Source organism: Ruegeria sp. CDSB117, from assembly GCF_059611005.1.
Genome location: NZ_JBXWOS010000017.1, coordinates 1 through 53,723 on the forward strand (window position 1 = coordinate 1; position 53,723 = coordinate 53,723).

The window sequence follows — 53,723 nt, forward strand, 5'->3', positions numbered from 1 at the left end:
AAGAAGATCCTAGGCTGATCGCCACACGGCAGGCCGCGCTTGATGCGGCGCAAAGGATACTAGTGGATGAGGGCGTGCTGCACGTAACTCATGGCGCAGTTTCGAAGGCAACTGGCATTTCGCGCAGCACACTTTACAGGCACTGGCCAGATGCGCGTAGTCTGCGTGATGCAGCGTTCAGGCGTATCGCAACACCGCCGAACATACCGCCCAAAACCGATGGCCCGCTACGATCTGACCTGCGCTGGTTACTCGGTGTACTGATGGGAGCCTTGAATGACACACCGTGGGGCCAAATCGCGCCTCAGGTGGTCGCTGCTGCGTCCACCGACGCAGAAGTACGGTTAGTGATAACGGAATTCATGAAAGACAGGTTCGCAAGTGTAGAAGCAGTATTTGCAGCCGCAATCGGCCGCGGTGAGATCACCGCCGACGTTCCGGTTGACCAGCTCATAGAACTAGCAGTCGCTGCACCTTATTTTCGCAAACTCATACGTCACGAGGCCCTGGACGAAGATTGGTTGGACAAACATGTCGATCTGCTTTGCAGTTTCGCGAAAACCAATTCTGGACGGTGAGAATCGCCTGAAATTGCAAACAAAGCGGCCAATAAACATAACAGTTTCCAAGATCGCAGTATGGCTACGTTCGCCGCTTGACATCAGCACGTCGCAGGATCAATTCGAAGCGCTCCCCACAACGTTGACGACTGCACCCTGATTTGTCGCTGCCGCTAATTCACAATGCAACATGAACACCTTTGGGTTCAGTGTCGCCCACGGCAATGTCGACTTTCGGGAACCGGCCAAACATTGCAATGTCCAGTATCCTCCTCGGATGCGCCTTTCGCTGACTTGCACATAAGTGACTTGAAGCAGCCCAAATTGAACCTTCTCACCCAAGCATTGCAATTTAGTAAACTCGCAACGAAGCGGCATTTAGACTATTTCCGCTAAAAAAACCGCTTCCAAAACGCGATCCCCCAAACTGACTTGGTAATGTCAGGTTCAATGCGGGCGTCACGCGTACCAATGCTGCCCGATTAATCCGTTGCGAAGCAATAAAACAGACCTGCCCCGCCTGAACGTGGCAGATGTTCCTCTCCGCAACCGCGCGAGCCGTGCGATGAGTTCCAGGACACCATGTTTCGGGCATCGTTGAGACCGATACGGTCATGGTGCCCGACAATCGCAGATCCGTCCTCGCTGTTCGAAGTCCAGTTGCTGCATGTCGTGTCACCACCTGCCGTAGAGAAGTATCCCGCAGAATCGGAGCCGGTCAGAATGTCATGTTTGTTTGGCTGACTACCGCGCCCATTGACAGGGTTACCATTTTCGTCGAGCGCGGTCTGTAGATCAATATTCACGCTGTTGCTGTGCAATTCCTCAACGTTGTTGGCGATGAGCTCTCCGTTGGCATTGTACCACGGACCCGATCCGATCCGGTCGCGAGCAGAAATGCCATTGGTGATTGTCATCGGGTCGGTGCTGCGATCAATGGACATTGAGGTGCTCAGATAGGCCGCAAAAGTTTTGGTAGAACCGGTCGCGGAAGCAAGCGCATTGCAATGAGCATCGGCGCCTTCGAGGCCGCCCAGGTTGGCGCCGTCGCCCTTGCCGACGCTAGTGATGAAGAACGACATCTCTTCGCCTGCCGATTGCGCTTGTCCGGTCGCCGCGATACAGCAGATTGCGAGTACAGCAATCCCATGGGCAGGTGTTCTTTTGGTAAACTTTGACATGTGTGTCTCCCTTCGTGCTGTGCAATCACTGATGCTAGTCGTATGTAACCATCGGGTCCGGATGTATGACACTATGGTGCTGGTGCCATTCACTACAGCCGGTCGTGCATGACCGACCCTCTGGCCCTAATCATTACTACCCTACTCCGGTCTTACGTGTTATGCACGGTCGCTCACCTGTTCCCAGGATCATTTGTAACGAGTGACTGAGGGTCGTGACGGAATGACACAAAAAATCGCTCTTTGGTCCATTCCGATATCCATTGCGGTATTGGCACTAAAACTGTTGGCTTGGTGGCTGACGGGCTCGGTGGCGTTGTTGTCGGACGCAATGGAATCTACCGTGAACGTCGTTGCGGCGCTGTTGGCGTATTTTGCGGTTCGGGTTGCCAATAAACCCCCTGACGAGAACCACCCCTTTGGTCATAAAAAGGCTGAGTATCTTTCCGCCGTCGTCGAGGGCGCACTGATTGTGCTGGCGGCGTTCTTGATCATCAGAGAAGCTGTGCTGGCACTCCCGAACCCGCATCTTGAGGATGCGCCACTTCTTGGAATCGTCGTCAATGTCATTGCAACTGGTGTGAATGGCGCATGGGCTTACCTATTGCTCAAAATCGGCAGGCGCGAGGGTTCGCCTGCATTGGAGGCAAGCTCCCGGCACATTTTTACAGATGTCATGACTTCAGTTGGTGTCATCGCAGGTCTGATACTGGCGCTTGTCACCGGCTGGTTGATCCTCGACCCAATCCTGGCAATTCTTGTTGCGCTGAACATCTTGTGGGAGGGATGGAAAGTTATTCGGGCATCCGTCGATGGTCTGATGGATGTGACCCTTTCGGATCATGACTTGCAGACTGTTTCTAACGCAATCGAAGCAAATCTCGGCGCAGCCTTAGAGTACCACGACCTCAAAGGGCGCAGATCCGCAAATGTCATCTTCGTGGAGTTTCACCTTGTTGTGGACGGCACAATGCCAGTCAGCGCGGCGCATGATATATGCAATGACATCGAGGAAGAATTGGATCGTTTGTATCCGGGTTCCGTCTTTGTCATTCACCTCGAACCTGATGAGGAGTTGAAGGGTGACGGGGTCAGTTCCCACTAAACTGGTCACATGGCTCAGCAAAAACTCTATTGGTTTGACTGATCTGACTAAGACGTTCGGCTTGAAATTCGTCAGACCTAAGCCCGATGTGGAAAAGCCGAACCAGAAGTAACCTGTCTCCAACGTCACGAAGCGTGACGCTCAGAAATGGAGGCCAAAATGAAAATTCAAAGAAAGCTGGGTCAACTTCTTAGTACCGCGGCGTTGGCTTCGTTGATTGCGGCTACGCCTTATGTGCCAGCGTTTGATGCCGATGGTCGCCTACATTTTGAACCGTCCTATGCCTTTGCCAAGAGCGGCAAGGGGAAAGACGGGGATGGTCGCGACGATGATCGTGATGATGATCGTGACGACGACAGAGATGATGACCGCGACGACAACTCGGGGTCGGGCAATAGCGGCCGCGGTGGTGACCGGGACGATGATCGTGATGACGATAGAGACGATGATCGCGACGACGACCGAGATGATGATCGTGACGACAATTCGGGATCAGGAAAAAGTGGTCGCGACGACGATGATGATGATGATGATGACTCCAAACGCTCCAACAAAGGCAGCGGAAAGAAGGATCGGTCTCAAGCAGGGGGCAAGCCGTCGGGTTCGGCTGGGATAACAAAGGTCGAAACAAACGCTAACGGCATTGAAGTGCGTTACGCCGACGGAACCAAGGAGGAGATCGAAAACGGGCGGTATGAGAGAAAGAATGCTCAGAACCGAACTGTTGAGGAGCGCCCCGCGACCGGTGCTGACGTCTCAAGGCTTCGGTCTTTGGCAAATGGCATCTCAATCGACAACGTGCGCTCTTCAGGGCAAGGCGGCACTGCTGGAAGTCGGCCCACAAAAATCGAACGCCAGGGCAACAACATCGAAGTGAACTATGCCAATGGTTGGAAAGAGGAGATCGAGTTTGGGCGCTACGAGTTGAAAGACCCGTACAACCGGACTGTTGTCGAGAGAAACGCAACGGCCTCTGATCGCCGTAGGTTACAGTCGGTTACCAACTGAACAGCAACACCAGTCGATAATCCGTTGGCGGCTTCTGATTTGAGAGGGGCCGCCATCGTCGTTAAAGAGACCGCTGTTAATCTCCCTTGTTCCAAACATCATGTGCAATAAGCGCGGCCTCTACCCGATTTCGCGCATGAAGCTTGGACAGGATTGCCGTCATGTAGTGCTTCACGGTCTTTTCCTGAAGGTCTAACTCGTCAGCGATTTCACGATTACTTAGTCCTTTGGCCACACGTCTAAGTATTTCTTCCTCACGATGCGTAAGGTCATCGAGAATGCTGCTGTTAATAGACATGCCGCTGTCAGCATTGATTTGCAGCAATACTCGCGAGGCCAAGCCCGGAGAAACGAACCCTTCACCTGCGGCGATGCTGCGTAAGGAAGCGGTTAGTTCGCTCGCGGTTACTCCCTTCACAATGTACCCAATCGCGCCCGCCTCCAAGGCGTCCGCGACATCGCTGCTGTTCTCTGAGACCGTCAAGATTGCAATGACGGGCGGATTTGCCATTGCCGCAATTGTACGGGTCGCGCTTATCCCGCCACCGGGCATAGAGAGGTCAAGAATAGCTATGTCCGGCTGATGCGTGCCGACCAGCGATACTGCCTCTTCAGCGTTGGACCCAGCGGCCAAAACTTCGAAACCATCAGCTTCATCCAACGTGCGTTGCAAACCATCCCTGAATATTGGGTGATCATCAGCTATTACGACAGATGTAGTCATGATGTGCCTAACTTTCTGGGAAAGAGTGTCATAGCAATGGTGGTGCCTTCGCCCGGTCTCGATGCGACTTCGAACCTGCCACCAATACTCTCGACCCGATCCCGCAAGCCCATAAGCCCCTGGCCACCATCGTCTCGCAACGCGGTTTCTTCTGACTTGTCAAAACCAGGTCCGTCGTCTTTGACCTGAACAACTATGCGGTCGTTCTGCGCCTCAGAGATAACAGTGCAATTGGAAGCTGGAGCATATCTCGCGGCATTGGAAAGCGTTTCTTGGAGGAACCGAAAAACGCACAGCTTGTCGGACAATGACAACTCTGGGGCCTGGCTACCCAGGAATGAAATTTCCGGGCGCAACGGGCTGTGTTCGGCGTGGTCCTCTACCGCTCTCTTCACAACATCGGCAAGCGCCAGGTTGTCGATGTCCGGGGCGGACAGCCCTCGCGATATTGCACGAATTTCAGCCAGAGATTTTTGCAAAGACTGCTGAATTTCCTCTGCCTCTTTAGGCCTTTCGGACTCTTTGGAAAACGCCGCCTCCAGTCTAAGAGCGGCGAGGGACAGGTATTGCGCAGGACCATCATGCAGTTCGGCACCGAGTTTCTTGAGGAACCGATCTGTTTGCGTAGCATATCTTTCTGACGCCTCGACGACACGCGAGCGCAGCCGGGCATTCTGCTCGGCCATCCTCTCACTTTCTGTCAGACGCTGATTAAGAAGAGCCCCCTGACGTCGAATTGTTTTGTCACCAATTGCGACGATGGAATACAGAACAATAGTACTTGCCAGAAATGCGGAACCGACGACCAACCAACTTGTTCGCCTGGCCTTGGCCAAATCTAACTCCAGCTGATCGGCTCTTTCGTAGAACTCCGCAACCGCGATGATTTCGCCGGACCAGAGTTCGCGGATGGGGCTGTAAACTTCAAGTAGTGGTATCCCCAATGCCGCCTCGGCGGCGCTCTCGGCATGATCAAGTTCTTCGAAAGAGCCGGAGATATCACCGCTCCACGCCCGCCTCAAGTCATCCGTTGGATTGAAACGGTTTCCAATGATGTCTGTATCAGAGGCATGTGCAATCACACCGCCTTGCTTCCAGAATTTGTAGGAGACAATGCGGTCACGCATTGGCTGGGTCATGAAAATCTCGTCCAGCGCCAGGCTCGCCTGCTCAGAAAGATGGTCGCCATGTGCCAATTCCTGGCTGAGCGGGGATACCACGCTTTCCATATACAGCGCTGCGGAGTTGGCGGAGTTTTGGACGACTGCGTTCTGGATTCGATTCGACACCCAAACCCCGACTATTGCGGTAGCAGTACCCATCACGAAAATGCTGGCCGCAAGAAACACTCGCGACAACGACCAATTGCCAATCGTCAGGTCAGTTACTTTCGCTTTCATCGTGAAATCGACTATGAACTACAATCTGTTATCGCACCACAGACCTTGGTCTGACGCGATCTGGCTAAATCTCAAACCCTTTGATTCCGCCCAGCGGCCAGAGTCAGATATTGTCCATCGTTCTCAGTCTTTGCAGCATCGGGCATTGAACGTTTCCGCTATCACAATTGGCCGTAAGCTCACTCAAGGCGTGCTGCAGGCGTCTGAGCTCATCAATCTTGCTTCGAACGCTGGCAATGTGTGCCTCGGCCAATTCTTTCACTGACCGGCAGTCTTCCGCACTTCCTTCTGACAGCTCCAAAAGCGCCTTTGCGTCAGATAGAGGAAACCCCAGGTCGCGGCATTTCTTCAAAAACCGAAGTCTACCCACATCGTTTGCGGAATAGAGGCGACGATTGTTCAGAGCTCGTGCGGGTCTTGGTACGATACCTTCGCGTTCGTAATAGCGGATGGTTTCTACTCCGACCCCGGATTGCCGGGAAGCCTCACCTATCGCAATCATGTGAAGTGTCCCCTCTTGATCCTGTAGTTACTACAGGAGTTATACGCTCTGAATGCCGGTGCCTCAACACAATCAAATCGCCTACCCAAGGAGCGAGAGATGAAGAAGTATGTGACATTCAGCTACCTGGGATCGGTTTCCGCTCTGGGGGTAGCAACATGCTGTGTTCTTCCAATGGCCATGATGTTGTTAGGCTTGGGTGGCAGTTGGTTGGCGGTATTCGGAAGAATAGCGGCGGCAAGCTACTATGTTCTCGCCATCTCAACAGCGCTGGTCGCGGTTTCATGGATCGTAGCGCATCGAAACGGGACGATGGCAAATCTGAAATGGTGGCTTGTTGGAAGCTCAGCGATCACCGCGCTGGCATGGGTCATCGTGTTCAATGAGGCTCAAATCAACGATTATCTAATCATGCAGATGTGAGACAATGACAAAACAAACTGTGGTGCTGGATAGCACTTTGACTTGCCCTGAGTGCGGACGCATTGAAACCGAAAGAATGCCAACTGACTCGTGCCAGTGGTTTTATGAATGCAAATCATGCAAGGCAGTCTTGAATCCGTTAGAAGGCGATTGCTGTGTTTTTTGTTCCTACGCAACTGTCCCGTGCCCGCCAATTCAGTTAGGTGACTGCTATTGTGGATAAGCGGGCCGCGAACTCAACATCCGAGAAAGGTGTTGATTGTCCGCATTGGCTCGTCGGCCAAAGTTTGCAAAGTCTGGTTTCTGCGCATTGCTGACCTCAGTGCACAGAGAAGCTCTTAGACCTTTGGGCTCATGGCTGGCGCTGACGGCATATTTTCGACTGACCGTTGTTCGGGTGCAGCGGGTGGTTGGCTGACGAAGGTGCAAACGTTCCAAAACGCAACTTATGTTAGATCTAGAACAGTCTTTGGATCGGGAAAAAAATCTTCAATTCTTATACCTGAGATTAAGTTCGACCCGCGATGGTTGCCCGGTATTCTACATGAGGATTTAACATGAAAAAACTTGCAATCATCGACCTGCCCGGAACAAACACCAACGCCTTTGACGTGCTCGCACGCTGTCGGAGCGCAGCCGAAAAATCCGGAGTAGAGCAAGCCAGTATTCAGACCTTTCTTGAGGAAGCCGTCCAGGGTGACTTTGAGCATTTGTTGCGTGTGGTGAATACCCACTTCGAGGTCTCTAGCACCGGGTCTTGACTGGAGAGAGCCTAGTGTGCCGCCACGCGACAACAAACCCGCAATTGAACAGCGCATTTAGTCGTCTTTTTTCGGATGGCGCGGGCGAACACTAGGCAGCCTCAGACAGCAGCGAAGCCAGATCACTCAGCTTTATCAGATGTCCTCGCGTCGTCTTACCTTCTATTTGCGCGCCATGTGTCTCAATCCCCTTGCTCTCAAAATCAAACAGAAGCTTTCGGGACGTTGTTCCTCTTGACCTAGCTAGTGTAGCAACGGGCATGTGACTGGCTGGATCAAGGGGCACGCGCGGCGAAACAGCGTTTGTCACCTCTTTAGGAAAATCGCGGGTTGGCAGTTAGCGAGGATGATCAATCCAAATCGGCAACTTAAAACAAGGGTGTAAGTTACTGGGCAAAGTTAGCGAGACAACGTGACGGCGAAATCTCGCTATGCCCTGAAACAAAAGCTTAAGGGAAGCATGTCAAAGATATCGCTAGATGCTTCCAGCCTCTTTTTCGACTTCAGCAACCAACTCGGCAATCGTCAGGCCCAATGCTCCACTAAGGAGATGTAGCGTCCCAAGCGTTGGTTGGTGGTGGCCAGACTCCAGAAGCGAGATGTACTGCATGCTCCTGCTGGCATGAGTGGCGAGGTCTTGTTGCGATAACTTTTTGGCCAGCCTGTAGCGGCGCAAAACTCTCGAAAAAGCCAATAGCAGCGGGTCGTCTTTTGCATGCGCCATGTTTTGACAAATCGCCTACACAACGCTAGTCGTCTATACAGTATACTTTGAATCTAGGGGTAAATTCCAACTCCTCGATGGCTAAGCGAACAAAAAACGGGGACCGTTAAATGGCGGACAGAGTTCATCTGACAGAAGCCCAGATGATTGAAATTCTCAACAGGCTCGAAAATCGCTTCTTGGAGCGAAAGGCTCTTGAAGAAGAACACAAGGTTTTTGTCAAACCGCACCTTGTTTCGGGTGAAAAACCAACTCGAACAACTGGAAGGCCAAGGTCTCAATATGTAGGGCAGCTGCATCTTTCAATTTTGGAAGAAGATGAGGCTTGGTTCAAAAAGACAGCACAGGCCAACAACATTCAGTACGGCAAGTTTTTTTCTTACTTGCGCAGGGTGTTCGAACAACACGGTTGAGTCGGCCCCGCGCGAAGAACAAATAGCGTCACCAGTTTAACGCCTTGTGCAGAGGCGCGAATTCTGTCGAGCATTAAATCCAAATACCCGTTGTTCTTTTCCAAGGATAACCGCACTGCCACCTAGGGTTGCGATATTTGAGGTCTTCGCCGTAGGTGGCAGTGCTGTGTCTCGCTTCGTCTAGTTCACCAGCCCCACTCACCAATCCGTGCCCAAGTATCCTGAGTCAAAAGGCTGGCTCATCGACTCGGATTCAGTCCGCTCATGGACCGTCCGATCTTCCAATTAACCGGTCATTCAATATGTGCTCTAACTGACAGATGGCCGTAGTATCGGGAGCGCTTGATGGTTCAGACCACGCATCAACCTGAAATCTGGACGTCGGCTGCGCCCTATAGTAGGCGTAACGGGCAACCTTAAAATGTTTGTTGCGCCATCTGGTTTAAAGCCAAGCTCTGCTAATTCCACCGAACCGGGAGCAAGTTACAACTTGTCTAGCCGCACTGAAAAAGACGCTGAAACACAGCGCCCGACTACGCTGACTGCAATGGCAGTCGACGTGCTCTCCACGGCGGATGGTCACGCAAAAACGGCCAAATCACGAGCTTACGCTTCTGTTTGGAAAACTGCCCGGACTACGGGTGAAGTTCTTGAACTCGGGCGTTCTATTCCACCAGATCATCCTGCTCGCCCGCAGCACCCAGAGTTGCTCAGTCCCCGCGACGTACCAAAGCGCAAGCCGGGATCTCCAGCAGGAAGAAAAGCGCTACTTCATGCCGTCGCTCATATCGAACTCAATGCCGTCGATCTGCACTGGGATATCATCTCACGCTTCGCCCACGTGCCGATGCCGATGGGATTTTATGACGATTGGGTGAAAGCCGCAGACGACGAAGCAAAACACTTCAATCTGATCTGTGATTGCCTGGAAACGATGGGAAGCTACTACGGAGCCCTGCCCGCTCATGATGGAATGTGGCGCGCGGCATCAGATACTGCAAACGACCTACAAGGACGGTTAGCCATCGTTCCAATGGTATTGGAGGCACGAGGGCTAGATGTAACACCGGGAATGATAGACGTTTTCGAGAAAGCTGGAGAGACCGCGGCTGTTGAAAGCCTCAAAACCATCTACAGTGAGGAAGTCAGCCACGTGGCGTATGGGGCGAAATGGTTTAACTTCGTCTGTGGCAGGGACAACAGTGATCCAAAAGAAGTATTCCATGCTCTAGTAAAGCGCTATTTCAAAGGAGGTTTGAAGCCTCCGTTTAACGAAGAAAAACGCGCAGATGCCGGATTGCCACCTGACTTTTATTGGCCGCTCGCTGAGGAGCTTCCTCCTTATGTTCGCTGAGAAAGTTGGCAGTTGCCTGCGCCACTGAAGCATTTTGCTTGAGGACTTCGTACTTCAAGTAATCACCCTTCGCGCCAATTCATCAGGCAACAGTTCCGACTCACCGAGGGCGGGACCGTTTCGGTCTGTGGGATCCCGTCCAAGCGACGCAGAAGAATTGCCCAAGTCAAACCCAATGCTCTTCCTGTTTGCCGCTTCTGTCCTCGATTCGATCAAGACTGGAACTCAAGTGCATGGAACTTTTGATCGGGTTTTGAGGCGAAAAAGTTCCATAATGCACGTGGAACTTTTTGAAGTGGAAGTATTTCGGTTCGATGCATTGGTTGTTTTCAAGGGCGCGCGCTGACAAATACAATGAAAAATCGATTTTAGTTGGTATAACGAACCCCTGTGTGGGCGTGAAAACGCAGATCCCAAGGATGTATTTCACCAATTGGTGCGCCAGTATTTCCATGGCGTCCTGAAGCCCCCGTTTAACGAAGAAAAACGGGCCGAGGCCGGGCTGCCGCCGGATTTCTATTGGCCTCTGACGGAGGATTTTCCATTGCCGGGACAGGCGCAATAACGGGCACAAGTTGACGTTATCGGCAATTTCTCGCCTAGAATCGGCGGCAAAAACCGGTAACGCAAGGTCGATAAGTTAACAAACTTGCCCAAAGCCCCCTCTCGCTCTATGCACTTCGCCCAAGGGACGGCTATCACTCACGACCGGTCCCGATCTTTGGGGATGGAGAGGTAGGACGCGTGAGAACACGTCTGGCAATCAAATTACATTCATTGTTCGAGCGGCATTTTCCCGAACGCCGTGTCTTTCTGAAATCCGACAATGATACGCGGTTTATTCGGCTAAGCTCGGAAACGCAGGTCATAGCCGTTGCTGGTGTCGCCTTGTTCGTGGGATGGACAGCTGTCGCGACTGCGATACTGTTGATGGACAGCATCGGGTCGGGAAACTTCCGGGAACAGGCAAAGCGTGATCAGGCGACCTATCAGGAACGACTGAACATCATGTCCACGGAACGGGACGTCCGAGCGCAGGAGGCTTTGGCGGCTCAGGACCGGTTCAACGCAGCGCTCGAGCAGATTTCGGCCATGCAGTCGGAACTGCTGGCGTCGGAAAACCGCCGCCGCGAGCTTGAGACCGGGATCGAGGTTATCCAGACCACGCTGCGCGCTACCATGAAACAGCGCGAAGAAGCACGTACAGAACTGGTCACGCTTCAGCAGGAAGCGGGCGAAGGCGACATGTACATGGCCGCCGTTGCCAACCCTGAACAGATGAACTTTATGACCGAGGCGCTGTCCCGTACCGCCGAGGAACGCGACCAGATTGCCGCCAATGCCAAGGACGCGCTGGAACAGCGTGACGATCTTGAGCTGGAAATCCGGCTGATGCAGGAACGCAGCGACGAGATCTTCCGCCAGTTGGAAGAGGCAATGGTAATCTCGGTCGAACCACTGGACAAGATGTTCCGCCAGGCCGGCATGCCCACCGACCGCATCATCGAAGAAGTCCGCCGCGGCTATAGCGGCATGGGCGGCCCCCTAACCCCTATTTCTTTCAGCACGCGCGGTGAGGAACTGACCCCCGACGAGATCCGCGCAAATACTCTGTTGCAACAGATGGATCAGTTGAACCTGTACCGAATTGCTGCAGAGAAAGCGCCGTTTGCAAGCCCCGTCAATTCCGTCGTGCGATTCACGAGCGGTTACGGGACGCGTCGAGACCCCAAGACAGGTGGTCGCCGCATGCATAACGGCGCTGATTTCGCAGGTGCCCATGGCACCGACATTTTTGCCACCGCCGACGGTGTGGTCACCCATGCCGGCTGGCAGTCCGGGTTTGGACGGCTGGTAAAAATCAAGCACGCGTTCGGAATTGAGACACTTTATGCCCATAACACGAAGATACGCGTGAAGGTTGGTCAAAGGGTCTCGCGCGGGGATCATATTGCTGATATGGGTAGCACCGGACGGTCGACCGGCACGCACCTGCACTATGAAGTTCGCGTGAACGGAAAACCTGTTAACCCAATGACTTACATCAAGGCTGCGAGAAATGTTTTCTAAGAGCAAAATCAACGAGCCCTCGTCCACTGCACCCGAGGCGGCAAAACCCGCTGCACCGGCGACACCGGCGGCCCCTGCACCGGCAGAAAACAAGGCCAGCACCGCGCCCAAGCCCAAGCCACCGGCATCGGTTCTGTCTTCGGACCTGCACATCACGGGCAACCTGAAGACCTCGGGCGATATCCAGGTCGAAGGCACTGTCGAAGGCGACATCCGTGCGCATCTGCTGACAATCGGTGAGACCGCCACCATCAAAGGCGAAGTCACCGCCGATGACGTCGTGATCAACGGTCGCATCGTGGGCCGTGTCCGTGGTTTGAAGGTACGCCTGACCTCGTCCGCACGTGTCGAAGGCGACATCATCCACAAGACCATCGCGATCGAAAGCGGCGCGCATTTCGAAGGTTCGGTTCAGCGTCAGGACGACCCCCTGAACCCGGGCCGCGGCGGCAAGGCGGGTGCCAACCCGGCGGCCGAAGTCAAGCAGTAACGCGGACCACTTTCCAAGTTTCGAACGCCGCGGGGAAACCCGCGGCGTTTTTCATTTGACGGGGACGATTGGGTTTTCCGGTTCCAACCGCCCGGCGCGTCCTTATAGTGACCTTTATGTTGTTCTTTTTCACAGCCTTGGCGCTTATTGCCGGTTTCCTACTGTATCGCTACTGGTCCAAGTCCCGGGCGCGCCTACAGTTATTGTCCACCCCCCTGACAGACCACCAACGCATCCTCATCGAGCAGCAAGTGCCGTTGATCCGCCGCCTGCCCCTAGGCCTGCGTGTCAAACTGGACGGCAAGGTGAATCTGTTTCTGGATCAGGTTCGTTTCTTTGGTTGCGACGGGCTGGACGTAACCGAAGAGATGGAACTGGCCATCGCCGCGCATGCCTGTCTGCTAATTGTAAACAGCGACCTCTGGTACGATCACCTGACCACGATCCTGATCTACCCGAACGCTTTTAAGTCTCGGCAGCGGCGACAGGAAGGATACGTCGTCAGCGAGAAAGAGATCGTGCGCACCGGGGAAAGCTGGGACCGTGGACCGGTTATCCTGTCTTGGACCCACAGCAAGCTGGGCGCACTGAACGACCATGACGGGCAGAATGTCGTACTGCATGAGTTTGCCCACCAGATAGACGATCTGTCCGGTGGCACCAACGGTGTTCCGATCCTGAGCGACGGGCAAAGCTTTGCCGAGTGGGAGCGTGTCTTTCTGACTGCCTATGACACCCTTGTCCGCGCCGTCGAAAGCGGGCGGCGCACGGTAATCGACGCCTATGGTGCAACCGGCCATGAAGAGTTCTTTGCCGTTTCCGTCGAGGTGTTCTTTGAAAAGCCCCGCGACCTGAAATCTGAGGCCCCTGAGGTCTATGACCAACTTGCCAAACTGTTCCGACTGGACCCGGTTACCTGGGGTTAGGCGTGTATAGACTCCCACCGCCTCACTCCTGACCACTGCCAGTGAAATTTCCCCTTATCCAAACATTTCACAAAACATCATTTTCGAATTAGTCTTAAATTAGTGTTTTCAGGAGGATTTTTCATGTCATCAAAACTCATGGCCGAGTTCTTCGGTACGTTCTGGTTGGTTCTGGGCGGTTGCGGCAGCGCCGTTCTGGCCGCCGGGGTCGCCGATGTGGGCATCGGTTGGCTGGGCGTTTCCTTTGCCTTCGGCCTCACCGTTCTGACGATGGCCTATGCCGTCGGGCATATCTCGGGCGGCCATTTCAACCCCGCAGTCAGTCTCGGGCTGATGATCGGGGGACGGTTTCCGGCGAAGGACCTTATCCCCTATTGGATCGCTCAGGTTATCGGCGCGATTGCTGCAGCTGCGATCTTGTATCTGATCGTCAGCGGTGCGCCTAACTTTGAAGGCGTGGGTGGGTTTGCCTCGAACGGCTATGGTGAGGCATCACCCGAGGGCTATTCACTGATGTCCGCTCTGGTGATCGAGATCGTCATGACCGCGTTCTTCATCATCATCATCCTGGGGGCCACTTCCAGCGGCGCTCCTGCCGGGTTCGGCCCCATCGCCATCGGGCTTGGTTTGACATTGATCCACCTGATCTCGATCCCGGTGACCAACACATCGGTCAACCCGGCCCGGTCCACAGGGGTTGCTTTGTTCGCGGACGCGCCTGCCCTTGGGCAGCTCTGGCTATTCTGGGTCGCACCTCTGATCGGTGGCGCAATCGGCGCATTGATCTGGAAGGCGATGACAACAGACGACTAAAGGCCAAGCGGGGGATTATTTCCCCCGCTTTCCTCTTCCTAAGCTATCATCCCTGACGAGACGACGCGAAACCAGGGAGGTAGACATGCTTCGAACACTGATGGTCACTGCGATAACGTTGACCGCGACAGCGGGACTGGCACAGGATGCCTGGCTGACAATCCCCGAAGCGCCTGCCATGCCCGAGGCCGCGTCCAGTGGTACCGCCAGCGTGAATGGCATCGACATGTATTACGCCACCTATGGATCGGCAGAGGGCACGCCCGTGCTGCTGATCCATGGCGGTCTGGCGCATGGCGATATCTGGGCAGCACAAGTGGCTGATCTGGCCAGCGACCACAGCGTGATTGTGGCAGATACCCGAGGACATGGCCGGTCAACCAATGATGGCAGCACCTACAGCTATGAATTGCTGGCGCAGGACTATCTGGCGCTGCTGGATCATCTGAATGTCGAACAAGTGCATCTGGTTGGATGGTCGGATGGTGCCAACATTGGATACACGATTTCGACAACTGCGCCTGACCGTCTTGCCAGCCATTTCGCCCATGCGGGCAATGTCACGCTGGATGGGATCGATCCCTCAGTCGAAACCAACGAAGTCTTCGGGGCTTACGTCGGAATGATGGCCGGGGACTACGCCGCCATGTCCCCCACCCCGGACGGGTTTGATGCGTTTCTGGGCGGTGTCGCGGCCATGTGGGCCACGGAAAAGCCCGGCGGGCTTGAGGGGCTGCAATCGGTAACTGTGCCCACTCTGGTCGTACAAAGCGAACATGACGAGGCGATCCTGACCGAACACTCGCAAGCGATTGCCGGGGCGATCCCCGATGCTGATCTGTTGATTTTGAAAGACGTTAGTCACTTTGCGTCGTTTCAAGACCCGGATGCATACACGCAAGCGATCAGGGGCTTCATCGACCAATGACGAAAAACCCGGCGCTGGTGCCAGCGCCGGGTTCTAGGATTATTCGGTGACGGTGACTTTTTTCATCACGTCCGGCTGACCGATAATGGCGCCGTTCTGGCCCTCACCGCGTTTGATCGCGTCAACCACGTCCATGCCGTCGGTCACCTGACCAACAACCGTGTACTGGCCGTTCAGAAACGGGCCCGGTTCGAACATGATAAAGAACTGTGAGTTGGCGCTGTTGGGGTCTTGCGCTCGCGCCATGCCAACCACGCCCCGGTCGAATTCGAAATCCGAAAACTCTGCCGGAAGGTCTGCACGGTCGGAACCACCGGTTCCGGCGCGGCGCATGTCACCACCCAGGCGGCCATGTTCCACGTCGCCGGTCTGCGCCATGAAGCCATCGATCACGCGGTGAAAAACCACGCCATCGTATTTGCCTTCATTGGCCAGAGCAGCGATCTGCTCAACATGTTTCGGGGCAATATCATCGAACAGGTCGATGGTGACAGTGCCGTTGGCCCCCTCACCTTCGATCTCGACCTCAAGACCCGTGGACAGCGCAGGGCTGGCCAGCAAGGCAAAAGCGGCGGCCAGCTTATACATCAGCCGCCACCTTGACGCTGATCATGCGGTCAGGGCTCGCTGGCGGCTCGCCTCGTACGATGGCGTCCACATGCTCCATTCCGTCGATGACACGGCCATAAACAGTGTACTGGCCGTTCAGGAAATGGTTGTCGCCGAAGTTGATGAAGAACTGCGAGTTCGCCGAATCCGGGTTCTGCGAACGGGCTGCGCCCAGCGTGCCGCGGTCATGCGGCAGCTTCGAGAATTCCGCCGGAACGTTGGGCAGAGACGACCCGCCGGTACCCGCCATACGCAGGTTGAACCCGTCTTCCATGTCGCCGTGCTGAACATCGCCGGTCTGCGCCATGAAACCATCGATCACACGGTGAAAGGCCACGTTGTCATACTCACCACTGCGCGCCAGTTCCTTCATGCGAGCGCTGTGCTGCGGTGCTACATCCGGCAACAGCTCGATGACGACATTGCCGTCTTTGAGTTCGACGATGATTGTGTTTTCGGGATCCTTGATCTCGGCCATTAGGCCCTCCTGTCGTTTTATCTTGCGCAAATACCTATGCGCAGGGCGCGGGAATGCCAAGTGACGCATTGACCTGACGGCAAAATGCAGGAAAAGAACCGCCTAAGTCACTTTCATATTTGTCGAGGATTGCGCGATGGGCTGGAAAACACTGGACGACATGGACCTGAACGGCAAACGCGTGTTGGTGCGCGTGGATATCAACGTGCCGGTAGTCGACGGCGTGGTGACCGACGCCACCCGTATCGAGCGCATCGTGCCAACCGTGAAGGACATTTTGGCAGCTGGCGGCAAGCCCATCCTGCTGGCGCATTTCGGACGCCCAGGCGGCGAACGTCGCCAAAACCTGTCGCTGAAGCAGCTTGTTCCGACTTTGGAGACGGCCTTTGGCACCAAGGTTCGGTTTGGCGATGACTGCGTGGGGATCGAGGCAGAAACAGCGGCAGCAAACCTCAGCGGCGGCGAAGTGCTATTGCTCGAAAACACTCGCTTTCACGCGGCGGAAACCAAAAACAGCCCGGAACTAGCTGCCGGCATGGCAAAGATGGGCGACGTCTATTGTAATGATGCCTTCTCGGCCGCACACCGCGCGCACAGCTCGACTGAAGCACTGGCCCGGTTGTTGCCCGCCTGCGCGGGCCGCCTGATGCAGCAAGAGCTGAGCGCGTTGGAAGCCGCGCTCGGCGCGCCTAAACGCCCGGTCACTGCGGTTGTCGGCGGTGCCAAGGTTTCGACCAAGCTGGACCTGCTTGGCAACCTGATCGAAAAGGTGGATTACCTGATTATTGGCGGTGGCATGGCGAACACCTTCCTCGTCGCACAAGGCGTGAATGTCGGCAAATCGCTGGCGGAAACCGCGATGAAAGACACCGCTGCCGAGATTCTGACCAAGGCCGAAACAACCGGCTGTCAGATTGTCCTGCCCCGCGACGTCGTGGTTGTCGAAAAGTTCGAGGCCCACGCCCCCAATCAGATCCTGCCAGCTGATCAATGCCCCGAAGACGGCATGATCCTTGACGCTGGTCCGGAAACCGTTGCGGAAATCACTGCGATTTTCGACAAGAGCCAAACGCTTATCTGGAACGGCCCGCTGGGTGCATTCGAGATTGAACCATTCGATGCTGCCACCAACGCAGCAGCCCTGAAAGCGGCAGAGCTGACACGGTCAGGACAGCTTGTGTCGGTCGCAGGCGGTGGTGACACGGTCGCTGCGCTGAATGCGTCCGGTGCTGCCAAGGACTTTTCATACATCTCGACTGCAGGGGGTGCCTTCCTGGAATGGATGGAAGGCAAAACGCTGCCCGGTGTTGCGGCACTGGATCAGTAACCCCTATCTGCCTGGCAATCGGCATTCATGGTACTCTCTTCGTCAAACCGGGAGATGCACCATGAAAGCTGTTGCCGTCCTTGCCACCACCCTGCTGCCCGTCACGACATATGCGCAATCCCACTGCAACGGGCACACACAGCTCGATCTCAATTTTTGCGCCAAAGAGAAATGGGAAGTGGTAGATCAGGATCTGAACAGCCTTTGGTCAGAGATCAAACCCTTATCGGACACGCGTGGTGATGGCCAAGCCCTGCTGACCGAGCAACGCGACTGGCTGAAACATCGTGACGCGACCTGTGACCCCGAGCTGGAAAGCGACGGTAGCGCGGCCCCCATGTTCTATTGGGCCTGTATGAAAGAACAAACCCTGCAGCGCAATCAGGCGCTTGAAGCCTGGCGGTAACCACTTTTCAACCCAGCCAAATTCATCAGGCGAACATATTTTTTCTGCTGATCATCAAAAATTGCGAATCGAGGGATTCACAAGCCGAATCACCTGTGACATAGTGCAGGCAGATGTCCAAAAAGGGCACGTTTTTGAGGCAGACTTCATACGGCGGTAAACAGAGTGTCCCGTTCCCATCGGCCCGGTTTGGGCTCAGTTGTATTCTTCATGGTGGCTTTCACGCTGGGTGTTTATTTCACCTTCGCCGCCGTGCAGGGCGACTATGGCCTGTTCCGACGGGTCGAGATTGCAGCGGAACGGGACGCCCTGTCGCGCGACCTGGCCAAACTTGACGCCGAAATCACGGAAATGGAAAACCTGACGCGCCGCCTGTCAGACAATTACCTGGATCTGGATCTTCTGGATCAGCAGGCGCGGTCCGTGCTTGGCATGATCCGCTCGGATGAGATCGTCATTCGCTGACCTCCCCCCAGCTATGGATGCCGCCCCACGGGTTAACCGCATGATCACGCGCTGATTTCTGCCTTGCCGGACGCTGCGTCACATTTCCCCTCGCCAGAAAGCAACAAATGCTTTATGAGATAGTTTAACGCTAAACTATCTTGCCGAGAGGGGGAGATCGCCACAATGGCTGCGCGAAAAACCACAAAGAAACCAAATGTTTCTGCGGAAGAACTTACCGAATACTACCGTGAAATGCTGCTGATCCGCCGATTCGAGGAAAAGGCCGGTCAGCTCTATGGCATGGGTCTGATTGGCGGTTTCTGCCACCTCTATATCGGCCAAGAGGCCGTTGTTGTTGGCCTTGAGGCTGCGACCGAAGAAGGTGACAAGCGTATTACCTCATACCGCGACCACGGCCATATGCTAGCCTGTGGCATGGATCCGGGTGGCGTGATGGCCGAACTGACCGGCCGCATTGGCGGACTGTCCAAGGGCAAGGGCGGCTCAATGCACATGTTCTCGAAAGAGAAGCATTTCTATGGCGGTCACGGCATCGTTGGCGCACAGGTTCCGCTGGGTGCGGGACTGGCCTTTGCGGACAAGTACAAGGGCAATGGTCGCGTGACCTTCACCTATTTCGGTGACGGCGCCGCGAACCAGGGCCAGGTCTATGAGACCTTCAACATGGCCGCCCTTTGGGATCTGCCGGTGGTGTTCGTGATCGAGAACAACCAATACGCCATGGGTACCGCGCAGGCGCGCTCGACCTCGACCAAGGATATCTACCACCGCGGCGAAGCGTTCGGCATCCCCGGAGAGATCGTCAACGGCATGGATGTACTTGCGGTCAAAGCCGCAGGGGAAAAGGCTGTCGCGCACTGCCGTGCGGGTAAAGGCCCCTATATCCTCGAGATCAAGACCTACCGCTACCGCGGCCACTCGATGTCCGACCCGGCCAAGTACCGCACCCGCGAAGAGGTTCAGAAGGTTCGTGAGCAAAGCGACCCGATCGAACATGTGCGCGAGCTGCTGCTGACCGGTAAACACGCGACCGAGGATGATCTGAAGGCGATCGACAAAGAGATCAAAGAGATCGTCAATCAAGCCGCCGAATTCTCGAAAGAAAGCCCCGAGCCTTCCGTCGAAGAGCTCTGGACCGACATTTACGCCTGAGAGGACGACTAAGACATGGCAACCGAAATTCTCATGCCCGCCCTTTCGCCCACAATGGAAGAGGGCACATTGGCCAAGTGGCTGATCAAGGAAGGCGACACCGTATCCAGCGGCGACATCATGGCCGAGATCGAAACCGACAAGGCGACGATGGAATTCGAAGCCGTCGATGAAGGCATCGTCGGCAAGATCCTGATCGCCGAAGGCACCGAAGGTGTTAAAGTGAACACCCCTATCGCTGTGCTGGTTGAAGAAGGCGAAGACGCCTCGGCCATCCCGGCGGCTGCGCCCGCAGGCGCGGCGGTGGCTGAGGCTGCCCCCGTGGCAGCAGAAGCCCCCGCCCCCGCTGCAACCGCACCTACGGCACCCAAGGTGGATCTGTCCCCTGACTGGCCGGCGGATGCACCAATGGTCCAGCAGACCGTGCGTGAAGCGCTGCGCGACGCGATGGCCGAAGAAATGCGTGGTGACGAAGACGTTTACTTGATGGGCGAAGAAGTCGCCGAGTATCAGGGCGCCTACAAAATCAGCCAGGGCATGCTGGACGAATTCGGCAGCAAGCGCGTGATCGACACTCCGATTACCGAACACGGGTTTGCTGGTATTGCCGTCGGGTCCGCCATGGCTGGTCTGAAACCAATTGTCGAGTTCATGACTTTCAACTTCGCCATGCAGGCGATTGACCAGATCATCAACTCGGCGGCCAAGACGCTGTACATGTCCGGTGGTCAGATGGGTTGCCCCATTGTGTTCCGTGGCCCCAACGGTGCCGCTGCTCGCGTCGGTGCGCAGCACAGCCAGGATTACGCTGCGTGGTATATGCAAGTGCCTGGCCTGAAAGTTGTGATGCCTTATTCGGCGGCTGACGCCAAAGGACTGTTGAAATCAGCGATCCGCGATCCCAACCCGGTCGTGTTCCTGGAAAATGAAATCCTTTACGGTCGTTCTTTTGACATGCCGCAAGTGGATGACCTGACCGTCCCGCTGGGCAAGGCACGTATCTGGCGCGAAGGTTCGGACGTGACCATCGTTAGCTTTGGCATCGGCATGCAATATGCGCTTGAGGCCGCCGACAAGCTGGCCGAGGACGGTATCAGTGCCGAGGTGATCGACCTGCGCACTATCCGGCCAATGGACACAGGCGCGATTATCAACTCGGTGATGAAGACCAACCGTCTGGTGACCGTCGAAGAAGGCTGGCCGCAAGGCTCGGTCGGCGGCTACATCTCATCCGTGGTGATGCAGGAAGCGTTCGATTACCTCGACGCGCCGGTCATCAATTGCACCGGCAAGGATGTCCCGATGCCTTACGCCGCAAATCTGGAAAAGCTGGCCCTGATCACAACCGAAGAAGTGATCGCCGCCGTCAAACAAGTGACCTACCGGTAAGGAGCGACAGACAGATGCCTACAGAAATTCTGATGCCCGCCCTGTCGCCGACCATGGAGGAAGGCACCCTTGCCAAATGGCTGGTCAAGGAAGGCGACACCGTCTCGTCCGGCGACCTGCTGGCGGAGATTGAAACCGACAAAGCCACGATGGAATTTGAGGCTGTTGACGAAGGCGTGGTAGGAAAGATCCTGATCCCTGAAGGCACCGAAGGGGTCAAAGTCAACACTGCCATTGCGGTGCTGCTGGAAGACGGCGAAAGCGCCGATGACATTGCCGCAGCCCCTGCCGCTGCGCCGGCGGCTGCTCCTGCTGCTGCCGCGAGCAACGAGGCTGCCGCGCCAGCGGCACCCGAGGCGCCCACCCCTGCTCCGGCTGCTCCGGCCAAGGCGGATGGCGGTCGGATCTTCGCATCTCCGCTGGCCCGCCGTATCGCGGCCCAGAAAGGTCTGGATCTGGCGCAGATCGCTGGTTCTGGCCCACATGGGCGGATCGTGAAAGCAGATGTCGAAGGCGCAACTGCAACTGCCCCGGCTCCGGCTGCCGCATCCGCACCCGCCGCTGCTGCACCGGCAGCCGCCGCAGCTCCGGCCGGTCCGTCCGCGGATGCTGTTGCCCGGATGTACGAAGGTCGCGACTACGAAGAGATCAAGCTTGACGGGATGCGCAAGACCATCGCTGCCCGCCTGTCCGAGGCCAAGCAGACGATCCCGCATTTCTACCTGCGCCGCGATATCAAGCTGGACGCGCTGCTCAAGTTCCGCAGCCAGCTGAACAAGCAGTTGGAAGGCCGCGGCGTAAAGTTGAGCGTCAACGACTTCATCATCAAGGCCGTCGCCAACGCGCTGCAACAGGTTCCCGAATGTAACGCCGTTTGGGCCGGTGACCGGGTTCTGCAACTTAAACCCTCGGACGTGGCTGTCGCAGTCGCCATCGAAGGCGGATTGTTTACTCCGGTTCTGCAGGACGCCGACACTAAATCGCTGTCCGCATTGTCGACCGAGATGAAGGACCTTGCCGGGCGTGCCCGCGAGCGCAAGCTGGCCCCGCATGAATATCAGGGGGGCACCTTCGCGGTCTCGAACCTCGGCATGTTCGGCATCGACAATTTCGATGCCATCGTGAACCCGCCGCATGCGGGCATCCTCGCGGTTGGAACAGGTGTCAAAAAACCGATCGTCGGAGATGACGGAGAGCTGGCCGTAGCGACCGTGATGTCCGTTACCATGTCGGTCGATCACCGGGTCATAGACGGTGCCCTTGGGGCTGAACTGCTCAAGGCCATCGTGGACAATCTGGAAAACCCGATGGTCATGCTGGCCTAAGGAAAAATTAGGGTCGCGCCGATACCAGACCGGCGCGACCCAACCAGATCACAACCGTCATGTGAGCGCTTGTGATCACCGCGCGTGTTGCACCGACACCTACCGTCAACCACCTTGTCTGAATGAAAATCACGGACACAGGTGCCCTATGACTTCCACCTATTCGGTAAACTTCTTGCTGGTTGCAGCCCTTGTGTTTGGTATGCCGACGGTTGCGGCGGCGAAGCCCAATACCTATCCGGGTGAACATTCCGCCTTTAGTTCTGATCCAGCCGAAACGGCCAAACGAGAAGCTGAACGCGCGAAAAGGAAAGAAGAACGAAAAAAGCGGCGTGAAGAACAGCGACGCAAGCGGTCGATCAAAAAGAACGACCGCTTGAACTGACTTGAATTACTGGTCTTTGCCCAGCATGTGATCCATCGAGATTGAGGGTTGATCGCACCCGGCCTCTCCGACGATCTTGGCCGGTATTCCGGCCACGGTTTTACACGCAGGCACTTCCTGCAGCACTACCGAGCCTGCAGCAATACGGCTGCAATGCCCAACTACGATATTGCCCAGAACCTTGGCACCTGCCCCGATCAGCACGCCATCGCCAATCGTGGGATGGCGCTGTTCTTCTTCCTTACCGGTCCCGCCAAGGGTCACCGAATGCAACATAGAGACGTTGTCGCCAACGATCGCCGTTTCACCAATCACGATCGAATGCGCGTGGTCGATCATGATACCTTTCCCGATCTTTGCCGCGGGGTGGATATCAATCCCGAAAATCTCGGACGAGCGCATCTGAAAGAAGTACGCCAGATCATAACGCCCCTTGCGCCACAACCAGTGCCCCACGCGATAGGCTTGCATCGCCTGATACCCTTTGAAGTAAAGGATTGGTTGCAACAGGCGGTGGCAGGCCGGGTCGCGTTCGTAGACGGCCATCAAATCCGCGCGCGCAGCTTCGAGCAGTGCGGGGTCGTCGGCATAGGCTTCGTCCACGATCTCGCGCAGCACCATCATCGACATTTCGTTCGAGCACAGCTTGGCCGCAATCCGGTAGGACAGCGCCCGTTCCAGGCTGCGGTGGTGCAAGATACAGGCGTGAACCAGCCCACCCATCAAAGGCTCAATCTCAACTGCAGACTGAGCTTCGGCGGTGATGCGATCCCAAACAGGGTCGACGGGGGTCACGTGGCTGCGCGTTTCGAACATGGCTTTTCATCCTTTGCTGCGCCTAGAATGCCATTTAGTTGTAAAATCACCAAACGCAAACCCGTGATCTGCAGGGCAACGAAAATGAATGAAACCCAGTTGGAGGATTTCGATGCCCGTATCCGCGCGCGATTGGACGAATTGGCCGCGCATTCTGCGCTTGGAACCGAGGCACAAGCAGTTGTTGAACTGGACCAACAGGCGGTCGGGCGGCTCAGCCGGATGGACGCCCTGCAAAATCAGGCCATGGCCAAGGCTCAGCAAGCGAATCGGGATATCGAAACACGCCGATTGTCAGTGGCCCTGACACGGATCAAAGATGGTGAATTCGGGTATTGCGAGGATTGCGGCGAAGAGATTCCGGTGGGTCGTCTGAACCTTGACCCAGCGGCCAGCAAGTGCGTCAGCTGCGCCTCCGGGTAACGCGGAATTGAACCAGGCATCGCAGAACCATCTCAAAACACTGGCAATATTGCAAATCGTCAAAGTTTGGCTCGTTGGCCAATGGCCGGGTTCGGGCCACTGTCATCAATGAGCCATTACCAAAAAGCGGGTGTAGCCGGCCTGTATGGCCGACATAGATGTCGGCCAGTTCAGCTTCGTTGATCATTCTGGTGCACAGGCGTTCCCGGTCGAAAGGCGGCGCGTTTAGCAACACCCGCGCCGCGGCACTTACATCGCCGTGCAGAACAGGACGCATACGTGCCTTACCCAACCAGAAGACGTGAGGCGGGACCCGGCCCGTAGCTGGCTGATATCTGTGCCACATCAACCTCGTAAGTGCCGGTTACGCCATCGGCGGCTTTCATCGTTGATGGGTATGTCCAGCGCGGCTCTGACGTAACCTGTTCGCGTATTACTGACCCGTTGATCCTGATTTTCACCAGATAGGATTCAGTCTCTTCCCCTAGCGGCACGTCAAATCCATCCCAGCCATCGCCGTCCAGCCGGGTTCGACGGATCCACGAGATTTCGTCACCCGCTCCGATTTTTGCCAATTTGACATGCACCGGAGCATATGGCCGATGTCCGTTGCCGTCGAAGGCGTGAACCTGGTGGAGGAAAGAAGGATCGTCATAGGCACGCGTTCCGGGTCCGATGCGATAGTGTTTCGCCACCCGCCTTTCAGACCGCAACAGCCCGGTTTGGAACACTCTTTCATCGAGCAAGACAAAAGTTGAACCTTCAGGCCAGGTTTCAGGCATGACACTGTCCGTCCCCAATTGCCCGCGCAGGCGCCCCGATAGGGCGTAGGTCCCCTGACCCACAAGTTCGGCGCTGGCGAACTGGAACAGTTCCCAGTTGCCGGGCGTTCCGTCCCCTATTGCGGCCAGATTGGCACCATTCAACAAAGCGTCGCGCGGGCGCGATTCCAGCAAGCCATCGACCAGCCTGATACGCAGCGGCGCACCGTCGTCCCAAACTCCGACGCCGGCCCGCCGCAGAGGTGTTTGGGTAAACCCGATGACAGCCTGTGCTGAGATAACCTCTTGCAAGGTATAATCCTCATCATTCACGGCCGAATACACTGCGGCGCTGCCAGGCCAGGGGTCGGCGGACACAGCCAGGAAAGGCGCATGCGGCACCTCTGAGCCGGTTATCAGCGGCAGATCCATGAACACCGGCAAAACCGGAACCGGGGCGACAAAGGGCTTGGTCGAGGCTAGGTCATCAGGCAGGTCAGACGGCGTGTATATTCCTGGTTCGATCCGAACGGCATCTGCCAATTGCATCTCGGCTTGTTCCAGTCGATCGATCCTGAAACGCGCACCCTGCCCGCCCTCATCCAGGCTGACGACATCCCCCGCGCCGATGTGCCCCAACGAAGGCGGCAGCGCAAAGCGCACGGTTTCGCGGGACACCCGCGCCTCGCTTAGCCACCGTTCCGCCGTCTGACGACCTTCGGCACGGGTCATGGATAGGGGCATCTCGTTGACGGACACCGAATGGGTCCGCGTGTCGGGCAGAACGGCCTCTTCCGCGACGATGTCATGATCCCCATCCGATTGAACAAAGCGCAAGCGCACCCGGCCAGTCATTTCAGCCTCGGCTTCGCGGCGATGTTCGATACCGGCCTCAATATCCGAGCTGAGCGCCAGATGCTCCTGATCCAGTGTGATGGCGCGTTGCCCATTGCGCATCTGGAACCGCAATACGCCATCCCGCTCGATCGCATCGAAACCATAGCGAAGCATCAACGGCTGCAAGGCGGATCGCGCGTCCGAGACCTGTTCGATGGCATAGCCGCGCACCACACCATAAAGGCGCGACGTGTCGATGTCGGTCACGCCAGCCCCGTGACAAATCTCGGTCACCACCGATGCCAGCGTGCGCGACCCCGACCGCCCGTTCAGCCAATGCCCCCGCGCGTAATTCTCACCATCACTCCATTGGCTTTGCAGGTTCGGGAAGGTTGGATATGGCCGCGCATCCCAGGCCCAGACATAGGCATTGGACAGATCAATCATGTGACCGCCGTAAGTATTGGAAACCGGGTTGTTTTTTGCCTCGGACCAATAGCCCAAAATCGCCTTGAGATATTGCACCTGAATGAAATCATCCCGCAGACCGTTGGAATAGCGCGGCAGCTTGGATTCCGAGGATTTCGGGTCCAGAAACTTGTTCGGCTGATTGGTGCCTTTGTCGATGGCCGCACAACCCAGTTCCGTGAACCAGATCGGCTTGGACCGAGGCACCCATGCGGTCCGATTGGCTTGACGCACGCCTCCGATCCGTTCGTGATGCGGTTGCGACCACCAGTTGCGTATATCCTTATATCGCCAGATCCAGGCCTCATCATGCGCCTGATCTTCGATCGCAGACCGGATCTGCGCTTTGGATTCCTCGGTCGAGGCGTAGTACCAGTCGTACCCTTCCCCACCTTCAACATTGCCGCGCAGGTAGTCCAGATCATAGATCGCATCTACGCCCGCTTTGGCGTCGGCGTGATCTTCTCCGTCCCGCCAATCGGACAGGGGCATGTAGTTGTCGATACCAACGAAGTCGATATTGTCATCGGCCCAAAGCGGATCCAGATGAAAGTACCGGTCGCTGCCAGCATCGACGGGTTTGTAACCGAAATACTCGCTCCAGTCGGCCGCATAGCCGATTTTGGTGTTCGGCCCGAGGATTTTGCGCACTTCAGCCGCGAGGATTTGCATCTGCGCCACCGCAGGAAACCCGGTCGCGCCCCTGATTTGCGTCAGGCCGCGCATCTCGGATGCGATGCAGAACGACGCCACTCCACCAGCTGCCTTGCAGAGCGCCGCATAGTGCAAAATAAAACGGAACAAACCCCATTCCTGCGGGCCGGTATAGGTGACGGTGCCATCGCCGACGACAAAGTTGCTTGCGCGGGCCTGGCCAAAGAACTGCGCAACCTGCGCATCGGCGCCGGCAGTCATATCCGGAGACCCGTTGCGGCCTGGTGCCTCGCTCAGCGTGATCCGCCCTCGCCACGGCAGGTGCGGTTGATCGGTGGCATCGGACCAGGGATCGGGCAGACCGTTGCCGCGCAACTGATCCATCAGGATGAAGGGATAGAACATCACCCGCTTACCGGATGAGTTCAGATGCCGGATCGCTTCGATTACGGACGCATCCGCCGGTGTCGCCCCATAGACAGGTCTATCGTTTTCGATCTGAACAATCTGGGCAGCCGCCCGGGATACGCCTGATACGCTCCACGGCATGATCTTGCCATCAAACTCTTTGTGCAGGACCTTTGGCTGCACCTTGCAATGACCGCACCGCAGATCGTCGCCAAACCAGGACACGACGAGCGACACCGCATCGCAGGCGGGCAATTCAGCATTCAGCGCGTGGGTCGAGGTGACCAGATCGGAAACGCCCGAAGCCGAATGCACGTTCGCAGCCCAGCTTTGCCCCTGCCCTTTGGAATAATTCACCTGCCTGTTGGCCAGAGAATATTCGCCCGTACCCGGGATCATCGCCACGCCGCGCACGATCCGGGAAACAGCACCGAGTGTGTCGGGCAGCCCCGGCTGTTCCTGTCGGACAACCTCAAAGGAAAACTGCGGGACCCGGTTGCCGAATGCAGCAAGCTGTAGGTCCTCGATCACCACATATGCGGTGCCCCGGTACGCAGGGACCTGTCCGGTGCCCTCGACCGCCTCGATCAACGGGTCAGGCAATTGATTGTCGGTGCCCTTGTACAGGCGCACATTCAGCCCGGCGCGCTCAAGCTCTTCACCATCGGCCCAGATACGCGAGATGTCAGAGATCTGCCCAGCGCCCACGGCAATCGCCAGCGAGATCGAATAGCTGTAGGTATGCGTGGTCGTGGTTGTTGTGGCCGAACTTGGCCGCCGCGACCCTTTTCCGCCCCGCGTGGATTGCGTTGCCGTGCTGGTGCTGCGGGTTTCCAGAAAGTCCGACGCCCAGATGATCTGCCCACCGACACGCATACGTCCGAACACGGTAGTGACCGAAGCCCCCTCTCCGGTTTCGGTCAGGCGGAAACGATCCAGACGCCCGGTTTCGACAACCTCGCTGCCGCCACCCATCACAGATTGGCTCATCAGCCGCTGGTCGATGACCCGCCCCAACGTTGCGCCGACAGCCCGGCCGATGATCGCTGTGGAAAGACCCGCGACAGTGCCACCGATCGAGCCGCCAAGAGCAGCCCCGGCTGCGGAAAGTACAATCGTAGCCATTTACTTGACCTCCAGCGGGAATGCGAAACAGGCGACAACCCGGCGACGCCAAGGGTCGCTCAGGGCGTTTTCCACAACGCCGTGCCCGGAATATGCGTGAATGAACCGCGGGACCGCGCCGGTTTCGCTGACAACACCCACATGTTTGGCGACGCCGCCATCGCGCATGCGGAACAGCAATACGTCGCCTGCTGCCAGTTCCGAGGGCCGCTTTGATGTCAAATTTCGGCGGGCCGCATCCCACATGCGTTCATCCCCCTGTGGCTCTGACCAGTCCATGCTGTAGCTCGGCACGGACTCCGGCTCAGCTCCGTATAGCGCGCGCCAGATGCCGCGTAGCAATCCCAAACAATCCGCCCCCGCGCCCCTAACGGACGCCTGATGCACATACGGCGTACCTAGCCATCGGCGCGCTTCTGCAACTATGTCCTGCCGGTCTACTGTCATCGTCTGCTGCCCCCTTTATTCGGTTTGTCTTTCTTAGGAACAGCCATCACCCAATCCTCGCCCGGCAAGTCCGGAAAACCTTGAAAATTAATGAGGTTGTTGAATTTTCTTCGGCAGGTCTCCATGCGCTTATCGCACCCGGCGGTCAGCCGGACTCGATCACCGACTGTCAGTCCGCCACTGATCCCCGTCCATAAGGTGACATTGCGCCCGCCCGTGATACGCTCATCCTGTTTCACCGACGCCCAAAGACCCGAGGCCGTGCCGGAAATCACATCCAAACGACCACGTTCGAACCATGCCATATCCGGCGCGTCCGCCCCTTTCAGTTGAAGCACACTGCCCGCCGACAGGCTGACAATCTCCGCTTCTGCCTGAAAACCGGCTGCAGCCACATTGAACCGACAGGCACCATCGCCCAGCACTGCGGTGCAGGGCTTTTGATAAATCCGTCCCAACGGCCGGTTCAGCAGATCCGTCAGCCCGCGCAGCTCAGCATGAAACGCCCCGCCGCCGCGACGCATTTCCCCAATCGAACCACGAAACTGCAACACCCTTTGTTCGGGGTTCGCCCAGTTCACCAGCCAGGCTCGGACCTGAGCGCCGTCAAACCGCCCGGCCTCGATGTCTTCTTCCCTGATTGCTGCATCGGACAGCGCGCCCATCGCCTCGGAGTTGTCAATCGAAAGGCCCGTCGCCTGTTCGATCGCTGCCGCGGTCAAACCACTGCTCGCCTTGAAGGCCAGCCCGTCAAAGCGCAGCTCCATATCATGATCGGTAAACCCATATACCTGCCCATCCGTGCGCGTGATGGCCCAGCATCGACAGGTTGTCGTCATCCCGCTTTGCAGATGCTCCTGCAACCCCTGTGCATTACCGCCCATCAGACCCGCACCTCGACCACCGGAACGTTGGGCACGTCGCCTGCCTGAAAGCTGGCCACGCTGGTCTGGATCTTGTCGGTGTCAAAACGAACGGGCACGTCAAATTCGAACCCTGCCGTAATCTCGACGTCTTGCGGTGGCGCGTTCGTAAACGTGACCCGACCCCGCGCCAGATCTACCTCGAAATCCACGCCTTCGCGCATTTCGTCCTGCTCAAGGCCAAGTTTGACGGTCCCTAGAACTGGTTTGAGGATCGGACGGACGTATTTGAACCCGCCAGAGTTGTAGGTTTTCAACAACTGGAACTCGGTTGTCTTGCCGTCGCCACGTGCAATGACCTGATCGGCATTGTCTACCTCAGCCGTTGCTGCGCCCGACTTGAAGTCAGACCAATCCTTCCACCGAAATCCGAACATCTGCCCCTGCCGCGCCTCGAAGAACGAAATCAGCGCTTCGATATCGTCAAGCGAGCGCATCCCGAGCCCGGCATCATAGCGTCGTCTTGAATGGGCCCAGGGCGTGTTGCGTTCTTCAAACCCGTTGGTCAGTGTCACGATATATGTGCGCCGCTCGGGGCCGCCAACCGAACCAAAGCTCAAGCTGGCGGGAAATCTAACCTCATGGAAATTCATGGCCTGCTCCCTCAAGTTACCTGTTGCGATTGCCGCGCCCCAGTGCGCGGCTCATCTGCGCCGCAATCTGGCTTTGACTGCGACGGAACCCCTGCACGTCCGGGGTGGTGATGTTCATCACGACATTGACGGCACGCCCACCTCCCGAGGTGCGCACCCCAAGCTTACCGTCCGACCCGCGCGCCAAAGGCATGATCGCTTCGGGTCCGGCTTCCCCCATCAACCCGGTTCCGCCACGCATGGGAAATGTGGTTGGGCCGCTGACAACGCCGCCATTGGCGAAAGGCATCACCCGGCCTTGCGAAAAACTGCCACCGTCGGCAAATGGCAAAAGCCCCTGCACCAGACCGCCAACGGTTCCGGCCAGCATCCCGCCAAAGTGATCCGTCACCGGCTTGATCGCTGCCGAATACGCCGTGCGGATCATTGAGTTCTTCAAAACGTCCAGCGCATCGGACAGGTTCATCCCATCCAGCACTACGCCATCGAAGGCTTTGCGCAACCCGCTGGACATGCCGCGTTCCAGCGTCGCGACATCCTTTCCGGTTTCCTCAAACGCCGCGCTGATCCGTTTCATCTGGCCGTCAAAAGCAGCCGCCATAGATGCCGCGTCACCCAGCGAGTCTCCCAGCGCATCGCCGCGTTCCTGCAAGTCGTCAAACCCGTCACGATCCGTCATCACGCTCTCCTTGTAATTTGTCCGGGTAGGCCTTCAGCAACGCATCCAAGCCAGACCGGTTCATCGCCGGGATCCCTGCGCCCTGCCCCAGCATCAGTTGCAATTCGGCCGGGGTCAGTCGCCAGAACTGATCCGGCGTCAGACGCAGACCGACAAGCGCGGCCCGCATCAAGGCGGGCCAGTTGAACCCGCTCATGCCTGATCCGGCACCATGAAGGCCCGCGCCAACAACTCCGCTGCCGCACGCGCAGCTGCCATCGGGCCACCCTCAATTTCGGCGCTCAGCAGATCGGTGCGGTTGACGTCGCCGCCACCGCCGCGCAACCCGGCCACGATCAGTGCCAATACGTCACCACTGGAATAGGCTCCGCCTTCGAACCGTTGCACGAGTTCCACCAGCGAAGCGGCACCCAGCTCTTGTTCCAATTCCGCTAAAGCACCCAGCGTCAGCTTGAGCACCCGCCGTTCTCCATCGATGGTCAAAGCCACCTCGCCTGTCCACGGATTGGCCATCGGCTTACAGCGCCGTAAAACTCAGCGCGCCGGCGCTGGCCAAACTCATCTCATAGGTCGCCTCGCCGTTGTGCGAGCCCGCATATTCGACACCTGTGACCTGAAACGACCCGGCAACAATGCCGAAATCCGGGATGATGACTTGAAAATCCGGTGTTTCGCCGTCAAAAAACAATTGCCGCGCTCGTTCATCGGTCCCGGCATCCTTGAACACGCCTGAACCGGATATCGAAGCCGATTTGACCCCGGCACCCGATAGAAGTTCGCGCCAGCCTCCCTGGCTTTCCAGGCTGGTGACATCCACGCTTTCCGCGTTGAAGCTGACGCGCGTGGCGCGCAATCCCGCGATAGTTTCGAACAGACCGCTGCCGTTCATATCCACTTTGACCAACAGGTCCTTGCCGTTCTGGGCACCCATATGCTCTCTCCGTTGATTGGTTAGTCGTCTTCCACGCGGGCGCGGAATTTCAGGTCGATCTGGCGGATCGCTCCACCGGTCCCGGTGCGGCGGGCCGAGGCGCGCTCGAACCACAGGCCCACCAGACGACCGCGGTCGAGGCTGGGCATTGCATCCTCCAGCGCGTCACACACGGCACCGGCCAAGGTCTTGGCGGCACCGAACCCTGCGGCTTCGGACACGACCGAAACCGTGAACCGGTGCACCGCACCCCCACCCGATCGGTCAGAGACATCACGAACCTCTTCCGGTCCCAGCGTCACATAAGTCTGTGGTACTACTCCGGCTGGCACCGCGTCATAGATCGCGCCTCCTGACAGATCGTTTACTCGGCTGTCACCGGACAGCTGCTGGAAAACCGCCGCCTGCAGGGCGGCTGAAACGCCATAGCTCATGCTGCCACCTCCTCATCCGCAAAACAGGTCAGGTAATGGCCGCGCGGATCACGCTCAGCGACAGCGCGGATGACAAAACGACGTGCGCCCTCTGCAAAGCGCTGATCCGGCGATGGCCGCATGGTGGAGCCTGTGGGCGCACCCTGGACCACGATGCGATAGCCGACCCGCGATATCGGGACGCCAGCCACCTGCCACTCGGACCCGCTGCGCGCGGTAACCTCGGCCCATACCGTGCCCAGCGGCACCCAAGTTTCGGTGTATCCGCCTGACCCATTGGCCACGCGCACGGGCGCCTCCAACTCCAGCTTTCTGTTTAACCGCGGCGCTTTCATTGCACGACCCCTGCACCAAACCGAACTGTGCGATAGCGCTGGATCAGGCTGGTGACACCAAACGGCATGCACCCGGCACCCAGCGCTGTCTCATCGCGGTATTCGTAGTAATGCGCGGCCAACAACAGCACCGCCTGCCCCAGATCCGCGGGCAACCCGCCCCAATCCATTGCCATCCCAGCGCCAAAAACGATCCTGACAGAACCGCCCTTTGTCATCTTCGGCATCAGTGCCCCAACGGGGCGCAGACGGGGACGCTGGGCATCTTTTTCCAACCGGTATCTATCCGTGGTGACGACAGTCTCTGCACCTTCTGCATCTGCCAGCGTCACGCTCTTGACCTCGGTGACCGGTGCCACTGGCAGCACCTCTCCCAACTGGTCTCGCCAAACGTTCAGGCTCCAGGAAAAATCGCGCTCGATCAGAACCTTGCCAGTACGCGCTTCGATTGCCGCAACGGCTGCGCGCAGAAAGCCTTTCAGCACATCATCCTGAACGCTGTCTTCGGCAAAGCCCGTGCCCAGCCGCAGATGCGCCTTAAACTGATCCACCGGCAGCGCCGCATCCGCGATGGCGGTTTCTTCGATCAACATCATCCATTCACTCCGCAATCTCGGACCCCTCCGGGGGCCTCACTCAGGAAAATGACGGGCACGCGCCGCCCCACGTTGCTCGGACGGAGGGGAGCAGCTAGACAACGCAGGGGATCTCACCCCGGCCCGCGCCCGCGCCCGAGGGGCCAATGACCCCCCGGATCCGTCACCACTTAGGCGGTGCCGAATTTCACCAGCTTGATCGCGGCAAAGTCACTCACGTCACCGCCGACGCGCTTGGTCGCGTAGAACAGAACGTGTGGCTTGGCGCTGAACGGATCGCGCAAGACGCGCAGATCAGGGCGCTCCGCAATAGTGTACCCGGCTTGGAAATCACCAAAGGCAATCGAGAAACTGTCAGTGCCCGCATCCGGCATGTCCTCAGCAATCAGCACCGGATACCCCATAAGGCGCGCGGGCTCACCGGCAGCCAGACCGTCAGACCAGAGGAAGCGACCATCGCTGTCTTTCAGCTTGCGGATCACTCCGGCGGTTTTCGAATTCATCACGAAGGTGCCGTTGACGCGGTACTGCGCGCCTAGCGCATAGACCACATCGACAATCGCATCCGCGTCGACACCGCCGTCAATGCCGGTCGGGACATAGCCCAGATTGCCCCAAGCCCAGACATCATTGTCGACCTTGGCATGGTTCAGAATGCCATTTGGCTTGTCCGCACCATCGCCCGAGATGAACGCCGCCGCTTCGGCGCGGGCAAATTTGTCAGCGATACGACCAGCCAGCCATCCCTCGACATCGAACGCACTGTCATCCAAAAGGCGCTGCGACGCCTTTGGCAGCGCGCTCAGCTCGTGCAAGGCAATCGAGATGCGATCAATCGACGGGGTCGCCGTCTCGGTCGCGGCAGAACTTTCATCCGCCCAGCCCGCGCCCACGTCGGTGTGGTCGATCAACACGTCGAACGAGTTCGCCTCGACATTCACCACCGAAGCGATCGAACGGATCGAGGCCGTGGATTTCAGCACCGACTTGATCATCTCGGCGGTTTGCGGATCGACCAGATATCCGCCATCGCTGTTAACGGCACTGGACAGCGATTTGGCTTCCATATCAAGGCCGCGCAGGCCGTCATCGTCACCGCATCGCACATAGGCGTCGAAAGCCTTTTGATGAGGCGCACCGTCCTCGATTGAAGCCGCAAGATGCGGGCGCGCCGCGGTGATTGATTTACGATCCAGCATGGTCAGTCGCTCTTCTGTCTGTTGCAGTTTAGTTTTAACTTCAGCCTTCAGGCCCTTGAATTCGCTCACGAAGCCAGTCATCGCCTGCTTCACCTCCTGAACCAGGGGCACACCCTCTCCGGTCAAGGCCGGGGTCTCGGTCTTGCTCATCAGAACTTCCTTGTTTGGGTGGGATTGAGGCGCGCTAGGTTCGCGCCAGCTCCTGCCGGGCGTGATCAAACACCTCGGCAATACTGCGCAGGGTGTCCTCGGCGTCCGGGGTCGTCCCCTTTGCCGTCACCCGCGCACTGGGCAGCATCGGAAAAGTCACAAGCGACACCTCCCACAGCTCCAGTTCGGTCAGGACCCGATGGCCCTTTTCATTTTTCACGGCCCGCTTGGTGCAATAGCCGATCGACAGCCCGTCAATGGCCCCGGCCCGGATCAATTCCGCAGCTTCACGGCCTTTCTGCGTGGTTTCCAACATACGTCCCTTGACCCAAAGCCCGCGTTCATCTTCGCGCACGTCGTCCCAGACACCGATGGGTTGCGCCGGGTCGTGCTGCCACAGCATTTTGACCCGCTGACCTGCCGCCGTTAGCCCAGCCAACGACCTGCGATATGCGCCTTTCTGCACTACATCGCTCCCTTGATCGACCTGCCCAAACAGGCTGGCATAGCCCTCGATCACCGCGTCCTCGGTCACCGACAATCCATCGCTAAACCGCGCAAACTTGTGTTCTAAATCCATGAACACCTCCTCATAAGCCTTTGAATTCATGGCGACACCACCAGAATTGACTGAAACGCTTGCGCCAGGATCACCGCAACGACTCCATAGACCGTCAGCCAAAGCCGTTTCTCCAGCCGCTCCATCATCTCTTCGATCTGATCCAGCCGCCTGTATAAATGCGCGTGCTGGATCTCGGCCACCCGTTCATGCGCAGCCAGACGCAGGCCCGGCGCACAATCAAACGGCGGATACCCCTCAGCCATCTGCACGCTCCGGTAGCCCCAGCATCATGCGTTTCTCAGCGTCTGTCAGGAACTCGGCGCCGTTGACCCGCGCCCATTGCGCATCCCGCTCCGCCGACAGCGCTGGCACCTGATCCAGGTCGGGTTTCAACACCAACTCTTCGCCAGTAAAGCCCACCAGCCATTCCGACACCGCCGCCGCCACCCGCGTCACCAAGGGCAGAACGGTCAGGCGGTAAAACGCCCGGTTGGCCTCCTGATAGTTCGAATAGGTCGCGTCGCCTTGAATTCCCAGCAACATCGGCGGGACCCCAAAGGCCAGTGCGATCTCGCGGGCGGCGGCTTCCTTGGTCTTTTGAAACTCCATGTCAGAGGGTGAGAAACCCATCGGCTTCCAATCCAGCCCCCCTTCCAGAACCATCGGACGGCCTGCATTGCGCGCCCCGCGATAGTTCTGCTCGATCTCATCGGACAAGCGGCGGAACTGATCCTCGGCCATCACCCCATGGCCATCGCCGCCCTTCCACACCAACGCCCCCGAAGGCCGCGCGGCATTGTCCAGCAGAGATTTCGACCACCGCGACGCGCTGTTATGCACATCAATCGCCATCGCCGCAGCTTGCATCGGCGAGAACCCATAGTGATCGTCTTGGGGGTGGAATGACTTGATATGACAGATCGCATCAGCCGGGAAACGATGCGTCTTGCCGCCCGCCGTATAGTCATACGCCTTGGGCCATCCATCCGCCCCCGGCACCACGCTCATCCGGTCCGAGCGCAAGACGTGCAGTTCAACCGGCAATCCATCCTCGGCCTGTGCCGCCTCGACATAGGCGTTCCCAGACAGCAACAACTGCCCAAACAAGGCCTCCATCAACTCCGCCCGCCCCTGCGCCGCATTCGGACGGCGCATTAGGGATATGATTGGATGCACGTCATAGCGCTGCGCCTGATCCTGCAGCACCAAAGGCAACGCCGCCGCTGCCTCGGCAATCAGCTTGACCGAGCGGAACCCCACCGGGTTCCCCGAAAACCCCGTCCGCGTCAGCGACACCGCGTCTCTGGGGCTCCACGCCACGCGCCCGCCCGTCTGCCACGCCACCACAGGCCCCGCTGCGCTCGCCTTCGCCTCAGGCGCTGCCTTAGCCGATCCACGACGCAAGAAATCGAATACCATCTGTGCTCCTTTCTGCCGCCGCTCTGCCCGGCTTGTTGAAAGGAGTTATGACGGAAAGAAGTTTAAGCCTCGGGAATATGGCGTACGGGGGGTGAGCAACGGGAATCTCTTCCTTTGCAGAGTACCCAAATACTTGAATCACCACCGCTGCTCCCAAACAAATCAACCCTTTACCTCTTCCATGCCTATGATCACTTCAGGAACAGACTAGAGTTTTTCATACAGCATTCGTAAGCAAACATGTCGCGGGAAACCGAGTCATACTGATACTCTCAAGAGCGTAAGGAGCAGCCAAGCATGACTCAATATCTACTAAGTCGAATAGATCGAAATTTAGCTGCGCAGATCACCTTACTGCTATACAGACGCGTAGCTAATCAGCTGTCATCAACATCCGGACCCGATCCTGAGTTTCGTTACGCAGGGCGTGAAGGCGGTAACTTACTTGTAAAAATCGGGCTGTGCGAAAAAGGAGAACAACCATCTGAGTATGTTCTCAAGGTTGATGAATCCGCTGTGATCAAGGTGATTGAAACACATAAGGACCTGACATCTAAAGACCTTAATACTCTTTTGAACTTCTTCTTCCAGTTTTTTATCGCGCATGGCCGCGTAGGTTGTCTCAGCAGTACGAGAGGGTTGTTCACACCCGATTCAAAACAAGAAGCATTGGTTCAAAGCTTAACAAAGACTGGGTATCTCAGTCGTCACGAGCAGCAAGTTCAATGGACGGATTACGCTTCTAGACAAATGGAGGCCAACGGTCATTGGGAAGGGGGCGTTTCACATTACGACGTGCGTACGACCGCTGACGACACACGCTTTAGTAAGATCTACTCTGAATTGCCTGAGAGCTTGATAGAAGTGCTCGCCGAAGCAGCACAAACTCATGGGAATTGGAAGGTTATTGAACTTCTCCCTCGATACTATTGGAACGACAAGTGGCTCGCTGAGCCAATCTCAAAACAAGAAGCCGGTAAATTTGGGCAGCTTGGACTTGTTGTGATGGGACGATTAGTTAATAGGCTAAAGTCGGAGCACGGTTTCTAAATACTCAATGCGGACTGAAACTACATTCTACCAGCAAGTAGAAGCTTTCACTTTGGATGTTAAACGCACGAATTGGTCTGACTAACTCGGTCGATTGTTCTTTTTACAAACTCCGCACCCTAGGCCGCCGATACACCCCCGCAGGCCCCACAACCAACTCATGCAGCGCCCAGACCAGAGCATCCACCCGGTCGGGCGAACCCTGCCCCTCAAACCCACGCGCGGTCATCTGGCACATCTGCTCCTCCAGCGCGTCCAGCCCGGCGACATGGCGCACCCGCGCCTGCTCGTACAACGCCGCCACAGGCTCGGCCCGCGCGACCTTGCCGCGTGAGGCCCGCACCGCGCGATAAGGAACCAGAGGGTCCACCTGCCGCACGACCTCTTCCACCAGTTGCCCGCCCTGATTGACCTCGGCCACCAGCCGTTCCGCCCCGAACTCGTCCATCGCGTCTATCGCCGCCTGCGCCCAGCCCGCCGGGCCAACGCCCTGCACCGTCCGGTCGGCCAGTACATAGGCGCGCCAGTCCTGAGGCGGCCCTTGCACTTGCGCGCCGACCACCACGATCCCGCAGGCATCCGCATCCGAGCCCGCCGTCACCGCTGGGTCCAGCGCGACCACTATACGGTCCAACTCTGGTACATTCTCAACTCGCGCCGCGTCCAGCATCGCCCCGGCCCACAACGCCCCCTCGGCATCCGACAACAGCACTCCGTCCAACTCCTGCCGCCCCAGCCGTGTGCCCGCATAACGCACGCGCACTTCGTCCAAAAACGAGTCCGCCAGATTGGCCCGGTTCGCCTCGGTTGGCGCATGGGTCTGCACGGTGGACGGAGATGCCAGCAATTCCTTCAAAACCTGCACATTGCGCGGCGTGGTCGTCACACAGACCCGAGGCCGATCCCCCAAGCGCAGCGCAAACTGCAGCATATCCCAGGTCTCGCCCGCCTTCTTCCACTTGGCCAGCTCATCCACCCAGGCTGCATCGAACTGAGGCCCGCGCAACCCTTCGGGATCATGCGCTGAAAACGCCTGCGCCTCAGCTCCGTTTGGCCAGATCAGTTTCCGTTCGGACGCCTTCCAGACAGGTCGCCGATCCTGCGGCGAACATTGCAATATCCCACTATCGCCAAAGATCATCACATCGCGTACCTGATCGAATGTCTCACCCACCAATGCCACACGACGCGCCTCGCCGCGATCCAGCGGCAAAGACCCCTCGACCACCCGTCGCACCCATTCGGCCCCGGCCCGCGTCTTACCAGCACCGCGCCCGCCCATGATCACCCAGGACCGCCAATCCCCCTCGGGTGGCAATTGATGCGGCAGCGCCCAGAACTCAAACAGGAAAGGGAGGGCGCACAGCCCCCCCTCCCCGATCTCACTCAGAAACCTGTCCCGAACCGCAGCAGGCGCGGAGGCGAGCCAACCTGCACCCAACCTCAAATCGAGCGCGCTCAAGGTCGAGCGCATACCCCCCTTGGGCAATTCCGGCTTGTCTGTGATGTTGTTCGACAAAGCTTGTCTCCACTTTCTGACAACTTCGGATCAGCCCCTCTAACTGCCCGAGTTGCTTGGCTGAACCAGCAAGATCTGCATCCTCCCCGGCACCGATCTGTTTGCGCAGTTCTTCCGCTGCTTGGCGCAGATCGCGAATGGATCTCTCAAGCGACTGCAACAAATCAGCCGTCTGGGACATCCGCTCTTCCGGGGTAATCAAAGTCATGTGTGCCTGTGACCTCATGCGTGAGTGATCTCCGCACGAGAGAAACGAAAAACGGCCGCCGGGTCGCCCCGGGGCCGTCGCCCACCTCTTCTAGCATGACACAACCTATACGCGAGAAAGCGCGCAAAGTCAATGCTTTGCGCAACAACGGCGCAACGGGTAACGTGCGCTGATAGTTAAGAGACCTTTACTGATAGGGCCATGTGGCAGACGGGCGTCAGTGGTTGAGATCCGTGATTACAACGTTACGTATCGCCGAGAAAAAGAAATGGCTCGGAAGGTTCAAAGCTGGCCGAAACCTCGCCCGCAAGGATGGGCTTTTCCCCAAGTTCCAGTTTCAGGGTAGAAGCCCCATCGGAGAGATCAAGGTTTTCGATATCCACCCAAAACAATGTAGGGCTGAACACGCTCTCATAGTAGTACCGACCCAGCTCATGATCAGCGACCGTACGCCAGGTTGTTGACGCGATGTTTGGGCGTTCCGGATCCGTGACTCCAAATGGTACGGAAATTGATCGCACGAGAGAGAACACCGCCGCCGTCGCATCGTTTTTGTCTTCAAACGAGGGAACGGCATTCAGATTCCAGCTCAACCGCGCAAACCGGTCGGAAGACCGATGGGTTCCGGGCAAAAATGAAAGACCATTAACTTCACCCCAATAAGTGGTGATAGCGAGTTGTTCATCAAAAGTAGGAGAATTCGTCATGACGGTAAACTCGCGGCCATGGTGGATAACCAACTCGCCATCGAGATACTCGAATATTGCACTGTCACCAGACGCATCAGATAGCGCGATATGCCCTCCTGCCTCATGTCCGCTAGGCAACATCGGCGCTAATATCACGAATGGCTCTTGCTCCATAGCTGCAACGGCTTCTTCAACTGTTGCAAAGTTGTCCAGAAAATACTGCAACCACCCTCCGACAGAAAGAAGAGGTTTGTCTCCGGCATTTTCCGTCCCGTAATCCGCCTCGGCAAGATAGAGAGCATTGCCGACCAGCCCGCCATCATTCATGCCGTCAACAGTAGCCCCGTCATAGATCGTTGCCACGACAGAGCCGTATTTGGACGTCCATTTGACCGAATTCTCTCCGGCACCACCATCACGGTCCATGCCCCGCGGGAAGGCCCAAATGTCTGTTGAAGTATCTTCGAACCAGTCAAGCGTCCTCCCCGTGAGGAAGGATCCGTCTGCCGTTTCATAGACGATCCGAGAGCATGCGATTGCTGAAGACGCGGCTAGAACCACGGTCAGAGTGGTAGCTACAAGTATTTTAGCGCACATTTCTGGAATCCTTTTTCGGTCATACATAAAAAGTCATCGCCCCTAAGGATCGGATATTTACCGATGTTATGAAAGCCAAGAAGCACCTCAGGATTTTCAAAGCCCAGCCCGACAAGGTTTTTCTCTTTGAACAATCCGTTCCCTGACGGCCGCAGCAAGTACATGTTCCCACTTCGCAATTCATGCCTTGACAAATGCTAACAAAACTAGCATCTGCCACCTTAAGACAGCGCTGACGCGTGAGCATTGACGGTCGCAGCAGACCCCACAGCGCATCACTACTTCTCCTAGTTCCCATTCACGCAGGGTTCTTGACGCGACGCCAGATGGCGCAGGGTTCGCCTGCACGTCCCGAGGTTTAGCGGAAACCCTGCCGGTCACGCGCTGCGTGGCCAGACACGTCTTGTCCGTACGGCTATCGCCTTGCGGATTACAAAGGATAGTTATTTGTTCGACTTCGACATGCTGGGCCTTGCACCAGCCCTCAACGATGCACTGAAACGTGCCAATTTCTCACAACCGACCCCTATTCAGAACCAGGCCATCCCGCTGGCGCTGAACGGTCACGACATCCTGGGCCTGGCGCAGACCGGCACCGGTAAGACGCTGGCCTTCGGTCTGCCGCTGATCGACCACTTGCTGGCGCAGCCCGGCAAACCCGCGCCCAAAACCGCCAAAGCGCTGATCCTTGCCCCAACCCGCGAGCTGGTCAACCAGATCGCGGATAGCCTGCGCAACCTGACCGACAAGACCAAGCTGCGCGTGGCCACCGTGGTCGGTGGCCAGTCGATCGGCAGACAGATCTCGTTCCTGTCGCGCGGCACCGACATTCTGGTCGCCACGCCCGGGCGTTTGATCGACCTGATGGAACGCGGTGCCGTTGACCTCGGCTCGGTGCGACATCTTGTACTGGATGAAGCCGACCAGATGCTGGACATGGGCTTTATCCACGCCCTGCGCAAAATTGCACCCAAGCTGGGCACGCCGCGTCAAACCATGCTGTTTTCGGCCACGATGCCGAAGCAGATGGAGGAACTCAGCCAATCCTATCTGACCAACCCGCAGCGGGTGCAGGTCTCGCCTCCAGGTAAAGCGGCTGACAAGATCACGCAGTCTGTGCATTTCGTCGACCGGGCCGGCAAACCGCGGAAACTCCGCGATATTCTGTCCGCTGACATGGAAGCTCTGACCTTGGTATTTTCCCGTACCAAACACGGAGCCGAGAAACTGATGAAAGGCCTTGTGGCCGATGGTTTCAACGCGGCCTCGATCCACGGCAACAAAAGCCAGGGACAGCGCGACCGCGCGATCAAGGCGTTCCGGGCAGGAGAGATCAACGTATTGGTCGCGACCGACGTGGCCGCGCGTGGCATCGACATTCCCGGTGTTGCCTATGTGATCAACTATGACCTGCCCGAGGTGCCCGACAACTATGTCCACCGCATCGGGCGCACAGCTCGTGCTGGTCGCGAAGGTGAAGCTATCGCATTCTGCTCACCGGACGAGGTGGATCAGCTGCGCCAGATTCAGAAGCTGATGAAGATCGAAATTCCGGTCGCCAGCGGCACCATGCCAGAATTTTCCGAGCCTAAGAAAACCCGCAATCGCGGAGGGTTACGGGGGCGTAAACCGCAGGGGGCAAATTCGACATCGAAGCCCGCGTCCTCGAAACGTCGTCGTCCACGCGGACGTCCCGCCGCATAACAAAAAGAAAAGGCCGCGTTTTCGACGCGGCCTTTTTTTCTTAGTTGCTTGAGCTGTTTCTCTCTGCCTCAATCTCACGCCACTTGGCGACGTTCCGATTGTGCTCCTGCAAGGTTTCCGCAAACGCGTGCCCCCCGGTGCCATCCGCAACAAAGAAGACAAAGTTGGTCTCTTCGGGGGCAACGGCAGCCTCAAGGCTGGCCAACCCTGGGTTGGCAATGGGTGTCGGTGGCAAACCGTCTATCACATAAGTATTCCAAGGTGTTGCACGGCGCAGTTCACTGCGACGCAGCCCGCGCCCCAGCGTGCCTTGACCCTTGGTGACACCATAGATGACCGTCGGGTCTGTCTGCAGCTTCATTCCTTGCTCAAGCCGGTTCACAAAGACGCTTGCAACCTGCCCGCGTTCATTGGGAACACCGGTTTCCTTTTCGATGATCGACGCAAGGATCAGCATTTCCTCTGGGCTGCTGATGGGAAGGTCGCCTTGGCGGCTCTCCCACACTGCATTGATGCGCAATTGTTGCTTGTCTTGCATCGCCTGCAGAACAGTCATCCGGTCATCGCCCGGCGCCAAGTCATAGCTGTCAGGCGCCAACATCCCTTCGGCCGGGATCTCGGCAATCTCACCTGTCAGCGGTTCAATCGCCTGCAAACCTTGCGCCACCTGCCAAGAGGTCACGCCTTCGGCAACAGACACACGGTACCGAGTGTCAGCCTCTTCACGTTTTTGACCGTATTCGGCAGGGATTTCTTCGTCGGTCACATCAAACGAAGCGATTTCGACAAACTCCAGCGTTGCCGGGTCCAACTCGCGAACCCGGGTCTGGATGCGCGTGACACCGATACGGTATTCAATCTCAGACCCGCAGGTGCTGGCACCGCTGCTTGTGATCTCATCGATGATTTGCTCCATCGACGCACCTTCGCGCACCAGAAAGCTACCGGCTTTCAGCTGCTGCGATTTATCCGTGTAGTCCGCCGCCATGCGAAAGATCATGGCGCTGCTGATGGCTCCGTCATCTTCAAGCTCTTGGCTGACACGGGTCATATTCGACCCGCTCCTGACCTGCAGGCACATGGCGGATTCCAGCGGACCCTCGGCCTTGTATTGCGACTGCCCCCACACAACCAGCCCGCCCATCAGGAACAAGCCTACGATCAGCAGAGTCAGCGCGTTCGAAGCAAGAGCCCGGAACATTTAGCTGACCTTTCCGAAGATCACGCTGGCATTGGTGCCGCCAAAGCCGAACGAATTCGACAACGCCACATTGATCTCACGCTCACGCTTGGCGTTGGGTGCCAGATCAATCGGAGTTTCGACGGCAGGGTTGTCCAGGTTGATCGTTGGCGGGGCCACCTGATCCCGGATCGCAAGAATCGAGAAAATTGCCTCAATCGCGCCTGCCGCACCCAAAAGGTGACCGGTGGCCGATTTGGTTGAGGTCATGGTGGCCTTGCCGGCGTGATCGCCCAACAGGCGCTCTACCGCGCCCAGTTCGATCGTATCAGCCATGGTCGATGTGCCATGCGCGTTGATATAGTCCAGATCCGAAGGCTCAAGGCCCGCGCTACGCAAGGCGGCTTTCATTGAACGCTCGGCACCATCGCCATCCTCGGACGGCGCGGTGATGTGATAAGCGTCGCCAGACATGCCATAGCCCAAGACTTCGGCGTAAATCTTCGCACCACGGGCCTTGGCGTGCTCGTATTCTTCCAGAACCACGATGCCTGCGCCCTCACCCATGACAAAGCCATCACGGTCCACGTCATACGGGCGGCTGGCTTTCTTCGGGTCGTCTGCATACTTTGTCGACAGCGCCTTGCACGCATTGAATCCAGCGATACCGATCTCGCAGATGCAGCCTTCACCGCCACCGGCAACCATGACGGCCGCGTCACCTGCACGAATGATGCGGCTGGCATCACCAATGGCGTGCGCACCGGTCGAACAAGCTGTCACGACCGAATGGTTGGGCCCCTTGAACCCGTGGCGGATAGACACCTGACCGGATGCCAAGTTTATCAGCGCTCCGGGAATAAAGAATGGCGACACACGGCGCGGACCTTTATCGCGGATCAGGTTTGCCGTTTCAGCAATAGAGCCCAAACCGCCGATACCGGAACCGATCAGAACGCCTGTACGCAGGCGGTCTTCTTCATCCTCAGGCAGCCAATTGGCATCTTGGCAGGCCATGTCGGCGGCCGCGATCGAATACAGAATGAAGTCTTCGATCTTGCGTTGCTCTTTTGGCGGCAACCAATCGTCGGGGTTAAACGTCCCTTCGGTTCCATCGCCGCGCGGAACTTCGCAGGCATAGGTCGTGGTGACACCGCTCTCTACGGCATCAAACTGGGTGATCGGGCCTGCGCCGGATTCCCCATCCAACAACCGTGACCAAGATTCCTCGACCCCGCTGGCCAAAGGAGTGACCAATCCCAGACCGGTTACAACGACTCTGCGCATGAAATGCCTCTTGCCTGCTTCCTATTTGAGAACCGCTCATACCCCGGCCCGGGGTCCGGGGGCAAGAGCAACGGCACATTCCATCCCGGCGCCATTTCGCCGGGCCGTCCGTCGGTGCGGGTTGTGCCGAAACAATTTGCCCCGACCCTTTCGCAGATTTGAAAGAGCCGGGGCAATATCTTGTGGGATAAACTTACTGGAACTCAGCGACCGGCTCGTGAGCCTGTTCGGCCACATCAAGCGCATCCGCTAAGTCAACCGTCTTGCGGAACAATGCCCGTCCAACCAACGCGCCCGAGATGTTGTGCACATAGGCCAGGCGCGAGATGTCATCTGATGTCCGAACGACACCGCTGGCGATTACCGGTGTGCGCGAAAGTTGCGCCAGACCCGAGATCAGACCCAGCTGCGCGTCGACGTCTTCGATGTCGCTGTCGATATCGGTCACCAGAATTGCCGCAAAGGGCGTACCTTCGAACGCCTCAATAAATGCTTCCGGCGTAAACGCACTCTGGCTGCGCCAGCCTTCGGTCATGACCTGTCCTTGCCAGACATCCACAGCCAGAACGATTTGGTCCGGGTAAAGCTTGGCCAGCTCCTTGACCAGATTCGGGTCCCAGGCCGCCAGCGTGCCAATCACGATCCGTCCCGCGCCTTTGTCGATCCAATACTCGACCTGTTCTCGCGTCCGCATACCGCCGGCCAGTTGCACTGACATCTCAGACGTGCGGATGATTTCCTCGACCAATTCGGCGTTGGTGTCGCGGCCTTCGATTGCATCGAAATCCGTTAGGTGCATCCAAGTGGCACCAGCCGCAGACCAGCTGCGCGCCGTGTCCGCCGGATTCACATGCCAGATCATCGCGTCGTCCAGACGGCCCTTGTCCAGTGTGACACACCGGCCGTTCTGCAATTCCATCGTGGGGTAAATCCTCATGAGCTTGCTCCTCCGCTCAATCGCTCTGCAAATCCAGAGTACCATACACGCGGAACATCAGCCCGTTTTTACCAGGATCGGCAAACCAAGTTCGGTTTGCGGCATTCAGGAAGTCTCAAATTGTCAGTGGCGCGGCGGCGGACCATTGCGGCGCAGCAGCGTAACATCGCTGCCATTGTACGCGCATTCACGCATCGGGGCATACCCCAGCTTGTTCGCCAGCTTTTGCGAGGCAGAATTCTCCGAATTCACCATTGCAACCAATGGCCCAGGCATGATCCGGTCAAACCAATCATGCGCGGCCTGCGCGGCCTCTAACCCCAAGCCCTGCCCTTGTGACTCGGGGACCAAAATCCAGCCTGCCTCGGGGAAACTGTCAAAATCTTCGCCGATCGAACGGTTACCGTAAAAGAACCCCGCCTGACCGACCATCTGGCGATTCGACTGCTGGACCACGGCCCATTGCCCGAAACCGGCCATTTGCCAGTGCCCGGCATTTCGAAGGAATGAATCCCAAGACTCCCCGCGCGACCGCGGCTTGCCGCCGATATGTCGTACGATGCATGGGTTGCGCCAAATCTCGGCGAACCGGTTGAAATCTTCTGGCCGCATGGCGCACAGCGTCAAACGGGCCGTATTGATCATAGGGGTGGATCGTATCATGCCCTGCCCGCTTTGAATTATGTGCCTCGGGCAAAAGGTTGCGAACGAATACGGCACCTTGCAAGGCAGAATTGAACAAGGCACAAAAAAACGGCGCCTCCGTTGCCCGGAAGCGCCGCTTTTTAATTATTTCGAAGCTTTAGGAAGCTTCCGAGATGAATTTGACGGCGTCGCCAAATGTCTGGATGGTCTCGGCTGCGTCATCGGGGATTTCGATGCCGAACTCTTCTTCGAAGGCCATAACCAACTCAACAGTGTCCAGGCTGTCTGCGCCCAGATCGTCGATGAAGGACGCGTTTTCGGTCACTTTGTCTTCTTCAACACCCAGGTGCTCAACAACGATCTTTTTAACGCGATCTGCGACGTCGCTCATGTCTATTCCTCATTCCGTTTTCAGGGCCTAGTGCCCGGTTCTGCCCTTGCCCGCTCAGGCTGGCTTTGATTTGCCCGGTGCGGGCGGTTGGGTCCCGGATGACCGGGAAAGTAGAAGGCCGACCATTTGGTCGACCCCAGCATTTATGCGCCGCCTATAGCATAGACAACGCGCGAGGCAAACGCTTTCGCACCTGCCCCTGTCCGCGGTCACAACATGGCCATACCGCCGTTAACATGCAAGGTGGTTCCGGTAACATATCCGGCTTCGGGGCTTGCAAGATACAGAACAGCCGCCGCAATTTCCGATGCATCACCCATGCGACCAGCCGGAACTTGCCCCAAAATGCCTGATTTCTGATCGTCGGTCAGCTTGTCGGTCATGGCCGTGGTGATAAAGCCCGGCGCAACCGCGTTTGCCGTGATACCGCGGCTGGCAACCTCATAGGCCAGGGATTTGGTCATGCCGACCATACCGGCCTTGGACGCTGCATAGTTTGCCTGACCGGGGTTCCCGGTGGCACCGACGACGGACGAGATGTTAATGATCCGACCCCAGCGCGCCTTCATCATACCCCTCAGCACGCCTTTGCACAGCTTGGCGGTCGAGGTCATGTTCACGTCGATCACGCTCTGCCATTCGTCGTCCGACATACGCATGAACAGGTTGTCCCGGGTAATCCCGGCGTTGTTGACCAGAATATCAACCGACCCCATCGCCTCGGCAGCTTGCTTCGGCAACGCGGAAACAGCTTCGCCGTCGCTCAGGTTACATGGCAGGACATGCGCCCGCTCACCCAGTTCGGCGGCCAATGCCTCGAGCGGTTCCACGCGCGTGCCGGACAATGCAACCGTGGCCCCCGCACCGTGCAGGACGCGCGCAATCTCGCCGCCAATCCCACCGGACGCACCGGTGATCAACGCATTCTTACCTGTCAAATCAAACATTCGATCTTCCCTTTGCAGCGCAACTTGCGTCGCACGTTGTTCTTATGATTCGCTCTTAACCATATTCTGCACGTCATCCGGCGTGCCTACAGCCTTGCCAGCAATCGCGCGGTCGATCTTGCGGATCATCCCCGAAAGCGCTTTGCCTGCACCGATCTCCCACGTCTCGGTCACGCCTTGTGCCGCCATATACAGCACGCTTTCACGCCAGCGCACAGAACCGGTTATCTGCTCGACCAGCAACTGACGGATCAGGTCCGGGTCGCTGACAGCCTCGGCGCGCACGTTCGCAATTAGCGGAACTGCCGGGGCCTTGATTTCAACTGCAGCCAGCGCCTCAGCCATCACATCTGCAGCGGGTTGCATCAACGCACAATGGAACGGGGCACTCACAGGCAACATCACAGCGCGCTTGGCACCTTTTTCCTTGGCAATCTCGGCAGCACGTTCCACGGCTGCCTTTGCGCCTGAAACAACGACCTGAGTAGGATCGTTGTCGTTCGCGGCCTGACAGACCTCGCCCTGCGCAGCCTCTTCTGCGACGGCACGCACCGCTTCAAGGTCCAGCCCCAGAATTGCGGCCATTGCGCCTTCACCAACGGGAACGGCGCTTTGCATCGCCTGACCACGTGTCCGCAACAAACGCGCCGTATCCGCAATCGACAGCGCACCAGCTGCTGCAAGCGCTGAGTATTCCCCCAGCGAATGCCCAGCTACAAATGCAGCGTCCGTGACAGCAACACCTTCGGCCTCCAACGCGCGCATCGCGGCCATCGAGGTCGCCATCAGCGCGGGCTGCGCGTTCTGCGTCAGCGTCAGTTCGGCAATATCACCTTCCCAAATCAGGTTACTCAGCTTTTCACCAAGCGCTTCATCGACCTCGTCGAAAACTGCCTTTGCAGCCGGATAGGCCTCGGCCAGTGCTTTGCCCATACCGATGGTTTGGGCGCCCTGCCCCGGAAAAACGAACGCGCGTGTCATTGCAACCTCTTGGATGACGTTAGGTTGCGATGGGGTGTAAACCGAGTGAACGAGCGGCACAAGCTCTGCATCCTGACACGCATTCTGTGCGTCAGAGGCTATTGTGTCGGCCCGCGCTGCATTTAGGGTGGCCATAGCAAACAGATCGGAGTCGTGAACCAATGCCCATTGCCAACACCACCCAAAGCTACGGGGGCGTTTCAAAAACTTTCCACTGGCTGACGGCCTTGCTCATTCTGACGGCGCTTCCGATTGGATGGTTTGCGAACGAACTGGCCCACGCAATTGAGGACCCGAATATTCCGACAACGCCGGAAGACTTACAAAAGGCGGCCCAGCTGTTCTCGCTGCACAAAACTATCGGTGTCACGGTCTTTTTCGTGGCGCTTGCCCGTATCTTGTGGGCGATCAGCCAACCCAAGCCTGGGTTGCTCAATGCTGAAAACAAGCCCGAGGCATTTGCTGCGGAAACCGTCCACTGGCTGTTGTATGGCTCGCTGGTTCTGGTTCCCCTGACAGGCTGGATTCACCATGCGGCCACCGAAGGGTTTGCACCGATCCTCTGGCCGTTCGGGCAGAACCTGCCGTTTGTGCCCAAATCCCCCGCATTGGCCGAAACAAGCGCCGGGTTACACTTCGTCCTGATGCTGGTGCTGGTGGGTGCTCTGGTTTTGCATATCGTTGGCGCGCTCAAGCACCACGTGATCGACAAAGACAGCACATTGCGCCGCATGCTGCCCGGACGGGTTGATTTGCCGGAACCGCCAACGCAATGGCACTCACCTGCGCCCGTCATCGCAGCAATCGCCGTCTGGGCCGTTGCTATTAGTATCGGGTGGTTCGACGGAGCCTACTCGGCACATCCGACCGGTGATCATGCTTCTGCCGAACTGGAGGCGGTGCAATCCGACTGGCAGGTGCAGGAAGGTTCGCTGGCGATCACGATCACCCAGTTGGGCAGCCCCGTCAGTGGCGCGTTTTCCGACTGGACTGCGGCAATCACATTCGACGACCCCGCGGAACCCGGACCGGCCGGAGCTGTTGATGTGACAATCGCCATCGGCTCGTTGACCATTGGCACCGTGACACAACAGGCCCTTGGCGCGGACTTTTTTGACAGCGCTCAGTTCCCGACCGCGAATTTTACCGCAGATCTGTTCAAGACCGATCTGGCCTATGAGGCACGCGGCACTTTGACCATTCGCGACAAAACCATGGACGTCGTCCTGCCGTTCGAGTTGGACCTGCAGGACGGCACCGCCAAGATGCAGGGAGAGTTGGATCTGAACCGTATGGATTACGACGTCGGTACGACGCAACCAACCGAGGACTCGCTGGCCTTTGCCGTCAAGGTAGCCGTTGAACTGACAGCCACCCAAGCCGAGTAAAGAAAAAACCGCCGTGGCCTGACGGGCCCCGGCGGTTTCTTTTCGCATGCAAGGCAGACTTACTCGGCCTTTTGCGCCTCTACCGAAATACGAACCTCAACCTCGTCGCTTACAAATGGTGCGAACTGGCCCAGATCGAACTCGCTGCGGACCAGTGTGGTGGTGGCATCAAATCCCGCCCAGGGCTTGCCCGCCATCGGATGCTCGCCAACCTGGTTCAGCTTGGCGTCCAGAACGACCGACTTGGTCACACCGTTCATGGTCAGATCGCCGGTGATGTTCGCAGTGTTTTCACCGGTGACTTCGATACCGGTCGAGGTGAACGAAATCAGGTCACCCTCGGCGACACCAAAGAAGTCTTCGGTCATGAAGTGATCTTCGCGCGGCTTCCAGCCGGTGATCATTTCGACCACAGGCATCGACACGCTCACGCTGGAATCTGCCGGGTTTTCCTGATCGAACATGATCTCGCCTTCAAAGCCCGAGAACATGCCAGTCGTGGTGGAAAAACCAAGGTGGTTATAGTTGAAGACAACCTGGCTGTGGCTGGGGTCCAAAACGTATTTCTCGGCGCTTGCAAACGCCGAGGTCGCCGATACGGCCAGTGCAGCAGCAAGAAGGGTGGATTTCATGACTATCTCCAAAAATGTTGTGAGTGCAAACCAGTTGGAATGCTCAACAACAAAAATGTGCCGCCCTTGGGCGGCACACAAGACTTATTCTCTAACAATTTCTGTTCCTAAATGAACAGAAGTGAAAATCAGGCGAAGATCGTTACACTTCCGCTCAATTGGCCCTTCAGCGCTCGGCCAACATCCGCCGATTGTAGCGGCAACTTCATCAGCAGGCTGCCGTCCACATCATAGAGTTCGACCTGATCATCATCGAACCGTGCACCACCCAAGGTGTCATAGCTGCGGCGCAGTACTGTCTGAGGACGCCCGTTTTCATTCTTTTGCAGCACGCGTACTTCGCGGCGGATCGGATCAAAATAGGCATCGGGGCGCGCATCAAGCACCTGAATGGTCAGCAGGCTGACGCCGATCAGTAAGAATGTCAGCGACGCAGCCAGTTTGATCGGCCAAACCTCGGTTGCCATCACCGCACCCGACATCAGCCACATGGAAAACGCCACAATGATCAAAAACGCCCCGGCGACGCGTGCCAGAATAGTGCGTGCCCTCCAATTCGGCGCAAATGCGATAAGAATTGGAACCGATTGATCATAAGTCGTGCTGTTCGCAGACTTCTCGATGGTATTCGTGTTCATCGCGGTCATTTCTCTGTACCCTAGTTCACGTTGCCGTCTTTGGTTCGGTCTGTCCGGTTAGTTCCCGGTATGCAAAACAACTTTGAGCCGAAAAGAGTCAGGAATTGGGCAGCGCAATGGAAATAGCGCGACTTCACCAAGGCATGTGTGACGGCCCTTGCCCCCCGACGCGAATGGTGTATATGGGGCCATCCTTCGCAAGAGTTATGAATCGCGCAGCCTCTCGTGGCAGGGTCGCGAAGGACGAACCGGCCCCGCCTTTGAAATGCGCCTTGATATAAACAGGAGTGCACATGCCACTGTATGAGCATGTAATGATCGCGCGTCAGGACCTGTCCAACGCGCAGGCAGAAAGCCTCGTCGAACATTTCGGCACCGTTCTGGCTGACAACGGCGGCAACGTCGTCGAAAGCGAGTACTGGGGCGTCAAGACGATGGCCTACAAGATCAACAAGAACCGCAAGGGTCACTATTCCTTCCTGAAGACCGACGCCCCCGCTGGCGCCGTTCAGGAAATGGAGCGCCTGATGCGCCTGCATGACGACGTTATGCGCGTTCTGACCATCAAGGTCGACGAGCACAACGAGGGCCCTTCGGTCCAGATGCAGAAGCGCGACGAGCGCGAAGGCCGCCGCGAGCGCCGCTGATCAACGCCTGACGAAAGGACATATACTATGGCCGCAAAACCATTTTTCCGCCGCCGCAAGGTCTGCCCGTTCTCGGGCGACAACGCGCCGAAGATCGATTACAAAGACACACGTCTGCTGCAGCGCTACATCTCTGAGCGTGGCAAGATCGTTCCCTCGCGCATCACCGCCGTTTCGGCGAAAAAGCAGCGTGAACTGGCCCGTGCTATCAAGCGCGCCCGCTTCCTCGCCCTGCTGCCCTACGCTGTGAAGTAAGGAGAGACTGATATGCAAGTTATCCTGCTGGAACGCGTTGCGAAACTGGGTCAGATGGGCGACGTCGTTGACGTCAAGCCTGGCTACGCCCGCAACTTTCTGCTGCCCCAAGGCAAAGCGCTGAGCGCTTCGAACGCCAACATTGCGTCGTTCGAATCCCAAAAAGCGCAGCTTGAGGCGCGCAACCTGGAAACCAAGAAAGAAGCTGAATCTCTGGCTGAAAAGCTGGACGGTCAGCAGTTCATCGTGATCCGCTCGGCATCGGATGCTGGTGCTCTGTACGGTTCGGTCACCCCGCGTGACGCCGCAGATGCCGCAACCGAAGCTGGTTTCACCGTCGACAAAAAGCAGATTGCTCTGATCGCTCCGATCAAAGAGCTTGGCCTGCACTCGCTGGCGGTCAAGCTGCACCCCGAGGTCGAAGTCAAGATCCAAATGAACGTTGCCCGTTCGCAAGAAGAAGCCGAACTGCAGGCTTCGGGCAAGTCGATCCAGGAACTGGCTGCCGAAGAAGAGGCCGCCGCAGAATTCGAAATCGCCGAACTGTTCGACGATATCGGTTCCGCAGCTTCCGACGATGACGATTTGGTTGCCGAAGAGGCCCCGGCTGAGGAAGACGAAGCCAAAGCCTGATCCGGCTGCCTTTGAAAGATTGATTGGCCGCGCCGAAGGGCGCGGCCTTTTTTTGTGTTCGAACCCCAGACCGTGACAAAGAGTGACGTCAGGCACGACCAGGAATTTGGATTGAAATTATGCTATCCTACGGTCACGCGGCCCCTGCCGCCCCAGCCGCATTTTTTTGAAGTTCATTTTATTAGCAATTTGCGTGATCGCACATCTGGGCGGATCGCGATCCGACAGGAGAAACCACTATGGCATCCTTGTGCAACTACATCGTCGTGAATGATGGCTCTTTTTCTTTAAACCCCGGTGAAAGCCAGACTTTCAGCGACCCGATCCCTTCCAACCTGATCATCGGAACCAACCGCGCGAAGCCTATCCTTGCCTTCAAAGCCTGGGCAACGCCGTCCGGAGGGGCTTTTCAGATCGAAATTAACGACACCTTCGTTTATAGCCCGTCCATATCGGGCGGCGACATTCGGGGATTATGGGAGGCCTTTCCCGGAACCGTCCTGAACCCGGGGATCAACAACACCGTTCAGTTTCGCGCGACAGAGAACAAGATCTGGTTTGCCGATATCATTATGTGGTTCCAGGTCGAAATTTAACGACGCGCCTTTCCGACCTGATAATTACGGAACACTCTGGTACCAAGTTATGACGCAACGAGACCCGGCATAAATCAGCGCGCGGACTGTGTGTCTGCTTGCGGTTGCATTCGACGGG

The 53,723-nt window shown here is 57.4% G+C and carries 63 protein-coding genes and 1 pseudogene; 29 read left to right on the forward strand and 35 right to left on the reverse strand.

Annotated features, from left to right (window positions below):
• The coding region (locus tag AC2FJC_RS17040; RefSeq protein WP_496740391.1) for a TetR/AcrR family transcriptional regulator at window positions 1–578 on the forward strand (578 nt) is incomplete at its 5' end.
• Window positions 579–1,042: 464 nt separating this feature from the next.
• On the opposite strand, the gene AC2FJC_RS17045 is transcribed toward AC2FJC_RS17040, so the two are convergent.
• Window positions 1,043–1,741 (reverse strand): hypothetical protein, encoded by a 699-nt coding sequence (locus AC2FJC_RS17045; RefSeq protein WP_496740392.1) that lies wholly within the window; start codon window positions 1,739–1,741, stop codon window positions 1,043–1,045.
• A gap of 223 nt (window positions 1,742–1,964) precedes the next feature.
• Between AC2FJC_RS17045 and AC2FJC_RS17050 the strand changes: the two genes are divergently transcribed.
• Together AC2FJC_RS17050 and AC2FJC_RS17055 are read left to right on the forward strand one after the other, a co-directional pair.
• Entirely contained in the window at window positions 1,965–2,846 is an 882-nt protein-coding gene (locus AC2FJC_RS17050) for a cation diffusion facilitator family transporter (protein ID WP_496740393.1), read from the forward strand.
• 159 nt (window positions 2,847–3,005) lie between these two features.
• Window positions 3,006–3,854: a hypothetical protein gene (locus tag AC2FJC_RS17055; protein WP_496740394.1), complete on the forward strand. Its 849-nt coding sequence runs from the start codon at window positions 3,006–3,008 to the stop codon at window positions 3,852–3,854.
• Window positions 3,855–3,930: 76 nt separating this feature from the next.
• Here the strand turns inward: AC2FJC_RS17055 and AC2FJC_RS17060 are convergent, their stop codons facing one another.
• The 3 genes from AC2FJC_RS17060 to AC2FJC_RS17070 all read right to left on the reverse strand — a co-directional run bounded on the left by AC2FJC_RS17060 (window position 3,931) and on the right by AC2FJC_RS17070 (window position 6,480).
• Window positions 3,931–4,578 (reverse strand): response regulator, encoded by a 648-nt coding sequence (locus tag AC2FJC_RS17060; RefSeq protein WP_480628426.1) that lies wholly within the window; start codon window positions 4,576–4,578, stop codon window positions 3,931–3,933.
• On the reverse strand, window positions 4,575–5,978 hold the full coding sequence (locus AC2FJC_RS17065) for a sensor histidine kinase (protein ID WP_496740395.1): 1,404 nt from the start codon (window positions 5,976–5,978) through the stop codon (window positions 4,575–4,577). The genes AC2FJC_RS17060 and AC2FJC_RS17065 overlap by 4 nt, the downstream gene beginning before the upstream one ends.
• Before the next feature lie 103 nt (window positions 5,979–6,081).
• Window positions 6,082–6,480 (reverse strand): MerR family transcriptional regulator, encoded by a 399-nt coding sequence (locus tag AC2FJC_RS17070; protein ID WP_496740396.1) that lies wholly within the window; start codon window positions 6,478–6,480, stop codon window positions 6,082–6,084.
• 99 nt (window positions 6,481–6,579) lie between these two features.
• Between AC2FJC_RS17070 and AC2FJC_RS17075 the strand changes: the two genes are divergently transcribed.
• From AC2FJC_RS17075 to AC2FJC_RS17085, 3 genes are all read left to right on the forward strand, one after another.
• The gene (locus tag AC2FJC_RS17075; RefSeq protein WP_496740397.1) at window positions 6,580–6,903 is read left to right on the forward strand and encodes a hypothetical protein; all 324 of its coding nucleotides are present in this window, start codon (window positions 6,580–6,582) and stop codon (window positions 6,901–6,903) included.
• 4 nt (window positions 6,904–6,907) lie between these two features.
• On the forward strand, window positions 6,908–7,126 hold the full coding sequence (locus AC2FJC_RS17080; RefSeq protein ID WP_496740398.1) for a GDCCVxC domain-containing (seleno)protein: 219 nt from the start codon (window positions 6,908–6,910) through the stop codon (window positions 7,124–7,126).
• Between the two features lie 334 nt (window positions 7,127–7,460).
• Window positions 7,461–7,664 (forward strand): hypothetical protein, encoded by a 204-nt coding sequence (locus AC2FJC_RS17085; RefSeq protein WP_496740399.1) that lies wholly within the window; start codon window positions 7,461–7,463, stop codon window positions 7,662–7,664.
• 475 nt (window positions 7,665–8,139) lie between these two features.
• On the opposite strand, the gene AC2FJC_RS17090 is transcribed toward AC2FJC_RS17085, so the two are convergent.
• A complete protein-coding gene (locus tag AC2FJC_RS17090) occupies window positions 8,140–8,388 on the reverse strand; it encodes a helix-turn-helix domain-containing protein (RefSeq protein ID WP_496740400.1) in 249 nt (82 codons plus the stop codon).
• 110 nt (window positions 8,389–8,498) lie between these two features.
• Between AC2FJC_RS17090 and AC2FJC_RS17095 the strand changes: the two genes are divergently transcribed.
• From AC2FJC_RS17095 to AC2FJC_RS17130, 8 genes and pseudogenes are all read left to right on the forward strand, one after another.
• A complete protein-coding gene (locus AC2FJC_RS17095) occupies window positions 8,499–8,801 on the forward strand; it encodes a hypothetical protein (RefSeq protein ID WP_496740401.1) in 303 nt (100 codons plus the stop codon).
• Between the two features lie 547 nt (window positions 8,802–9,348).
• Window positions 9,349–10,155, forward strand: coding sequence for a ferritin-like domain-containing protein (locus tag AC2FJC_RS17100; protein ID WP_496740486.1), 807 nt, complete (start codon window positions 9,349–9,351; stop codon window positions 10,153–10,155).
• Window positions 10,156–10,528: 373 nt separating this feature from the next.
• Window positions 10,529–10,720 (forward strand): annotated as a pseudogene (locus AC2FJC_RS17105) (DUF455 family protein); the annotation flags it as partial.
• A gap of 179 nt (window positions 10,721–10,899) precedes the next feature.
• Window positions 10,900–12,225 carry a DUF5930 domain-containing protein gene (locus tag AC2FJC_RS17110; protein ID WP_496723379.1) on the forward strand — a complete coding sequence of 442 codons (1,326 nt, stop codon included), beginning with the start codon at window positions 10,900–10,902 and terminating at the stop codon, window positions 12,223–12,225.
• Window positions 12,215–12,715 (forward strand): bactofilin family protein, encoded by a 501-nt coding sequence (locus tag AC2FJC_RS17115; RefSeq protein ID WP_496723381.1) that lies wholly within the window; start codon window positions 12,215–12,217, stop codon window positions 12,713–12,715. Before AC2FJC_RS17110 ends, AC2FJC_RS17115 begins: the two co-directional genes overlap by 11 nt.
• 116 nt (window positions 12,716–12,831) lie before the next feature.
• On the forward strand, window positions 12,832–13,641 hold the full coding sequence (locus AC2FJC_RS17120) for a M90 family metallopeptidase (RefSeq protein ID WP_496740402.1): 810 nt from the start codon (window positions 12,832–12,834) through the stop codon (window positions 13,639–13,641).
• 123 nt (window positions 13,642–13,764) lie between these two features.
• Window positions 13,765–14,454, forward strand: a complete 690-nt coding sequence (gene aqpZ, locus AC2FJC_RS17125) for an aquaporin Z (RefSeq protein WP_496740403.1) — start codon at window positions 13,765–13,767, stop codon at window positions 14,452–14,454.
• An 85-nt stretch (window positions 14,455–14,539) separates the two neighbouring features.
• The gene (locus tag AC2FJC_RS17130) at window positions 14,540–15,382 is read left to right on the forward strand and encodes an alpha/beta fold hydrolase (protein WP_496740404.1); all 843 of its coding nucleotides are present in this window, start codon (window positions 14,540–14,542) and stop codon (window positions 15,380–15,382) included.
• Window positions 15,383–15,421: 39 nt separating this feature from the next.
• On the opposite strand, the gene AC2FJC_RS17135 is transcribed toward AC2FJC_RS17130, so the two are convergent.
• Complete coding sequence (locus tag AC2FJC_RS17135) at window positions 15,422–15,970, reverse strand: peptidylprolyl isomerase (protein WP_496740405.1); 549 nt, start codon at window positions 15,968–15,970, stop codon at window positions 15,422–15,424.
• Window positions 15,963–16,469 carry a peptidylprolyl isomerase gene (locus AC2FJC_RS17140; protein ID WP_496740406.1) on the reverse strand — a complete coding sequence of 169 codons (507 nt, stop codon included), beginning with the start codon at window positions 16,467–16,469 and terminating at the stop codon, window positions 15,963–15,965. Before AC2FJC_RS17140 ends, AC2FJC_RS17135 begins: the two co-directional genes overlap by 8 nt.
• Before the next feature lie 136 nt (window positions 16,470–16,605).
• On the opposite strand from AC2FJC_RS17140, the gene AC2FJC_RS17145 reads away from it, so the two are divergent.
• The 7 genes from AC2FJC_RS17145 (at window position 16,606) to AC2FJC_RS17175 (ending at window position 22,921) form a co-directional block, all read left to right on the forward strand.
• On the forward strand, window positions 16,606–17,796 hold the full coding sequence (locus tag AC2FJC_RS17145; protein WP_496740407.1) for a phosphoglycerate kinase: 1,191 nt from the start codon (window positions 16,606–16,608) through the stop codon (window positions 17,794–17,796).
• 61 nt (window positions 17,797–17,857) lie between these two features.
• A complete protein-coding gene (locus tag AC2FJC_RS17150; RefSeq protein ID WP_496740408.1) occupies window positions 17,858–18,202 on the forward strand; it encodes a lysozyme inhibitor LprI family protein in 345 nt (114 codons plus the stop codon).
• A 165-nt stretch (window positions 18,203–18,367) separates the two neighbouring features.
• Window positions 18,368–18,667, forward strand: a complete 300-nt coding sequence (locus AC2FJC_RS17155; protein WP_199913500.1) for an FtsB family cell division protein — start codon at window positions 18,368–18,370, stop codon at window positions 18,665–18,667.
• Between the two features lie 165 nt (window positions 18,668–18,832).
• Window positions 18,833–19,822: a pyruvate dehydrogenase (acetyl-transferring) E1 component subunit alpha gene (gene pdhA / locus AC2FJC_RS17160; RefSeq protein ID WP_058273998.1), complete on the forward strand. Its 990-nt coding sequence runs from the start codon at window positions 18,833–18,835 to the stop codon at window positions 19,820–19,822.
• 15 nt (window positions 19,823–19,837) lie between these two features.
• Window positions 19,838–21,211 carry a pyruvate dehydrogenase complex E1 component subunit beta gene (locus AC2FJC_RS17165; RefSeq protein ID WP_496740409.1) on the forward strand — a complete coding sequence of 458 codons (1,374 nt, stop codon included), beginning with the start codon at window positions 19,838–19,840 and terminating at the stop codon, window positions 21,209–21,211.
• Between the two features lie 14 nt (window positions 21,212–21,225).
• Complete coding sequence (locus AC2FJC_RS17170; protein WP_496740410.1) at window positions 21,226–22,536, forward strand: pyruvate dehydrogenase complex dihydrolipoamide acetyltransferase; 1,311 nt, start codon at window positions 21,226–21,228, stop codon at window positions 22,534–22,536.
• Between the two features lie 148 nt (window positions 22,537–22,684).
• Window positions 22,685–22,921, forward strand: a complete 237-nt coding sequence (locus AC2FJC_RS17175) for a hypothetical protein (protein ID WP_496696776.1) — start codon at window positions 22,685–22,687, stop codon at window positions 22,919–22,921.
• A 6-nt stretch (window positions 22,922–22,927) separates the two neighbouring features.
• On the opposite strand, the gene cysE is transcribed toward AC2FJC_RS17175, so the two are convergent.
• Window positions 22,928–23,737, reverse strand: coding sequence for a serine O-acetyltransferase (gene cysE, locus AC2FJC_RS17180; protein WP_058277511.1), 810 nt, complete (start codon window positions 23,735–23,737; stop codon window positions 22,928–22,930).
• A gap of 84 nt (window positions 23,738–23,821) precedes the next feature.
• On the opposite strand from cysE, the gene AC2FJC_RS17185 reads away from it, so the two are divergent.
• The gene (locus AC2FJC_RS17185) at window positions 23,822–24,160 is read left to right on the forward strand and encodes a TraR/DksA family transcriptional regulator (RefSeq protein ID WP_496740411.1); all 339 of its coding nucleotides are present in this window, start codon (window positions 23,822–23,824) and stop codon (window positions 24,158–24,160) included.
• On the opposite strand, the gene AC2FJC_RS17190 is transcribed toward AC2FJC_RS17185, so the two are convergent.
• The 16 genes from AC2FJC_RS17190 to AC2FJC_RS17265 form a co-directional block, all read right to left on the reverse strand.
• Window positions 24,141–24,437 carry a DUF7742 family protein gene (locus AC2FJC_RS17190; protein WP_496740412.1) on the reverse strand — a complete coding sequence of 99 codons (297 nt, stop codon included), beginning with the start codon at window positions 24,435–24,437 and terminating at the stop codon, window positions 24,141–24,143. The two genes, AC2FJC_RS17185 and AC2FJC_RS17190, sit on opposite strands and share 20 nt — an antisense overlap.
• 7 nt (window positions 24,438–24,444) lie before the next feature.
• Entirely contained in the window at window positions 24,445–28,413 is a 3,969-nt protein-coding gene (locus AC2FJC_RS17195; protein ID WP_496740413.1) for a baseplate multidomain protein megatron, read from the reverse strand.
• Window positions 28,414–28,860, reverse strand: coding sequence for an NlpC/P60 family protein (locus AC2FJC_RS17200; RefSeq protein ID WP_496723408.1), 447 nt, complete (start codon window positions 28,858–28,860; stop codon window positions 28,414–28,416).
• Window positions 28,857–29,744: a phage/gene transfer agent baseplate hub protein gene (locus AC2FJC_RS17205; RefSeq protein ID WP_496740414.1), complete on the reverse strand. Its 888-nt coding sequence runs from the start codon at window positions 29,742–29,744 to the stop codon at window positions 28,857–28,859. The genes AC2FJC_RS17200 and AC2FJC_RS17205 overlap by 4 nt, the downstream gene beginning before the upstream one ends.
• Window positions 29,744–30,376 (reverse strand): phage distal tail protein, Rcc01695 family, encoded by a 633-nt coding sequence (locus tag AC2FJC_RS17210; RefSeq protein ID WP_496740415.1) that lies wholly within the window; start codon window positions 30,374–30,376, stop codon window positions 29,744–29,746. The genes AC2FJC_RS17205 and AC2FJC_RS17210 overlap by 1 nt, the downstream gene beginning before the upstream one ends.
• A 16-nt stretch (window positions 30,377–30,392) precedes the next feature.
• Window positions 30,393–31,055, reverse strand: a complete 663-nt coding sequence (locus AC2FJC_RS17215; RefSeq protein ID WP_496722543.1) for an RcGTA-type gene transfer agent tail tape measure protein — start codon at window positions 31,053–31,055, stop codon at window positions 30,393–30,395.
• On the reverse strand, window positions 31,042–31,251 hold the full coding sequence (locus AC2FJC_RS17220) for a rcc01693 family protein (RefSeq protein ID WP_496723414.1): 210 nt from the start codon (window positions 31,249–31,251) through the stop codon (window positions 31,042–31,044). The genes AC2FJC_RS17215 and AC2FJC_RS17220 overlap by 14 nt, the downstream gene beginning before the upstream one ends.
• Window positions 31,248–31,568: a gene transfer agent family protein gene (locus tag AC2FJC_RS17225; protein WP_496740416.1), complete on the reverse strand. Its 321-nt coding sequence runs from the start codon at window positions 31,566–31,568 to the stop codon at window positions 31,248–31,250. The genes AC2FJC_RS17220 and AC2FJC_RS17225 overlap by 4 nt, the downstream gene beginning before the upstream one ends.
• A 4-nt stretch (window positions 31,569–31,572) precedes the next feature.
• Complete coding sequence (locus AC2FJC_RS17230; RefSeq protein ID WP_496740417.1) at window positions 31,573–31,986, reverse strand: phage major tail protein, TP901-1 family; 414 nt, start codon at window positions 31,984–31,986, stop codon at window positions 31,573–31,575.
• A 20-nt stretch (window positions 31,987–32,006) separates the two neighbouring features.
• Window positions 32,007–32,420 carry a DUF3168 domain-containing protein gene (locus tag AC2FJC_RS17235; RefSeq protein WP_496740418.1) on the reverse strand — a complete coding sequence of 138 codons (414 nt, stop codon included), beginning with the start codon at window positions 32,418–32,420 and terminating at the stop codon, window positions 32,007–32,009.
• Window positions 32,417–32,755: a phage head closure protein gene (locus AC2FJC_RS17240; RefSeq protein WP_496740419.1), complete on the reverse strand. Its 339-nt coding sequence runs from the start codon at window positions 32,753–32,755 to the stop codon at window positions 32,417–32,419. The genes AC2FJC_RS17235 and AC2FJC_RS17240 overlap by 4 nt, the downstream gene beginning before the upstream one ends.
• A complete protein-coding gene (locus tag AC2FJC_RS17245) occupies window positions 32,752–33,351 on the reverse strand; it encodes a head-tail connector protein (protein ID WP_496740420.1) in 600 nt (199 codons plus the stop codon). Before AC2FJC_RS17245 ends, AC2FJC_RS17240 begins: the two co-directional genes overlap by 4 nt.
• Before the next feature lie 170 nt (window positions 33,352–33,521).
• Window positions 33,522–34,700, reverse strand: coding sequence for a phage major capsid protein (locus tag AC2FJC_RS17250; RefSeq protein WP_496740421.1), 1,179 nt, complete (start codon window positions 34,698–34,700; stop codon window positions 33,522–33,524).
• 34 nt (window positions 34,701–34,734) lie between these two features.
• Window positions 34,735–35,280, reverse strand: a complete 546-nt coding sequence (locus tag AC2FJC_RS17255; RefSeq protein ID WP_496740422.1) for an HK97 family phage prohead protease — start codon at window positions 35,278–35,280, stop codon at window positions 34,735–34,737.
• A gap of 26 nt (window positions 35,281–35,306) precedes the next feature.
• Window positions 35,307–35,525 (reverse strand): GTA head formation protein, RCAP_rcc01685 family, encoded by a 219-nt coding sequence (locus tag AC2FJC_RS17260; protein ID WP_496740423.1) that lies wholly within the window; start codon window positions 35,523–35,525, stop codon window positions 35,307–35,309.
• On the reverse strand, window positions 35,518–36,681 hold the full coding sequence (locus AC2FJC_RS17265; protein WP_496740424.1) for a phage portal protein: 1,164 nt from the start codon (window positions 36,679–36,681) through the stop codon (window positions 35,518–35,520). Before AC2FJC_RS17265 ends, AC2FJC_RS17260 begins: the two co-directional genes overlap by 8 nt.
• Window positions 36,682–36,978: 297 nt before the next feature.
• Here AC2FJC_RS17265 and AC2FJC_RS17270 point away from each other — a divergent pair, with 297 nt between their 5' ends.
• The gene (locus AC2FJC_RS17270) at window positions 36,979–37,731 is read left to right on the forward strand and encodes a hypothetical protein (protein WP_496740425.1); all 753 of its coding nucleotides are present in this window, start codon (window positions 36,979–36,981) and stop codon (window positions 37,729–37,731) included.
• 103 nt (window positions 37,732–37,834) lie between these two features.
• Here AC2FJC_RS17270 and AC2FJC_RS17275 read toward each other — a convergent pair whose 3' ends face one another.
• Together AC2FJC_RS17275 and AC2FJC_RS17280 are read right to left on the reverse strand one after the other, a co-directional pair.
• A complete protein-coding gene (locus AC2FJC_RS17275; RefSeq protein WP_496740487.1) occupies window positions 37,835–39,205 on the reverse strand; it encodes a DNA-packaging protein in 1,371 nt (456 codons plus the stop codon).
• 498 nt (window positions 39,206–39,703) lie between these two features.
• Window positions 39,704–40,771 (reverse strand): linear amide C-N hydrolase, encoded by a 1,068-nt coding sequence (locus AC2FJC_RS17280; protein ID WP_496740426.1) that lies wholly within the window; start codon window positions 40,769–40,771, stop codon window positions 39,704–39,706.
• 420 nt (window positions 40,772–41,191) lie between these two features.
• On the opposite strand from AC2FJC_RS17280, the gene AC2FJC_RS17285 reads away from it, so the two are divergent.
• A complete protein-coding gene (locus AC2FJC_RS17285) occupies window positions 41,192–42,448 on the forward strand; it encodes a DEAD/DEAH box helicase (RefSeq protein ID WP_496740427.1) in 1,257 nt (418 codons plus the stop codon).
• Between the two features lie 40 nt (window positions 42,449–42,488).
• Here AC2FJC_RS17285 and mltG read toward each other — a convergent pair whose 3' ends face one another.
• The 7 genes from mltG to fabD form a co-directional block, all read right to left on the reverse strand.
• Entirely contained in the window at window positions 42,489–43,649 is a 1,161-nt protein-coding gene (mltG, locus tag AC2FJC_RS17290; protein WP_496740428.1) for an endolytic transglycosylase MltG, read from the reverse strand.
• The gene (gene fabF, locus AC2FJC_RS17295) at window positions 43,650–44,915 is read right to left on the reverse strand and encodes a beta-ketoacyl-ACP synthase II (RefSeq protein WP_496740429.1); all 1,266 of its coding nucleotides are present in this window, start codon (window positions 44,913–44,915) and stop codon (window positions 43,650–43,652) included.
• 193 nt (window positions 44,916–45,108) lie between these two features.
• Complete coding sequence (locus AC2FJC_RS17300) at window positions 45,109–45,852, reverse strand: 1-(5-phosphoribosyl)-5-[(5-phosphoribosylamino)methylideneamino]imidazole-4-carboxamide isomerase (RefSeq protein WP_496740430.1); 744 nt, start codon at window positions 45,850–45,852, stop codon at window positions 45,109–45,111.
• A 123-nt stretch (window positions 45,853–45,975) separates the two neighbouring features.
• Complete coding sequence (locus AC2FJC_RS17305; RefSeq protein ID WP_496740431.1) at window positions 45,976–46,515, reverse strand: GNAT family N-acetyltransferase; 540 nt, start codon at window positions 46,513–46,515, stop codon at window positions 45,976–45,978.
• Window positions 46,516–46,654: 139 nt separating this feature from the next.
• Window positions 46,655–46,888, reverse strand: coding sequence for an acyl carrier protein (locus AC2FJC_RS17310; RefSeq protein WP_005982462.1), 234 nt, complete (start codon window positions 46,886–46,888; stop codon window positions 46,655–46,657).
• A 209-nt stretch (window positions 46,889–47,097) separates the two neighbouring features.
• Window positions 47,098–47,835, reverse strand: a complete 738-nt coding sequence (gene fabG, locus AC2FJC_RS17315) for a 3-oxoacyl-[acyl-carrier-protein] reductase (protein ID WP_058274008.1) — start codon at window positions 47,833–47,835, stop codon at window positions 47,098–47,100.
• Window positions 47,836–47,877: 42 nt separating this feature from the next.
• A complete protein-coding gene (gene fabD / locus AC2FJC_RS17320) occupies window positions 47,878–48,816 on the reverse strand; it encodes an ACP S-malonyltransferase (protein WP_496740432.1) in 939 nt (312 codons plus the stop codon).
• Window positions 48,817–48,977: 161 nt separating this feature from the next.
• Here fabD and AC2FJC_RS17325 point away from each other — a divergent pair, with 161 nt between their 5' ends.
• On the forward strand, window positions 48,978–50,204 hold the full coding sequence (locus AC2FJC_RS17325; RefSeq protein ID WP_496740433.1) for a cytochrome b/b6 domain-containing protein: 1,227 nt from the start codon (window positions 48,978–48,980) through the stop codon (window positions 50,202–50,204).
• A gap of 59 nt (window positions 50,205–50,263) precedes the next feature.
• Here AC2FJC_RS17325 and AC2FJC_RS17330 read toward each other — a convergent pair whose 3' ends face one another.
• Together AC2FJC_RS17330 and AC2FJC_RS17335 are read right to left on the reverse strand one after the other, a co-directional pair.
• Entirely contained in the window at window positions 50,264–50,836 is a 573-nt protein-coding gene (locus tag AC2FJC_RS17330; protein WP_109311412.1) for a YceI family protein, read from the reverse strand.
• A gap of 128 nt (window positions 50,837–50,964) precedes the next feature.
• Complete coding sequence (locus AC2FJC_RS17335; protein ID WP_496723447.1) at window positions 50,965–51,483, reverse strand: hypothetical protein; 519 nt, start codon at window positions 51,481–51,483, stop codon at window positions 50,965–50,967.
• A 284-nt stretch (window positions 51,484–51,767) separates the two neighbouring features.
• On the opposite strand from AC2FJC_RS17335, the gene rpsF reads away from it, so the two are divergent.
• From rpsF to AC2FJC_RS17355, 4 genes are all read left to right on the forward strand, one after another.
• The gene (gene rpsF, locus AC2FJC_RS17340; RefSeq protein ID WP_082637099.1) at window positions 51,768–52,121 is read left to right on the forward strand and encodes a 30S ribosomal protein S6; all 354 of its coding nucleotides are present in this window, start codon (window positions 51,768–51,770) and stop codon (window positions 52,119–52,121) included.
• Window positions 52,122–52,148: 27 nt separating this feature from the next.
• Window positions 52,149–52,376: a 30S ribosomal protein S18 gene (gene rpsR / locus AC2FJC_RS17345; RefSeq protein ID WP_005982441.1), complete on the forward strand. Its 228-nt coding sequence runs from the start codon at window positions 52,149–52,151 to the stop codon at window positions 52,374–52,376.
• 12 nt (window positions 52,377–52,388) lie between these two features.
• The gene (rplI, locus tag AC2FJC_RS17350; protein ID WP_058277502.1) at window positions 52,389–53,009 is read left to right on the forward strand and encodes a 50S ribosomal protein L9; all 621 of its coding nucleotides are present in this window, start codon (window positions 52,389–52,391) and stop codon (window positions 53,007–53,009) included.
• Window positions 53,010–53,248: 239 nt separating this feature from the next.
• On the forward strand, window positions 53,249–53,605 hold the full coding sequence (locus AC2FJC_RS17355) for a hypothetical protein (protein ID WP_282169338.1): 357 nt from the start codon (window positions 53,249–53,251) through the stop codon (window positions 53,603–53,605).
• Window positions 53,606–53,723: the final 118 nt, after the last annotated feature.

What these genes read in the sequence shown, in the direction of transcription:
- aqpZ (WP_496740403.1), top strand. Translation starts at nt 13,765, where the DNA reads ATGTCATCAAAACTCATGGCCGAGTTCTTCGGTACGTTCTGGTTGGTT.
- AC2FJC_RS17215 (WP_496722543.1), bottom strand. Translation starts at nt 31,055, where the DNA reads ATGACGGATCGTGACGGGTTTGACGACTTGCAGGAACGCGGCGATGCG.
- AC2FJC_RS17250 (WP_496740421.1), bottom strand. Translation starts at nt 34,700, where the DNA reads ATGAGCAAGACCGAGACCCCGGCCTTGACCGGAGAGGGTGTGCCCCTG.
- AC2FJC_RS17270 (WP_496740425.1), top strand. Translation starts at nt 36,979, where the DNA reads ATGACTCAATATCTACTAAGTCGAATAGATCGAAATTTAGCTGCGCAG.
- AC2FJC_RS17330 (WP_109311412.1), bottom strand. Translation starts at nt 50,836, where the DNA reads ATGAAATCCACCCTTCTTGCTGCTGCACTGGCCGTATCGGCGACCTCG.
- AC2FJC_RS17240 (WP_496740419.1), bottom strand. Translation starts at nt 32,755, where the DNA reads ATGAAAGCGCCGCGGTTAAACAGAAAGCTGGAGTTGGAGGCGCCCGTG.
- AC2FJC_RS17220 (WP_496723414.1), bottom strand. Translation starts at nt 31,251, where the DNA reads ATGAGCGGGTTCAACTGGCCCGCCTTGATGCGGGCCGCGCTTGTCGGT.
- AC2FJC_RS17185 (WP_496740411.1), top strand. Translation starts at nt 23,822, where the DNA reads ATGAATGAAACCCAGTTGGAGGATTTCGATGCCCGTATCCGCGCGCGA.
- AC2FJC_RS17195 (WP_496740413.1), bottom strand. Translation starts at nt 28,413, where the DNA reads ATGGCTACGATTGTACTTTCCGCAGCCGGGGCTGCTCTTGGCGGCTCG.
- pdhA (WP_058273998.1), top strand. Translation starts at nt 18,833, where the DNA reads ATGGCTGCGCGAAAAACCACAAAGAAACCAAATGTTTCTGCGGAAGAA.
- AC2FJC_RS17045 (WP_496740392.1), bottom strand. Translation starts at nt 1,741, where the DNA reads ATGTCAAAGTTTACCAAAAGAACACCTGCCCATGGGATTGCTGTACTC.
- AC2FJC_RS17230 (WP_496740417.1), bottom strand. Translation starts at nt 31,986, where the DNA reads ATGGGTGCCCAGAACGGCAAGGACCTGTTGGTCAAAGTGGATATGAAC.
- AC2FJC_RS17120 (WP_496740402.1), top strand. Translation starts at nt 12,832, where the DNA reads ATGTTGTTCTTTTTCACAGCCTTGGCGCTTATTGCCGGTTTCCTACTG.
- AC2FJC_RS17100 (WP_496740486.1), top strand. Translation starts at nt 9,349, where the DNA reads ATGGCAGTCGACGTGCTCTCCACGGCGGATGGTCACGCAAAAACGGCC.
- rplI (WP_058277502.1), top strand. Translation starts at nt 52,389, where the DNA reads ATGCAAGTTATCCTGCTGGAACGCGTTGCGAAACTGGGTCAGATGGGC.
- fabD (WP_496740432.1), bottom strand. Translation starts at nt 48,816, where the DNA reads ATGACACGCGCGTTCGTTTTTCCGGGGCAGGGCGCCCAAACCATCGGT.
- AC2FJC_RS17225 (WP_496740416.1), bottom strand. Translation starts at nt 31,568, where the DNA reads ATGGCCAATCCGTGGACAGGCGAGGTGGCTTTGACCATCGATGGAGAA.
- AC2FJC_RS17115 (WP_496723381.1), top strand. Translation starts at nt 12,215, where the DNA reads ATGTTTTCTAAGAGCAAAATCAACGAGCCCTCGTCCACTGCACCCGAG.
- AC2FJC_RS17070 (WP_496740396.1), bottom strand. Translation starts at nt 6,480, where the DNA reads ATGATTGCGATAGGTGAGGCTTCCCGGCAATCCGGGGTCGGAGTAGAA.
- AC2FJC_RS17300 (WP_496740430.1), bottom strand. Translation starts at nt 45,852, where the DNA reads ATGAGGATTTACCCCACGATGGAATTGCAGAACGGCCGGTGTGTCACA.
- fabF (WP_496740429.1), bottom strand. Translation starts at nt 44,915, where the DNA reads ATGCGCAGAGTCGTTGTAACCGGTCTGGGATTGGTCACTCCTTTGGCC.
- AC2FJC_RS17130 (WP_496740404.1), top strand. Translation starts at nt 14,540, where the DNA reads ATGCTTCGAACACTGATGGTCACTGCGATAACGTTGACCGCGACAGCG.
- AC2FJC_RS17200 (WP_496723408.1), bottom strand. Translation starts at nt 28,860, where the DNA reads ATGACAGTAGACCGGCAGGACATAGTTGCAGAAGCGCGCCGATGGCTA.
- AC2FJC_RS17205 (WP_496740414.1), bottom strand. Translation starts at nt 29,744, where the DNA reads ATGGGCGGTAATGCACAGGGGTTGCAGGAGCATCTGCAAAGCGGGATG.
- AC2FJC_RS17235 (WP_496740418.1), bottom strand. Translation starts at nt 32,420, where the DNA reads ATGAGCTATGGCGTTTCAGCCGCCCTGCAGGCGGCGGTTTTCCAGCAG.
- AC2FJC_RS17355 (WP_282169338.1), top strand. Translation starts at nt 53,249, where the DNA reads ATGGCATCCTTGTGCAACTACATCGTCGTGAATGATGGCTCTTTTTCT.
- cysE (WP_058277511.1), bottom strand. Translation starts at nt 23,737, where the DNA reads ATGTTCGAAACGCGCAGCCACGTGACCCCCGTCGACCCTGTTTGGGAT.
- AC2FJC_RS17260 (WP_496740423.1), bottom strand. Translation starts at nt 35,525, where the DNA reads ATGGCTGAGGGGTATCCGCCGTTTGATTGTGCGCCGGGCCTGCGTCTG.
- AC2FJC_RS17050 (WP_496740393.1), top strand. Translation starts at nt 1,965, where the DNA reads ATGACACAAAAAATCGCTCTTTGGTCCATTCCGATATCCATTGCGGTA.
- AC2FJC_RS17245 (WP_496740420.1), bottom strand. Translation starts at nt 33,351, where the DNA reads ATGATGTTGATCGAAGAAACCGCCATCGCGGATGCGGCGCTGCCGGTG.
- AC2FJC_RS17190 (WP_496740412.1), bottom strand. Translation starts at nt 24,437, where the DNA reads ATGCGTCCTGTTCTGCACGGCGATGTAAGTGCCGCGGCGCGGGTGTTG.
- AC2FJC_RS17310 (WP_005982462.1), bottom strand. Translation starts at nt 46,888, where the DNA reads ATGAGCGACGTCGCAGATCGCGTTAAAAAGATCGTTGTTGAGCACCTG.
- AC2FJC_RS17275 (WP_496740487.1), bottom strand. Translation starts at nt 39,205, where the DNA reads ATGCGCTCGACCTTGAGCGCGCTCGATTTGAGGTTGGGTGCAGGTTGG.
- AC2FJC_RS17140 (WP_496740406.1), bottom strand. Translation starts at nt 16,469, where the DNA reads ATGGCCGAGATCAAGGATCCCGAAAACACAATCATCGTCGAACTCAAA.
- AC2FJC_RS17060 (WP_480628426.1), bottom strand. Translation starts at nt 4,578, where the DNA reads ATGACTACATCTGTCGTAATAGCTGATGATCACCCAATATTCAGGGAT.
- AC2FJC_RS17145 (WP_496740407.1), top strand. Translation starts at nt 16,606, where the DNA reads ATGGGCTGGAAAACACTGGACGACATGGACCTGAACGGCAAACGCGTG.
- AC2FJC_RS17135 (WP_496740405.1), bottom strand. Translation starts at nt 15,970, where the DNA reads ATGTATAAGCTGGCCGCCGCTTTTGCCTTGCTGGCCAGCCCTGCGCTG.
- AC2FJC_RS17165 (WP_496740409.1), top strand. Translation starts at nt 19,838, where the DNA reads ATGGCAACCGAAATTCTCATGCCCGCCCTTTCGCCCACAATGGAAGAG.
- rpsR (WP_005982441.1), top strand. Translation starts at nt 52,149, where the DNA reads ATGGCCGCAAAACCATTTTTCCGCCGCCGCAAGGTCTGCCCGTTCTCG.
- AC2FJC_RS17055 (WP_496740394.1), top strand. Translation starts at nt 3,006, where the DNA reads ATGAAAATTCAAAGAAAGCTGGGTCAACTTCTTAGTACCGCGGCGTTG.
- rpsF (WP_082637099.1), top strand. Translation starts at nt 51,768, where the DNA reads ATGCCACTGTATGAGCATGTAATGATCGCGCGTCAGGACCTGTCCAAC.
- AC2FJC_RS17075 (WP_496740397.1), top strand. Translation starts at nt 6,580, where the DNA reads ATGAAGAAGTATGTGACATTCAGCTACCTGGGATCGGTTTCCGCTCTG.
- AC2FJC_RS17080 (WP_496740398.1), top strand. Translation starts at nt 6,908, where the DNA reads ATGACAAAACAAACTGTGGTGCTGGATAGCACTTTGACTTGCCCTGAG.
- AC2FJC_RS17065 (WP_496740395.1), bottom strand. Translation starts at nt 5,978, where the DNA reads ATGAAAGCGAAAGTAACTGACCTGACGATTGGCAATTGGTCGTTGTCG.
- AC2FJC_RS17150 (WP_496740408.1), top strand. Translation starts at nt 17,858, where the DNA reads ATGAAAGCTGTTGCCGTCCTTGCCACCACCCTGCTGCCCGTCACGACA.
- AC2FJC_RS17325 (WP_496740433.1), top strand. Translation starts at nt 48,978, where the DNA reads ATGCCCATTGCCAACACCACCCAAAGCTACGGGGGCGTTTCAAAAACT.
- AC2FJC_RS17170 (WP_496740410.1), top strand. Translation starts at nt 21,226, where the DNA reads ATGCCTACAGAAATTCTGATGCCCGCCCTGTCGCCGACCATGGAGGAA.
- AC2FJC_RS17085 (WP_496740399.1), top strand. Translation starts at nt 7,461, where the DNA reads ATGAAAAAACTTGCAATCATCGACCTGCCCGGAACAAACACCAACGCC.
- AC2FJC_RS17175 (WP_496696776.1), top strand. Translation starts at nt 22,685, where the DNA reads ATGACTTCCACCTATTCGGTAAACTTCTTGCTGGTTGCAGCCCTTGTG.
- AC2FJC_RS17305 (WP_496740431.1), bottom strand. Translation starts at nt 46,515, where the DNA reads ATGATACGATCCACCCCTATGATCAATACGGCCCGTTTGACGCTGTGC.
- AC2FJC_RS17265 (WP_496740424.1), bottom strand. Translation starts at nt 36,681, where the DNA reads ATGGTATTCGATTTCTTGCGTCGTGGATCGGCTAAGGCAGCGCCTGAG.
- AC2FJC_RS17280 (WP_496740426.1), bottom strand. Translation starts at nt 40,771, where the DNA reads ATGTATGACCGAAAAAGGATTCCAGAAATGTGCGCTAAAATACTTGTA.
- fabG (WP_058274008.1), bottom strand. Translation starts at nt 47,835, where the DNA reads ATGTTTGATTTGACAGGTAAGAATGCGTTGATCACCGGTGCGTCCGGT.
- mltG (WP_496740428.1), bottom strand. Translation starts at nt 43,649, where the DNA reads ATGTTCCGGGCTCTTGCTTCGAACGCGCTGACTCTGCTGATCGTAGGC.
- AC2FJC_RS17095 (WP_496740401.1), top strand. Translation starts at nt 8,499, where the DNA reads ATGGCGGACAGAGTTCATCTGACAGAAGCCCAGATGATTGAAATTCTC.
- AC2FJC_RS17335 (WP_496723447.1), bottom strand. Translation starts at nt 51,483, where the DNA reads ATGACCGCGATGAACACGAATACCATCGAGAAGTCTGCGAACAGCACG.
- AC2FJC_RS17090 (WP_496740400.1), bottom strand. Translation starts at nt 8,388, where the DNA reads ATGGCGCATGCAAAAGACGACCCGCTGCTATTGGCTTTTTCGAGAGTT.
- AC2FJC_RS17210 (WP_496740415.1), bottom strand. Translation starts at nt 30,376, where the DNA reads ATGAATTTCCATGAGGTTAGATTTCCCGCCAGCTTGAGCTTTGGTTCG.
- AC2FJC_RS17255 (WP_496740422.1), bottom strand. Translation starts at nt 35,280, where the DNA reads ATGGATTTAGAACACAAGTTTGCGCGGTTTAGCGATGGATTGTCGGTG.